This is a genomic window from Brevibacillus borstelensis (assembly GCF_037834415.1).
Classification (GTDB): domain Bacteria; phylum Bacillota; class Bacilli; order Brevibacillales; family Brevibacillaceae; genus Brevibacillus; species Brevibacillus borstelensis_A.
On record NZ_JAUMSJ010000021.1, the window covers coordinates 1 to 57,671 of the forward strand.

General features: G+C 54.7%; 43 protein-coding genes and 1 pseudogene (1 of these 44 running past the window's edge). 7 read left to right on the forward strand and 37 right to left on the reverse strand.

Features of this window, described 5'->3' with window-relative positions; translation table 11 throughout:
* Positions 1-110: 110 nt before the first annotated feature.
* The 20 genes from Q3F21_RS16700 to Q3F21_RS16795 all read right to left on the reverse strand — a co-directional run bounded on the left by Q3F21_RS16700 (position 111) and on the right by Q3F21_RS16795 (position 27,933).
* Positions 111-800 carry a YidC/Oxa1 family membrane protein insertase gene (locus Q3F21_RS16700; RefSeq protein ID WP_340255286.1) on the reverse strand — a complete coding sequence of 230 codons (690 nt, stop codon included), beginning with the start codon at positions 798-800 and terminating at the stop codon, positions 111-113.
* On the reverse strand, positions 752-1,096 hold the full coding sequence (locus Q3F21_RS16705) for a hypothetical protein (protein WP_340255289.1): 345 nt from the start codon (positions 1,094-1,096) through the stop codon (positions 752-754). Before Q3F21_RS16705 ends, Q3F21_RS16700 begins: the two co-directional genes overlap by 49 nt.
* A gap of 82 nt (positions 1,097-1,178) precedes the next feature.
* The gene (locus tag Q3F21_RS16710) at positions 1,179-2,876 is read right to left on the reverse strand and encodes a hypothetical protein (protein WP_340255292.1); all 1,698 of its coding nucleotides are present in this window, start codon (positions 2,874-2,876) and stop codon (positions 1,179-1,181) included.
* Between the two features lie 27 nt (positions 2,877-2,903).
* The gene (locus Q3F21_RS16715) at positions 2,904-5,060 is read right to left on the reverse strand and encodes a phage tail protein (RefSeq protein WP_340255295.1); all 2,157 of its coding nucleotides are present in this window, start codon (positions 5,058-5,060) and stop codon (positions 2,904-2,906) included.
* A gap of 17 nt (positions 5,061-5,077) precedes the next feature.
* Entirely contained in the window at positions 5,078-7,354 is a 2,277-nt protein-coding gene (locus Q3F21_RS16720) for a putative baseplate assembly protein (protein WP_340255298.1), read from the reverse strand.
* Between the two features lie 24 nt (positions 7,355-7,378).
* Positions 7,379-10,468, reverse strand: coding sequence for a putative baseplate assembly protein (locus Q3F21_RS16725; protein WP_340255301.1), 3,090 nt, complete (start codon positions 10,466-10,468; stop codon positions 7,379-7,381).
* 117 nt (positions 10,469-10,585) lie between these two features.
* A complete protein-coding gene (locus Q3F21_RS16730; RefSeq protein ID WP_340255304.1) occupies positions 10,586-10,987 on the reverse strand; it encodes a GPW/gp25 family protein in 402 nt (133 codons plus the stop codon).
* 12 nt (positions 10,988-10,999) lie between these two features.
* Complete coding sequence (locus tag Q3F21_RS16735) at positions 11,000-11,725, reverse strand: phage baseplate assembly protein V (protein WP_340255307.1); 726 nt, start codon at positions 11,723-11,725, stop codon at positions 11,000-11,002.
* Positions 11,722-12,834, reverse strand: coding sequence for a phage late control D family protein (locus Q3F21_RS16740; RefSeq protein ID WP_340255310.1), 1,113 nt, complete (start codon positions 12,832-12,834; stop codon positions 11,722-11,724). Before Q3F21_RS16740 ends, Q3F21_RS16735 begins: the two co-directional genes overlap by 4 nt.
* Positions 12,835-12,841: 7 nt before the next feature.
* Complete coding sequence (locus Q3F21_RS16745) at positions 12,842-13,474, reverse strand: CIS tube protein (RefSeq protein WP_340255313.1); 633 nt, start codon at positions 13,472-13,474, stop codon at positions 12,842-12,844.
* Positions 13,475-13,553: 79 nt separating this feature from the next.
* Entirely contained in the window at positions 13,554-17,711 is a 4,158-nt protein-coding gene (locus tag Q3F21_RS16750; protein WP_340255316.1) for a hypothetical protein, read from the reverse strand.
* A 37-nt stretch (positions 17,712-17,748) separates the two neighbouring features.
* Positions 17,749-18,207: a phage tail protein gene (locus Q3F21_RS16755; RefSeq protein ID WP_340255466.1), complete on the reverse strand. Its 459-nt coding sequence runs from the start codon at positions 18,205-18,207 to the stop codon at positions 17,749-17,751.
* Between the two features lie 11 nt (positions 18,208-18,218).
* Positions 18,219-18,410: a DUF6760 family protein gene (locus Q3F21_RS16760; protein WP_340255319.1), complete on the reverse strand. Its 192-nt coding sequence runs from the start codon at positions 18,408-18,410 to the stop codon at positions 18,219-18,221.
* Positions 18,407-18,784, reverse strand: coding sequence for a phage tail assembly protein (locus Q3F21_RS16765; protein WP_340255323.1), 378 nt, complete (start codon positions 18,782-18,784; stop codon positions 18,407-18,409). The genes Q3F21_RS16760 and Q3F21_RS16765 overlap by 4 nt, the downstream gene beginning before the upstream one ends.
* Positions 18,785-18,881: 97 nt before the next feature.
* Positions 18,882-19,316 (reverse strand): phage tail protein, encoded by a 435-nt coding sequence (locus tag Q3F21_RS16770; protein WP_340255326.1) that lies wholly within the window; start codon positions 19,314-19,316, stop codon positions 18,882-18,884.
* Between the two features lie 42 nt (positions 19,317-19,358).
* On the reverse strand, positions 19,359-21,125 hold the full coding sequence (locus Q3F21_RS16775) for a phage tail sheath subtilisin-like domain-containing protein (RefSeq protein ID WP_340255329.1): 1,767 nt from the start codon (positions 21,123-21,125) through the stop codon (positions 19,359-19,361).
* 160 nt (positions 21,126-21,285) lie between these two features.
* Complete coding sequence (locus Q3F21_RS16780; RefSeq protein WP_340255332.1) at positions 21,286-22,101, reverse strand: hypothetical protein; 816 nt, start codon at positions 22,099-22,101, stop codon at positions 21,286-21,288.
* Between the two features lie 12 nt (positions 22,102-22,113).
* Positions 22,114-22,641: a DUF4255 domain-containing protein gene (locus Q3F21_RS16785; protein WP_340255335.1), complete on the reverse strand. Its 528-nt coding sequence runs from the start codon at positions 22,639-22,641 to the stop codon at positions 22,114-22,116.
* Between the two features lie 143 nt (positions 22,642-22,784).
* A complete protein-coding gene (locus Q3F21_RS16790) occupies positions 22,785-25,031 on the reverse strand; it encodes an AAA family ATPase (RefSeq protein WP_340255338.1) in 2,247 nt (748 codons plus the stop codon).
* 142 nt (positions 25,032-25,173) lie between these two features.
* On the reverse strand, positions 25,174-27,933 hold the full coding sequence (locus Q3F21_RS16795) for an adenylate/guanylate cyclase domain-containing protein (protein WP_340255341.1): 2,760 nt from the start codon (positions 27,931-27,933) through the stop codon (positions 25,174-25,176).
* Between the two features lie 206 nt (positions 27,934-28,139).
* On the opposite strand from Q3F21_RS16795, the gene Q3F21_RS16800 reads away from it, so the two are divergent.
* From Q3F21_RS16800 to Q3F21_RS16810, 3 genes are read left to right on the forward strand one after another with little or no spacing between them, the layout of a single operon-like run.
* A complete protein-coding gene (locus Q3F21_RS16800; RefSeq protein WP_340255344.1) occupies positions 28,140-28,526 on the forward strand; it encodes a DUF4280 domain-containing protein in 387 nt (128 codons plus the stop codon).
* A gap of 17 nt (positions 28,527-28,543) precedes the next feature.
* The gene (locus tag Q3F21_RS16805) at positions 28,544-30,307 is read left to right on the forward strand and encodes a hypothetical protein (RefSeq protein ID WP_340255347.1); all 1,764 of its coding nucleotides are present in this window, start codon (positions 28,544-28,546) and stop codon (positions 30,305-30,307) included.
* A gap of 50 nt (positions 30,308-30,357) precedes the next feature.
* Positions 30,358-30,945 (forward strand): DUF4157 domain-containing protein, encoded by a 588-nt coding sequence (locus Q3F21_RS16810; RefSeq protein WP_340255350.1) that lies wholly within the window; start codon positions 30,358-30,360, stop codon positions 30,943-30,945.
* Positions 30,946-31,048: 103 nt separating this feature from the next.
* On the opposite strand, the gene Q3F21_RS16815 is transcribed toward Q3F21_RS16810, so the two are convergent.
* The 4 genes from Q3F21_RS16815 to Q3F21_RS16830 form a co-directional block, all read right to left on the reverse strand.
* Positions 31,049-33,034: a bifunctional metallophosphatase/5'-nucleotidase gene (locus tag Q3F21_RS16815; RefSeq protein ID WP_340255353.1), complete on the reverse strand. Its 1,986-nt coding sequence runs from the start codon at positions 33,032-33,034 to the stop codon at positions 31,049-31,051.
* Between the two features lie 241 nt (positions 33,035-33,275).
* Positions 33,276-34,679, reverse strand: coding sequence for an amidohydrolase (locus Q3F21_RS16820; RefSeq protein ID WP_340255355.1), 1,404 nt, complete (start codon positions 34,677-34,679; stop codon positions 33,276-33,278).
* A gap of 60 nt (positions 34,680-34,739) precedes the next feature.
* Complete coding sequence (locus Q3F21_RS16825) at positions 34,740-35,999, reverse strand: amidohydrolase (protein WP_340255358.1); 1,260 nt, start codon at positions 35,997-35,999, stop codon at positions 34,740-34,742.
* Between the two features lie 39 nt (positions 36,000-36,038).
* A complete protein-coding gene (locus Q3F21_RS16830) occupies positions 36,039-37,571 on the reverse strand; it encodes an AbgT family transporter (RefSeq protein ID WP_340255361.1) in 1,533 nt (510 codons plus the stop codon).
* Between the two features lie 780 nt (positions 37,572-38,351).
* Between Q3F21_RS16830 and Q3F21_RS16835 the strand changes: the two genes are divergently transcribed.
* Positions 38,352-38,717, forward strand: coding sequence for a hypothetical protein (locus tag Q3F21_RS16835; RefSeq protein ID WP_340255364.1), 366 nt, complete (start codon positions 38,352-38,354; stop codon positions 38,715-38,717).
* Positions 38,718-39,094: 377 nt separating this feature from the next.
* On the opposite strand, the gene Q3F21_RS16840 is transcribed toward Q3F21_RS16835, so the two are convergent.
* The 6 genes from Q3F21_RS16840 to Q3F21_RS16865 all read right to left on the reverse strand — a co-directional run bounded on the left by Q3F21_RS16840 (position 39,095) and on the right by Q3F21_RS16865 (position 47,454).
* Positions 39,095-40,399 (reverse strand): hypothetical protein, encoded by a 1,305-nt coding sequence (locus Q3F21_RS16840; RefSeq protein WP_340255367.1) that lies wholly within the window; start codon positions 40,397-40,399, stop codon positions 39,095-39,097.
* A gap of 610 nt (positions 40,400-41,009) precedes the next feature.
* Entirely contained in the window at positions 41,010-42,017 is a 1,008-nt protein-coding gene (locus Q3F21_RS16845; RefSeq protein ID WP_340255469.1) for a P1 family peptidase, read from the reverse strand.
* A 523-nt stretch (positions 42,018-42,540) separates the two neighbouring features.
* Positions 42,541-42,921: a helix-turn-helix domain-containing protein gene (locus tag Q3F21_RS16850; protein ID WP_340255370.1), complete on the reverse strand. Its 381-nt coding sequence runs from the start codon at positions 42,919-42,921 to the stop codon at positions 42,541-42,543.
* Between the two features lie 101 nt (positions 42,922-43,022).
* Entirely contained in the window at positions 43,023-43,256 is a 234-nt protein-coding gene (locus tag Q3F21_RS16855; protein ID WP_340255373.1) for a hypothetical protein, read from the reverse strand.
* A 336-nt stretch (positions 43,257-43,592) separates the two neighbouring features.
* Positions 43,593-46,178: a metallophosphoesterase gene (locus Q3F21_RS16860; protein WP_340255376.1), complete on the reverse strand. Its 2,586-nt coding sequence runs from the start codon at positions 46,176-46,178 to the stop codon at positions 43,593-43,595.
* 4 nt (positions 46,179-46,182) lie between these two features.
* Positions 46,183-47,454, reverse strand: a complete 1,272-nt coding sequence (locus tag Q3F21_RS16865) for a class I SAM-dependent methyltransferase (RefSeq protein ID WP_340255379.1) — start codon at positions 47,452-47,454, stop codon at positions 46,183-46,185.
* 316 nt (positions 47,455-47,770) lie between these two features.
* Between Q3F21_RS16865 and Q3F21_RS16870 the strand changes: the two are divergent.
* From Q3F21_RS16870 to Q3F21_RS16880, 3 genes and pseudogenes are all read left to right on the forward strand, one after another.
* A pseudogene (locus Q3F21_RS16870) lies at positions 47,771-49,098 on the forward strand (helix-turn-helix transcriptional regulator).
* Positions 49,073-49,873 carry a WYL domain-containing protein gene (locus tag Q3F21_RS16875; protein WP_340255382.1) on the forward strand — a complete coding sequence of 267 codons (801 nt, stop codon included), beginning with the start codon at positions 49,073-49,075 and terminating at the stop codon, positions 49,871-49,873. Before Q3F21_RS16870 ends, Q3F21_RS16875 begins: the two are co-directional and overlap by 26 nt.
* A 98-nt stretch (positions 49,874-49,971) precedes the next feature.
* Positions 49,972-50,406 carry a hypothetical protein gene (locus Q3F21_RS16880; RefSeq protein ID WP_340255385.1) on the forward strand — a complete coding sequence of 145 codons (435 nt, stop codon included), beginning with the start codon at positions 49,972-49,974 and terminating at the stop codon, positions 50,404-50,406.
* 240 nt (positions 50,407-50,646) lie between these two features.
* On the opposite strand, the gene pdxA is transcribed toward Q3F21_RS16880, so the two are convergent.
* The 7 genes from pdxA to Q3F21_RS16915 all read right to left on the reverse strand — a co-directional run.
* A complete protein-coding gene (gene pdxA, locus Q3F21_RS16885; protein WP_340255388.1) occupies positions 50,647-51,651 on the reverse strand; it encodes a 4-hydroxythreonine-4-phosphate dehydrogenase PdxA in 1,005 nt (334 codons plus the stop codon).
* 32 nt (positions 51,652-51,683) lie between these two features.
* A complete protein-coding gene (locus tag Q3F21_RS16890) occupies positions 51,684-52,886 on the reverse strand; it encodes a hydroxyacid-oxoacid transhydrogenase (protein WP_340255391.1) in 1,203 nt (400 codons plus the stop codon).
* 27 nt (positions 52,887-52,913) lie between these two features.
* Positions 52,914-54,359, reverse strand: a complete 1,446-nt coding sequence (locus Q3F21_RS16895; RefSeq protein ID WP_340255394.1) for an aldehyde dehydrogenase family protein — start codon at positions 54,357-54,359, stop codon at positions 52,914-52,916.
* Between the two features lie 32 nt (positions 54,360-54,391).
* The gene (locus Q3F21_RS16900) at positions 54,392-55,660 is read right to left on the reverse strand and encodes a lactate racemase domain-containing protein (RefSeq protein WP_340255397.1); all 1,269 of its coding nucleotides are present in this window, start codon (positions 55,658-55,660) and stop codon (positions 54,392-54,394) included.
* 37 nt (positions 55,661-55,697) lie between these two features.
* Complete coding sequence (locus Q3F21_RS16905) at positions 55,698-56,972, reverse strand: TRAP transporter large permease subunit (RefSeq protein ID WP_340255400.1); 1,275 nt, start codon at positions 56,970-56,972, stop codon at positions 55,698-55,700.
* A gap of 2 nt (positions 56,973-56,974) precedes the next feature.
* Complete coding sequence (locus tag Q3F21_RS16910; RefSeq protein WP_340255403.1) at positions 56,975-57,490, reverse strand: TRAP transporter small permease; 516 nt, start codon at positions 57,488-57,490, stop codon at positions 56,975-56,977.
* A gap of 68 nt (positions 57,491-57,558) precedes the next feature.
* On the reverse strand, positions 57,559-57,671 hold the 3' portion of the coding sequence (locus tag Q3F21_RS16915) for a TRAP transporter substrate-binding protein (protein ID WP_340255406.1). The gene runs 931 nt beyond the window's last position; only the last 113 of its 1,044 coding nucleotides appear in the window; the start codon falls outside the window, past its right edge; it ends in the stop codon at positions 57,559-57,561.

The following is a 57,671-nucleotide window of genomic DNA, read 5'->3' on the forward strand; positions in this document are numbered from 1 at the left end:
TTTCCATCATAGGAAAGTAAACGTGTGACGCTAGACTTGTGCGCTATAGGTATACGGAATCGATCCATCTCCACAACTCGCGGCGGAAATCCGCTCACTTGCCCGCTGTGTCATTCTTGCCTTGCCAGCATTTCCGCTCTCCCCCGCATCAATACCTTTCTTCCCAGTCTGGTTCGATAAAAACCGCGTTCGAGCAAGCCGAACAAGGAACCGGTTGTCCAGTACAAGCCCAGAGCGACAGGCGCTTTCCAGAGTATCATCAGGAAGAAGACGACCATGATCAGCGAGGTCATGGCCCGTTGAACGAACGGCGCATCAGTCAGCATCTCGCCAGTCAATGGAATCATCCCGGTCACAAAGGTAAGTCCGGCGGCCAGCGCAGGCAGGATGTGCCACGCATCATGCTGGGCAAACGAGACGACCCAGGGAATAAAGGAGGAGGACATCGCCGCCCCATGAGTCAAAAACAGACCGTACATCGCCATGAAGATCGGCATTTGCACGATCGCTGTCGTAAACATCGACAACGGCTTGACTCCCGCCTTTTGATACAGGTTCATCGTCTCTTGCATCAATTTCGGCTGATCGTCTTTATATCGTTCCTGAAGCAGCTTTAATTCAGGGCGAATCAGGACTTGCAGCATGGTCTGGCGGGCCGTCCTCAGGCTGAGCGGAAAAAGCAAACCTTTTACAAGCAGCGTCAGGAGTACGATCGCGATACCCCAATCCTGCGCCAACTGAAAAATGACATTCAGCAGCGCGGCCAAAAGATCAATAACTGGCTGAACAATGGTATACATCCGGAATTCCTCCTCGTATCGTTGCATATGTCGTTTCGATACAAGAAGGCAAGCGGATCCGCGTCGTCACTGGAATGACTTCGCTCCTTGGGAGGCTTTTTCCGCCGCACCCAAAGCATTCTGGGATGTCCGGCCAAGCGGGCCGAAATCTCGGTCGGCGGCTGTGAATCGACGCCTCTCTCTGAACAAGCCGCCCAGACAAACGGCTTCGCCGGACTGTCAAACAGTCGCGCGACCAAGTATCCCGACAGTCCCATCGCCAACAGCAAGAGCGTCATATCCAAGGAAAACTCCACAGCGTCACCTCCCGAGGACAAAATGGTTTACTCATACTAAAAATACCACAAATACGGGATGTTTTCTATCAATAAGAGGAACCTACTCACTTTCTTCATCAGTACCCGCCGCTGCCTCATATACATCGGACTTTCGCTTGCCGTTCTCCTCCAAGCTGCCAGCGGTTTCCCTGATTTTTGAAGCAGCCGCAGAAGAAGGCCTCATCGCCCACCAGCGCACGCGGACAAAATCCATCTGGACAGGAGCCCGAAGTTTGATTCCGATGCGAAAGGTTCCTTTTCGCGGGTACAAAATCGTCCCCACGGAGATATGAACGGCATCCGCAGCGAACTCGGTGTCTTCAAAAACGCCGGTGTTTCCATAAAAAATCTGGTCGCTCTGTGAAAGAATATCGACAAACATATCCGGGGTATCATCCTCGATCCCGGTGCTGATCAAGACGCTTCCGCTGCCGAGTCCATGCCCGATCTCGTCGGAAAAAAAGCTGTTGTTCACTTTGGCGATGAACGGCCAGGTCGATGTGAACGGCTCGATGGGAATCTCCACGACACCCGTGGCCATTTGCTCACCGTGTTTGCCTTGCTTCGGGAGCCCCAAGTCAAACAGGTACTCATTTGATTCCGCATCGTATGTAATGGCAAAGGACGGCTTCTCCCCTGCCGCAAGCTCCCTTGTCCTGGCGACAGTCCGCAGGGGATCGGTAACCGGACCAGCCGCTCCTTGCTTGCTCCGTGCTTGACCAAGCTGCTGCAAAAGCGACGGTGTATACACGTATTCCTCAAACGGCACCGGGACCACTTTTTCAATCACATAGCTGGCGTTCATCTGCAGCAGGCACACTTTGGCCAAGTAGATGCACGGGTAATCGTTCAACTCGGTGATCTTGTCCAGCTTTTGGCTGTAATAGTCCGAAAGAATCCGCTCTTCGATATCCTCTGGAGTTATCTCCAGCTTCCCCGCCGTGGAAAGCTCAACCTGCACCAGCCTGTCCCCGAGCCGCACTTCTGCTCGCCCGCCTTTGACGCCGAGTGAAACGGCTCCGCTCTGCAGCCCGGCCCTCAGGCGAAAAGAGGCGACGCAATCGGTCTGTTTCGAATCGACGCGCTCCTGGAAACATATCCGCCCTCCCTCTCCCTCAAGCACCGTCAATTCGGGAGCGTCCAGCTCATACTGAAACTGGACGCGGGGAGTCTGGACCGTCTTCTCCACATGCACCCGAAGCTCAAAGATCTCTCCGGGGTTGACGTAACGGGGCGACGCCTGCCAGATGCGCAGCTGGGAATCCTGGTACACCAGCACCCGCTGCTCGGTCAACCCGCCTCGTTCAAACGACGCCGGGTGCGGGGCTTCTTCCCTGATAAACAATGTATACCCTTCCGCTATGCGGTTGTACTCGGACACTTCTTGTCCCCCTGCTTCGGCGACGGAAAAAACCTGCTCCTTTCCCTTTTCATCATAGGCCAGGCAGACGTATACATTTTTGGCGTAGTCGTTGTTTGAAAACCCGTCCATCATGGAAAGCTTGAGCTTCACCGGATCGGGTACGACGATTTCCCGTCCGAGATAATCAAGTGCGACTCCTGCTTCCACGGAGATTTGCTTTTCATCCACCGCCACGACTTGCAAGCCGCAGACCACGCCGCCCCCGTGAATCAGCCGATTGATCAGTCTTCGCTTGTCGTTGAAATAGCGCTGTTCCGACTCGAAGTCTCTTACCGTCAGCAGCTTCCCTTTAAAAAACAAATTTCGTTCGTACGGAAAGTAACGCAGGTTTTTCACCGCTAACACCTCGCTTGAAAAAATAGGCTATTCCAGTGACGAATCGAAGCCCAGTCTTGTGTCCGCATCGATTCGCCGGCTGCGGTCTCGCGTGCCCAGGACTGTGTTGTAGGGGATGGACAGATTTTGGTCAAGCGTCAGCCATGAAGGCTCAGACAGGTACGTATTGATTCCGGCGTAGCTGTGCAGATCGGCATAGATGCCCGGCTGTATGACAACCAGCTTGGCTTCCGTAAACGCGGGCTTCTGGTCATCGAGAATTTTCTGCACCGCCAAACGGTCTTTTTCCGTGCTGACACATTCGCGGGTGACCAGCAGACAAAAGCTGTACGGATTGTCCACGTACAATTCGGAGACGAGCGGATGAAGCTCCGGATTGGCCAGCATATCCCTGATTTGAAAGTGCTCGACGATAATGGGCCGCTCGCCGGTGTAGAGCTGCACCATGTTTGCAAGGCCGCTGCGCGTCCCCCGCTGGGAAAACAGCTCCGGCGCACGTCTGATCAGCTCTCTCAGCTGAGCTTCGCTCCAGTGGTCCTCGCTCGCGATGCCCAGCCACGATGCCAGCCACGGGACGAACTCGTCCGGTGTCGTATCCGGATCAAAGTAGCGGGACATCGAGTCGATTTTCTGTTCTATCTCCAGAAAAAAAGTGCCGAACAGTGCCAGAAACCTCTCCAAAAAGTCCGCGCTTTCAGGCTCTTCCCGAAATACGGCGGGCAGATAGCGTAAAGGGGAGTGGCGCGGCGTGTATACCCGCAGCTGCCGCAGAAGGGGGGAATGCTGCTCGGTGCCATGCAGCTCGATTTTCAGCCACAGATAGCGGCCCTGCGCAGAAAGAAACAGGGCATCCGACGCGTTGACGACCGGCTCCGACCAGAGGCTGGCAGTCGCTCGCAGCTTCTCCTGCCACTCGACAGCGGGGTCCGCCAAAAACTCGTCGAGATCGCGCAGTTTTCCGTTCAGCACTTGCTGCTTGCGGTCTGACGCAAAATAGGAGACCAGCGTCTGCGTCTCTTCCGGACGTTCGCTGTCAATGGTGAATTTATGCCAGCGCGTTTCAGTCTGTGTGCTGTCAAGCGAATGGGAGAAGTAATAACCGACAGGCAATCCGGGGGGCTCCAGCCTTGAGGTTCTCGAACTGAGCTGGAGGATCGACAGCATTTCACTGTCCGCGTCCCATACATACAGACGCTGCTTCTTGTCGCAAAGCAGCTGGTCTGCCCGCCCCCGATAGCAGGTGAGCGGATGAACCGCTTCCCCGCTTGGGAGAAAACGCAAGATGAAACGGGAATGGTCGTGCGCCGAATCCATCCGGCGCAAGTCTCCCAGAAACAGGATCGGCCCTGCCCCGACTCCAAATCCCCCGGGCCTGGCCCCCGCCGGAATTGCCAAGGTCGCAACAGTCGCGCCTTGCGGGGTAAAACAGACGACCTGCCCGCTTTCCTTTTGAAAGACGTACAACTCCCCCGAGTCCGGTACGCATAGCTGGAACAGTCTGCCCCTTTGCACTTCCCGAATGCCGCCTGCTCTTTGCAATCTCAACTCGCTGTGCGAAAAGCGGCTGACAACCTTGCCCGCCCGATCAAACTTGAGGACCGCGATTTCCGTCCCTTCCGGCAATCTCTCCCCTGGGGAAAACGTTTCGGAAACAAGCGGGAGCACGACGTACAGCATGCCTCCGCCGTCCACTCCGGCGGCCACAGGAAACAGCGGCATGCCCTCCCACTGCTCTTCGCTCCAGACGCATTGACCATTGCCGACAGAGTAGGCTGCCACTTTTCGCGCTGCGCCGGGATCGACGATAAACAGATACTTTTCATCAGCCAGAACAGCCGCATACGGCGTAAACAATTGGTGGCCCGCGCGAAACAGCGTCTCTTTATACTGATTCGCATCGTCATAGCTAGTCAGCGCCCCGGACTCGTCCAGCCAATAGATGGTACCCGGCCTCCCAATGGCAAAATCCAGCAACCGGGGAGAGCGTGCCGAGTCGGCATCCGCTTGAGCCGCAGAAGCGCCCTCCAGCCGAAACAGATCCGCTGCCTTGCGCACGTGGTGCACCTCATAATCTTCGCAGCATTCAAGCTCCAGACCCTCGTCGGTACATTGCAGATTGACCCATGCCCCTCTGCCCCAATCGGCAGCTTTGTTCATGGAAAAAAACTTGTTTTCGCCTTCCACCGTCCCACCCCGTTTTCCTATCTGCCTTTGGCGCCGATCAGCTCCAGAACATGGTCGCCGGAATATACGAGCCCGTGCGGAGGGATGCGAATATCTCCTTCCTCGTCCCTCGTTATACCTGCTCCCTCGGCGGAAATCCAGAGGTCTTTTACAAAGTGGACGCCTTCCATCCGGTTGAGCAGCTCAAACAGGTCGCATTTGTAAACGGGCCGGCCAAAATCCCAGCCTCTTCCTTCACCGGACATCTGCTCATGCCCGCGGATGTCCAACGGCTGCAGAAAATGACGCAGCGCGTCCCGCATGGCCTGCTTCTTTTCGAGGAGCGCAGGCTCCACCACGACCGTGGCGTACACCGTGATTTTGATATAGGCGGGAGGGACGACGTGGACTTCCGTCGCAAGCAGCCGGCGCCGTTCCAAATGCCGTCTCACAGTCTCCAGGAAGCCGTCGCTTGGCATCGGCGTCGGCCGGTCTGTGTAGGGAACGACCACAACTGTCATCTGAGCGGCTGCCTTCTGCCGTGGGTAATCCGCCATTCCCGCTTTGTACAGCGGGATTGCCTTGGCCCGGGCAATCCTGACACCGGGCGTGCGCAGCGCGATCTGCTCGTAATCCGCTGCCGTTACCGCGCGGTCGGGCATATTCCTTTGTTTTCGCAGGCGATGCTTCGCCTCCTCCGTGGTTTCCAGCTTCCTTCCGCCCGCTGCCGGTGCCGGATTGGTCACAAGCACTTCGGAAAGATGAGCATCGCTGCTATGAAATCGGTTGATCTGTCCCCCCTGGATATTCCCCTCCACGCCACCTCCCGTCTGGCAGGAAAGGATGCGAATGCCGGGAAAGCCCTCGATCCTCTCGGGAATCGCCCCGTGCTCGTTATTGCCGAACAGGATCAAAAAATCCCCATCCTCTTGTCTGAGAAGGTAATGACGGTCAAAAGATGTGGATGCGTCAAAGTCATCGATGAGCTCCCAGTCCTCCCAGACCGGTTCCGGCAATCCTTCGACCTTTCGCGCCACCTGCACGTGCAGACTTTCCCGGAGAATATGTTTCACACCGAGCCGAAATGACTGGTCGGGCAATCCGCTGCTTTCTCCGACGAGCCGCTGGCGCGCAAAATCGTCCCGGCAGGCGATTACCCTTATGTTTTTGGAGCCCTTTGGAGGAATACCGGTTACGTCCTGATCTCCAAAGTCTATGATGGCCGCTTTATGCAGACTGTCGCGCCAGAGACGGTAGCTTCCATTTTGCGCGGAAGAAGGCTTCGCCCCGTTTGACTCAGGCTCTTCCCGCCACAGCTCCCAGCCATACGCTCCCCTCACCTGCACCTCGATGCTGCCGTAATAGGGAAGGTATCCGGAAACGGCGATCCTTTGGCCCGGCAGGCCGGTTCCATCAAATTCGCAGACGTTGCTGAGGGTCTCGCGCTGCACAGCCCGGACCGAATTCAGCTCGATCTCTTCCAGTCTAGGCGAAAGCTCAAAGCCGCCTTGCACAACCGTGCAGCAAATCCAGAAGCGGGGCTTGTCGTTGGCCGGATAGAGCAGCAGCGGCTTCATTTCATGCGGAAGCTCTACGTGCACCCGGCCGGAAAAGGAGAAATGCATCGTTTCATCCCTGACAACGGGAAGCTGATGCCAGCCAGTTCCGCTCGGGCTCGCCCCCGCCCCGTAGTACTCCCAGGCGACTCTTGCTGAAGGGACAAAGAGCGATTCGCTCTCCACTCGCGTCACTTTCACCGGGTAGTTTTCAAACAGCCGCAGCCCAAGAGGGACCTTGTGGCTTGTCGGCAGCGGCTGGTCAAAACCAAGGTAAATCCGGCTGCCCGCATTCGCCTGTTGTCCAAACGCGTAGTAGGTGACGCCTTGGTGACCGTTCGAAGAAGTGACGTCTGTCGTCTCTCTTTCCGTCTGAACCAGGATTTTCTCCAGCCTTGCCGGCACGAGGACGAGCGGTTCTTCGGTCTCAAAGGGAAGCTTGTCGGCAAACATCCTCGTCCCCTCCGGCAGCAGTGATGCATCGGTCACGCCGTCAAAGGTGACATCTGTTTTTGCACATGCTTGCTGCTGCGGCACGATGCCCATCAGCTTCAGAAACTTCCGCTCGTTTTTCTCTGTGACTTGGTTCAGATAATATTGCTGCATTTCCATCAGCCAGGAAAGCATCTCGATCATGGCAATGCCCGGATCGTGATGCCCAAGGTCGCTCCACTCCGGCGCCAATCTGGAGATGGAAGCTTTGGACTTTTCCACGATTTCCTCGAACCGGCGGTCATCCAAATGGATGGACGGCAGCATTTGGTTCCCTCCTTCCTCTCCCGGTTAAAGCACGCGGACCGCAATCCGGTGTTTTCCGCCCACTACGATGCCGTGCAATATCTTGTCGTACGCCTCCAGGGAAATTTCCGTCCGCTGCCCGTTTGCAATCCGACTTACATTGATCGTCAATTGATTCACATAGCGTACACGTGGAACTGATTTCAGCAGGGCAAACAGCAGTGACGGATGCAGGCTTTGTCCAATCTCCCAGCCACTTCCGTTAAAATTGCCGGACAACGGGTCGAGAAATTGCTCCAGCCGACGCAGCGCTTCCATCTCCGCCACGACCATATCTTCAAGAGAGCCCACCGCCAATTCTGCCGTTACCGAGATTTCCAAGTAATCCGGTTCGATTACATGGATGCTCTCCGGCAGGGCAACCGTAGCTGCGGCGTGTTTCAACAAATACTGTGCGACCTGCCGCTTCAGCTCAAAAAAGCGATGATCAAAGCTGCCTGCGGCCGGCAAAACGACAACGGTCACGTGACCGGCCTCTCGCTGCAGCTTCCCGTTTGTATGGGGAAGGCACTTCACTTTGGCTACGCCGGGATGGGCACTCTTGGCCAGCCACTCGAAATCCTCGGTTGTGACGGCCCGGTTCCGGTTCTTGATCGTCTTGGGTCCGCGCACCAAAGCGTGTTCAAGCAGCTCCAGATCGCATCCCCCGACTGCGGGCTGCGGATTGTAAACGGCCTGGACAAACGGAATGGAATTCTCCAGATGGTTGATCGCTCCGGCGGGGAGATTGCCTTTTTTCCCTCCGCCGATCTTGTAGGTGACCTTTACCTTGTCCTTTCCGGACTGGGGCAAAGCCTTGCCGCGATGGCCGTCACCGAACGAAATTTTTCCGCTAGCCCGGTCCAATGCATAATGACGGTCCTCCGAGCCGGAGTCGTGCAGATGCTCCACGCGTCGCCACTGCACCCAGCACTTTTGCACGTTTCCCCCTGAATCCCGGATCTCCTCCACTTTATGCGCCGGATCGGACGCCAGCTTTTCTTGTTGTTCGGATGTCAGCCAGCCCGTTTCGTCTACCCAGACCTCCTCGGTGATGACGGGGAAGCGGGACAGGCGGTATTCGGAAGCAGACAGGAAAAGAGATTCCGAAGTCGGGTCCGCCATCTCGCTGCGGATCGTCTCCTGCTGGACCGCACGTGTCGTATTCAGGTACAGACCTTCAATCACGGGGCACACACATTGAGGATGAAGGGGGTCCATCCTCCCGTCCGGATTTGCCAGCCGCAGCCAGTAGCGCTCCCTGCCGAATACCGATACCTTCGCCATGTCGGGCGGTACCGCAAAGCGAACCGTTCCACTCTCCGTCAGCCCTGACGTCTGATCGACCGCATGCAGTTTGACCCACCTTGGCTCCCGCTGCTCCAGGGTCAGATATTCCCAATGAGTCAGCGGCTTCGGTCCTTCTTTCACATCTGCCGGGGACAGAGAGATATACAGGGACACGGGCCCTTGTGAAAGCTGGCTTTCAAATCCCAGATAAAGGGCCGGGGATTTGCAGTCGAGACCGGCAAACGGCCTTATAAGGCCGACACCCTCGCCTATCGCCCCGTCCTTGATCGAGCTGTAAAGCTGCCAGTCCAGATTGTTCACCGAGAGGCTGTGATTCGGCTCCAGTACCGCTTCAGGATATTCGTATCGCAAGCTTATCTGGTCGAGCCAAGGCGCCATGTATACCGGATTCGGGCCGTACAAGCCCTCGACCTGGAGAATCCGCACCCGTATCCAATAGCCGTGCTGCGAATGGACAAAGGTAGGAGAAAAATCACTCGGGCAGCAAAAGGTCAAGGAGTGTGTGCGTTCTTCCGTTTCACGGGAAGCAAGCACAGCCTCGGCTCCCTCTTCCATCGCAAGCGTCACCCATCCGCTGCCATTCCAGTATTCCCACACTGCACTGGCGATGGCAACGGCCGTTGATGGAGGAGGGGCAAAGGCTGATTCCTTCATGATCAGCTTCCATTTTATTTCCTGCTCTGCCTGATGGAGGAGCTGCCTCGCAACCACCTTCATCCGAAAACGGAGCGTGACGCGGCTGCCGGGCTTGGTAAACGCCTCTTCGCAGGCGAGGAAAAACATGCCGTACGAAGCAAATTGCTCGCCAAACGGATAGCATCCCGCGGCAGCTGCCTGCACATCGTTTGCGAAAATCATGTCGGGTATAAGCCCGCCGTCCGGCACCTCGGGCAAGTAGTCCGCCTTGAGCTTGAGCGAGGACAGCGCGAGTCCCCCGTCTTGCCTGATCATCCTGTCGATCTGAAGCGGCTTGACGCGGCAGCGAAGCCAGCGGCCTTCGATCCCATTGATCTCCCGTGTCTCCCATCGATTCTTTTGCTTTTTCACGAGCATCACATTCGTCTGATCCGAAATGACTTCGTCAAAGGGCACCCACTTTCCGTCACAGAAATAGGCCCACTCGACCAGTTCCGCGTCGGCCAGTTTTTTTGTGATGGCAGGCTCGAGGTAACGTTCCCGTTCATTGGAGACAGATAGCTGGATAACCGCTCGATCGCTCAACCGGAACAACTCGTTATGCGAAAGATACCAGTAGTGCCGCTGGTCATTTTGCAATCGCCCGGTGTCAAAAACGGAAAGGGGGAACAGTGTGCCGTTTTTCATGTCTTCGTAGGCAGAATCGGACAGCCGGGAGAGAAAGTCCTGATTGCCGTTTGTCAGGAAGAGATCCGCAAGCAATGCGGGTGTCGCCAGAATCGGCCGCTCGGTTTCAAAAACAATCTCTTCGCCCTCCGCAGTCTTGCCGGACACTCTTGTGCCTGACGGAATCCAGACGGGCTGCGGAGCTCCCGTGCTCAGTTCGAAGGTCAGGTACGCTTCGGCCGGTCTGGCAGAAGCCAAGGAAACATCCAGCATGCTCAGAAAGGCGATAAAATTTTTCTGAGGCACCTGATTCAGCCGTTCGATATTGTTCATGAGCATGTCCACGAAAATGAAAAACAGCGCCGTTCCCGGATCTGGCGACTCGGGGGCAAACCGCCATTCAGGGGTATAAAAAGGAGCCATTTCACGCATTTTGCGAATCAACGCTTGTACATCACTCGGATCGACTAGCGGCGGTCTCACGGCATCCACCTCCCCTTGTTTTCCTGATCCCCTGTTGCCTGCGGTTCGTTTGTCGAAACCGACGATCTCCCACTTCTTAGCCGCGTCCGTCAGCCGATACTCGCAAACGAGCGCTTTCTACGCCCCTGGTCCGTGCAGCTCCATCGGGTAGATGAGGCTGTACGACTGATTGGTGGCCCGTGTCGTATATCGGATGGAGACATTCAGCTTGCTCGGGTCTGACCTGTCCACGGAAGCGTCCACTTGTACATCGCGGACGCGAGGCTCCCAGATCGCGATCGCCTCCGCAATATCCGACTTCAGCAAAGACAAGCTGGTCCCGTCGGTGCCGGCGAACATGTATTCCTTCAAATTGCAGCCGAACTTTGGCCGCATCACTCTTTCCCCTTTTGAAGTCGAGAGAATCAGGCGAATCGCTTCCGCAATGTCGGCTTCCACATCCGAGAGCCGGATTCGTCCTGTGGCCCGGTCTACCTGCACGGGGAACTTCCAGCCCTTTCCTCCAAATACATCCTGCATCCTATCCCACCGTTATCCGTTGATTTTGACTACTGTTCCCGTAATCCCGACAATGCCGTCCGATTTTATCTGCAGTGCCCCACCCGCTTTGATGTTCATCAATCCATTTGCCTCCAGATCGATCTGCGTCGATTTGATCTTGACCGATGCGCTGCTTTCGATAGTTACCTGTCCTTTTGCATCGAGCGTAATCGTGCTCGTTCCGCTTTTCACGGTGATCTCGTTGGCACTGCTCCCCTTGATGGCGATCACGCTATTGCCGCTCTGCTCCTGGATAGTGATCGTATCCTGCTTGTCGGAAAGCACGATGCGCTGCCCCTTCTTGGTATTGATCGTGATGCTTCCGTCCTGGGGATCATCTCCAAAAATCACCTCGTGGCCCTCGCGCGATTTGATTTTGCGGACATGATTTTTGTCCGCCATTTCCGGACCGGGATTGTCTTTGTTCCACAGCATTCCGATCACAAAAGGCTCGCGGATGTCTCCCAAATGAAAAGCGACCAGCACCTCGTCGCCCACTTCCGGAATAAACAGACTGCCGCGATCCTTCCCGGCCATCATGGTAGCGATTCTCACCCAATCGGTTTCCCGTTCGTCATCGAGCAGGGGAAGCTTCAGCTTCACTCTCGACAGCTTTTCGGGGTCTTCGTTATTGGTGACGATTCCGACCAACACGCCGTGAATTTTCGCCCGCTCGTCGCTGTAGTCATCAAGCTCGAACCAATTATCAAAGCTCATATCGTATTTCCCTTCACTTGGAACGTCGTGACATATCCCGATGAGCCGTCGACGGAGTGGGTAACGGACGTAATGTAATACGGCTGACTCAATTTTTTGCCCATGCCGCCGAGCGCTATATACCGGCCCGCGCGGATTTCCGGTATCCCGACAGCCTCGCAGCTCCCGCTCAAAAGATTCATCGCCAGCTTGTTCAGCTTGGCTTGGGCGACCGCCTTTCGCTCCTCCGCCGATTCCATCTTTTTCGTCGATTCGTATTTGTCAAAATAACTGCCAATAGCATTCAACAGATCGGCACCTGTTTTCGCGTTTTTTCCCAGCTTGCCGACATCGGAGGAGGCGGCCTTTGCCTCCTTCAGCTCGGTTTTGTTCGGCTCCATGCTTCGCACCGTGTAGGAGGCCGCTTGCGAAGCGATATTGACATCGACGGAAAAGCTGCGAAGCGAGGTCCCCCACTCGAGAGTGAGGACAGGTGACGTGCTCGTCAACGGCTTGCGGAAGTACAGGTGCTTGCCGATGATGAAAAAATCGAAGTTGCAGATTTTGGCCAAATGATTGAGGAAATGAAAGTCGGAATGTTGCTCGGTCTTGGCGATTTTGGCAATGGGTTGGGCCGTGTCGTCCACATGCGCGTTCAGGCCGTATTTTTTGGCGATTTCGTTCACGACCTCGCTGTACTTTTTCTTGTCCCATGAAGTGGACTTGTTGTCCGTCATCATGAGAAACGATTTGTCCATGCCCTTGACTGTAATCGTCGGGTTGTCCTCGCAAGTGAACGAGACAGCGGTAATATGTCCGTAGAACAGGGGCGCCAGCTCGCTCCCGTAGCCCATCCGTATTTCCACTTCCTTGCCGGGGACCAGGTAATCGTCAACCCAGCGAAACTCCCATTCGATCGGATCGAACGCATTGCTGACGGCAAACGAAAAAGTGTCGGCTTTTCCGTCGAGACTGGAATTGACGGTCACTTTCGTAACGGCTGCGGCCAGGTCGGCAACCAGCTTTTTACCGCCGATGATGATCTCGACCGCGGGAGAATGAAAATTGTTGTACTTTTGCCGCAGCTCCTGGTACGTGTAGCTGTCTGTTGTCAGCTTCAGTTCGCTCATCGCATGATCACCTCGGAGACGGAACGGTTACGCTTCTGCCATTCTTCAGGAGACGCGGATTGTCGATTTTGTTTGCCCGGGCGATCGTCCGCCATTTTCCGGGATCGTTGTAAGCTCTGGCAGCGAGAAGCCATAGGTGGTCCCCCTGACTCACCTGCTGTTCCAGCACGGTGTTGGTCAATGCGTTGATATCGCTTGGTTCCATCCTGCTGCTTGTCCCCTTGAATGTCACATCAAGCTTGGCCCTGACAGGTGTCCCCTGGTCCAGAAACATCGTAAAGCGTTGAGAGACCTTCTCGACAACCCCCGTAAACTGGAGGCTGTCCCAGACAAACTTGCAGATCGGGGGCGTGCCGATCTTTTTTTCCACAGTCATCAAGCCCGCGACCTTATTGGTGAAATGGCGGACGTCGATGCCTGTCTCGTACGTGTCAAAAAACAGCTCTACCGACAGCGTTTCGATTTCCCCGCTGACAAACATGCCGACGGGCACAGACTGACCGAGTATCCTGTGCCAGGCGTAATGATTCGCGGCTTCAATCCTGTACTCGGAAGGATTAAACAAAACGGATATCGATTCCGTGAAGTCTCCCGTTCCCTTCCGATCGACTAAAATCTTCGCTTTCTTCTCCTGTCCCATCGCGCTCTTTGCCTCTTTCGGTTTTTAGGAATGGCTTCAAGCGTTTCCGCTTGCATCGCTGCCCGCGCTTCCGGCGGTTCTAGAGCCCCCGTCGCTGGCGTTCAAAGGAAAGACGCTTCTCCAGCTCCTTCATCATTTTGTCGACAAGCCGATCCATTTCAGGCTGGGACAAAATGCCGCTGCCGGAAATAGTTCGTTCCACTTCCGTTTCTGTTTGCCTCTTCTGCGGTGCCGCTTCACTGGACGCGCCCTCATTTTTTGGGCCAGGTGCCCGCTTCAAATATTCCATCGCTGGAGACGCTTGCCTTTCAAACCGTCCCTCCCCGCCGGCTCGGTCCCGCATTTCTGCCGCAAACTTGTGGTGAAGATGGAACGGTGAAGTCGCTTGCTGCAAAAGGGCGGATGCCGGTTCTGCCGTCTGACTGGCTTCACGCTGCTTGTTTCTGAGGAGCGGAGACGGGTTTGGCAGAGGGCTTGTCTGTCCTAATGGTTTCACCATCGCATTCCGGTTGGCCATGAAAGCAGGAAACAAGTTCCGGTAAGACAGAGAAGCTGCCGCTAACGGTTTCCTATTTACCAGCGGCATCGATTCTTCTGATGGCAAACGCCCGATTGACTGTAAGCGCTCTATCGTCTGTAAATGACCTACCGGTTGCGAAACTTCTATTGACAGCAAAGGAAACGAGTCGCCCATGCGCCGACCGAAGCTCATCAGCGTATGCCTTTTCGCTTCAGGTATTTCATTACGGTTCTGTTCCGGTACGAACCATTGACTTATTCTCAACCGCAGCGGCTTTTCTGCCTCCAAGCCAGTCTGCGTGATGCGAGTCGCGCTCCGATAATGGATTGCCTGCTTCGCTTCTCGGTTCCACGTTTCTTGCAGAGGAGAGGCTGCCCCAGCCAGGGACATCTTTACGCTTTCGGGGAAAAATTGCTTTTGTTGCTTTTGCGGCAGCCGGTGTTGGGCCCAGCTTTCCATCTGCATTTGAACCAGACTCTTTCTGCCCGCTCCCAAGCTCTTTCCGCCCCCGATGTTCCTGTCGCTCTTTTTTTCATGTCCGCCCGCGTGCCGACGATTCAATGGTTCGACTGCTATGTTGATAATTGGCCATCTCCGAGCAACAAAGTTCCGCTTTATAAAAGCTGGCCGAAGCGTCCGGAATTCCATCTTGGCCTTTTGATAGCTTTCAAGGGTTGCGAGAGCATACTGCGGTCGGGACATAATCTTCCGATTTTCATAAAATCGCCCAATTACTGGCAATAAGTCTGTATCTTCTCTCCCATCCCGTTGGAAGAGACGAAGGAAAGCTTTCCGGTTTCCGCTGTCGCCCTCTTGCCTGAGACCGCTAAGCGGGAGCGGCCAAGACTGCCGAGTCCTGTTTCTGTTTGAAACCGCCTGAATGGAGGATGTATTTTGCCTGTCTTCCCGGAAGTCAGGAACCGGGTAGAGGGGCCTTTGGACTCTGCCGATTCCCTCAGCACGACGGACTTTTCCAGCTTCCCGAAGAGTTGGCGGCAGGATGTTTGCCATGTCGACATGTACGGGCAAAACTGAGCTGCCCAGCGAATCCTGCTTTGTCTCCGGTTTGCGGTTTCCTAGCGGTTTGCTGAACGGAGCTTCTTCCTTCCTGCGGACAAGCTGCCTTGTTTTCCGGGGCCGATCCACGCCTTGACCGGACCGGCTGAGAGAGCTTGAAATTGGCCTGTAGCCAGCAAGCCGGACGAGGACCAGCTGCTGTTCCACCCATTGCTTCAGCTGCCCTTCCGGCCATTTCCAAGGGTCTGTCCAAGACGTTGTCCAAAGCTTTGTCCATGGTGTGCCTCTTTGCATTGGCCCTGTTCTCTGTCTCGCTTTGGCATCTCCGAGTGTAGCAGCTTTCCAGGTATGACCCCTACCAGCGTATTCCAGATCGATTCTGAAATACCCGTACGCGCCGCTGACTGTAATGACGTTGCCTCCAGCCGCCGTTGCTCCAGCCCTCGTCCTGACGGTTGCTGTCCCAATTACTGCTGTTCTCGCCGCTATTGTCTGGAGAATTGATGTTCTTCCGGCTGTTGCACTTGCGACTGTTGTTCTAGACGCTTCTACTCTTGCTGTTTCCCTTGCTTTCCCTCTCCTTGCAGCAGCTATTCCTGCAGGAGCCACCAGCCCTCGTCCACCGGCAGCAACAAACACTGTCCCTGCTGAAACAGCCCCGGTGAACATTGTTTCCTCGGCTGTCCTACCGCTCCCATGCCTGCTAAAAACGGCACGGCCAAACATTTTTCCTGTTCCCGCTGCCGTATTGCTTGCCGGACGAGCGCCTTCGGATTGACTCTTCGGAAAACGAATGCCCTTACTTTGATATCCCCAGAAGGCGGGATGCCTTTGAACAAAATCGATAGCGGCATGTGGAAATAGCCGTCGACTCTTTTCATTTAAAGAAGCCGTCTCATGAAAGGCAATGCGCACTGCTCGATGGGCAATCAGACTTAATGGAAGGAGGCGTTGACGGCTTTCTTTCGGCTCGCTTCCGTATACGTATAATCGCCCCATTCCCAAACTCTGCACGAGCGTCGACACAAAAGACGGCAAAATCGACTGACTCAAAAGGCTATTCCCTTCCCGATTGACAGCATCCAGCAATGCCTCTCTTCCATTACTGCCGGGCCCAATAGTCGGCGGACTGCTAGGGTCACTATTTTTTAAAAATACCCAATTCCTCTCTCGGCTCCAGAATCCCCGCGAAAACTCAAATCGGAGGCTCCGGGAAAGTGCAGCCACCCGATTCCTGCTTTTCCCAGCCGCATAAAGATGCCATCCGTCTGCAAAGCTCACTTCACGCTCGTCCGAGCGTCTTGCAGGTAACCTTCCGCTCCGATTGCTTGCATATATAATAGAAGAAACAGGAATAAACCTTGTAAACAGAAGCCAGTTGAACCACGAAAGCGCGGGGATCTCCCTAACATCGTTCAATAGCCGGAGCCTCTTGACAGCGAAGCTGTTTGAACTGGCCCGCTTTGCCTCATCTGTGTCAACAAAGCCTTGGCCGCCCGTACTCCTCGGACCAGACGCTATGATTGCTCCCGAGGCGTTTTTCCAGGGAAAAGAACGTTCTCTATTGGCTAGCATTGGCACTTGAGAAAAAGCCGGCTCCGGAAGTAACCGCCTCCACACGAACTGGGCCTGTGCCCCTGGCAGCAGTAAGTGCCGGGAACTGGCCGGAGAGAACTTCAGGAAATCCGGCGGCACGTCCATTTTTGAGAATTGGCTGCTTACCGCCCCAGGCACTGATCGAGCAATGAATGGCACAGCTCTTTCCAACCGCCGGTACGCAAGCCATCGCAAATACTCATTCGTAAACAGCTGCAAGCGTCCACGCAAATTCAGCTGGCCATGCTGCCGGTTGACCTTATCAAGCCATGGCAAATGCCGTAGCGCAGTCGTGTGCCAGCTGCTGAAAGCGACATCCAGATTCCTTGCGAGCCGCTCTTTGCTGCTGAACGTGTGGGCAAAAGACGTGTCTTTTGGATGAACAGCTAGCCCTCGCCTCAGGAGATAATGCTCCCGATACCCTGCCTGCCTTTGCTTGGCAACAGCATCCTCCCGAAACGCAAACGCTTTTGAAACCCTGTATAAGCCATCGACCCCGCTGCGCCAAACATCCGTCGCTTCTCTCTTCAACGGTCCGGCCCGCCATGCATGATCTCCTTGCAGAAAAGATGCCTTCGATGAGATCGGCGGCAGCACTGTCCCCAGTCCAGCCAGTCCGTCATGCGTTGCGTCTGAGATTTGTCGTTCGCGAACTCCTTCCCGCGTCCGCACATCTGTCATAAACCCCTGCAAGAACAGCGGCCGCAGCGAAGACTGCACAAAGGATCGCTGCCCGCTCAAATGACTCGCCAATGCCGGAGGCCTTGTCCGTTCCGTTAACGCAGGCGACCCTGCATACTCTCGAATCACCCGCTCAACCCGGCTGCTTCTTTCTAACCCGGCTTCCCGCAACGCCACTGCCGTCATCCGAGCCGCCGCTGCCGCTTGCACCTGCAGCCGGAGATTGATAAAGATGCGATAAATCGTCGGCCCCGGCCAGCTTCCTCCAGCAAAATATTCGCGATGAATGAGTGACAGATACCCCGGATACCTGCTTGGGCCAGCCCCGTATTTTTGCATAATTCCCATTGCAAAACCTTGGCTGGCTGCCTTCGTTATCACCATATGACGAGCTGAGACGGGAGGCTTCCGAATAGAAATCATCGGCGACTGCTCGCTTTCCACTGGAGTTGTGCCAAGCTTAGAAATAGGACCTCAATCCTCTATGGACGATTTCAAGCGTTTCCACAGCGACTTCCCCCTGAGTGGCCCGAAAATCAGGGCCGACCCATTTGACCGGATACGCCCCGTGAAACCCCCAGGCCCCTACGTCGTTTCCGTTCTGATCAAGCAGGATGACGGCGCCTTCCTTGCGCTTCCGCTTTTCCGGGGGGCCAAAGTGAAAGTCCTCGTACCACTGCCACAGCTCGTTGGATCGCACAAAGCCCCGCTTGAATACAAGATTGGGGTATTTGCTTCGCTTCGGCAGCTTGTGCACAAAGTGGTTCACTCCCCCCTCGCTGTACTCTTCCAGTTCGGTCTCCACAGCCAGTCCCGACACTTCGCTGAAGCCAGCCACCCAGATCCCGTCCATTTCCAGTCCAAACGGGAAAAACTCAACGCGAAAGCGGAGATTGCTATAATAGGGATTGTCGCTCATACTCAAGCGGGTCACCTCCTTTTAAACACGTCGAAGGGGTTGTCCGGTTCGTCGCTTAGCTTGCGGTTGATCGCCGAAATTTGCTCGCACCAGCGTCTGCGCTCTCTGTGTTCCATCGACATGATGTCGTCATGCGACCAGTGAAAGTAGTAGGCGATGAAAGCCGCTTCCTCGTAAATCTTGTCGATGGGATAGCCGGTCATACCGCCTCCATTTCCCCCGGAAAAGACAAATCCACCTGAAACTGATGCTCGCATTTGGGACATTCCGCTTTGATCGCCGTGCTCTCCAGCTCATTGATTTGCCGGTAGAGATTCTGCAGGTAGGCCAGATCGGCAGTAAACAGCCTTTCGACGACTCTGGTGTCGATGCCCCTGACCTCTCCCAGCTTCGTGATCACCCTGGTCAGCAGAATGATGGTCAGGTACCCCGGATTTTGCTGGACGCGCGGGTCCCGCATCGGCAGGATTTCGTCGGCTGCGGTCGCGAGGCGCATCACGCCGCGCTTGTGCAGGTTGCCTTCCTCGTCGACGTATCCCCGCGGGAGTTCGAATTCAAATTCGGTTTTGAATGCCACTGTACGCTCCTCCTCTTCCCATTAGGCCGACAGGAGTGACAAAGAAAAGCCGATGCTTCCGACCTCCTTTGCCACCCTCTGGCGTGGTGCACTTTGGTTATTTGGTTCTGGTCATGCCCTCATGAGCGATTTCCAGCTGCTCGATTGCGACCTCGGACGACGTCCCGTTAAAATCGGGTGCCGTGTACTTGGTCGGCCATGCCTCGATGACTTTCCAGGTCGCCACGTCCTCGCCGGCCTCGTTGATCGCGATGATCGTCACGGTTTTGCGCGCGACCTTGCCCTGAATGGTATCCTGCATCCAGTTGTACAAATCCATCGAATCCGTTACGCCCCATTTCAGCGTAATGTTTCCGTACTTGGCCAGCCCGGGCAGCTTCCGTGGGGTGATGACCTCGTTGCCTTCACGGTACTCGACAACGTCAACGGAGGCATCAAAGCCCGAAACCTCGCTAAAGCCCGCCTGCTGAATTCCGTCCACCTCTACCCGATACCGAAACTTGCGGTACGGGTCTTTACGATCTCCTGCCATACGGTACCCCTTTCCTTACCTGTTTGTCCGAGCCCTTCCCGCCTACTGATCAGCCGTCTTTTGGGTGATGCGGAAAATAACGAATTCAGCCGGTTTGACGGGAGCGACGCCGATGATACAAATCAGTCTGCCGTTGTCGATGTCGTCCTGCGTCATCGTACTGCGTCCGATGTTGATATAAAAAGCTTCCTGCGGACTTGTTCCCATCAAGGCCCCTTCTCTCCACACCCGCGTCAAAAACGAATCGATCGTGCGATGCACACGGGCCCACAGCCGATCGTCATTTGGCTCAAACACCACCCAATTGGTGCCGTTTTTGATCGATTGCTCAAGGAAAATAAACAGCCGCCGTACGTTGATGTACTTCCACAGTCCATTAGAGGACATCGTCCGCGCTCCCCATACGCGGATGCCCTGTCCCGTAAAGGCGCGAATCAGGTTCACGCCCTTCGGATTGAGAATGTCCTGCTCGCCTGTGTTGTACTGGCAGTCCAATCCCGTGCACCCCCGAACCACTTCATTGGCCGGCGCCTTAAAGACGCCGCGCGTGTTGTCCGATCTGGCGTAGATGCCGGCCATTGAACCGGACGGAGGAATAAACATGTTGCGCTTGTCGAGCGGGTCGAACACCTGCAGCCAAGGATTGTAGATCGCCGCATACTGGGTGTCGAAAATGTTTCGGTGCGTCAGCACATCGCTGACTTTTTTCTTGTCCCGCGGAATGTCCAGAATGGCGAACCGGCTCTTCAGGTTTTCACAGTGGGCCACCAGCGAAAGCTGCACATTGGGGTCTGTCACCCCCGGGACCGCCATGATGCTCACTTCGTCGTTATCGATGAACGCTTGAATGCCGGTACGCCTTCCCGGCCCTACGTCTTCGCCGATAAAGTCGCCCGCGGACAGGTTGGCTACAGAGCCGTCGCTGCCCCCCGCAAGCACAATCTGGAACCGGTTGTACTCCGTCTTGCCGCCCTCTTTTTCCACCTCTTCCGGCTGACCGGAGATGACTGTAAAGGGAGGCTGCGGCTGCTCGCTTGCCGGAGCGGCGCCAGCCTCGACGGCAACGATGCTGCTTTTGGCCAATACCTTGCTCACGTGATTGGCGGCGGATACATTCAGCGAGCACTTTTCGTATTCCTCCGCCTCTTCGCCGCAGACGACCTGGACGGTAAACTCGCAGGTCGCAAGAAGCTTGACAGGCAGCAGTCCCTTGTCGACGACATCTCCTTCCAGCGGCTGATCCAGCTCGATCATATTGTCCTGGGACGAAACGACTTCTCTGTATTGCTTCTTCTCGCCGTCAAAGAAGGAAACGACATCCCCCGGGTTAAACCCGGCGCTGTTTTTGACGAGATATTTCCCGGCAGCTGCTTCCCCGGCCACCTCGAAAATCTGTGTCTTCGCCTTGCTGGACGGCTCGATGTTGACCCGGACCTGGTTTCCCCACGCTCCGGGGTTTTTCGCGAATATTTGCAGAACGGGCGAGCTGTTTTCCTCCGTGATATTGGAAGCCAGTTTGGCATCCCCGGGGGCTACTCTCATCACATAGCAGCGGGACCCGCCGTTGAGGAAGAAATGGTCTACGGCATAAGCCAGATAGCGGTACTCGCCGAACGCATTTTCAGACAAATAGGAGCCGAAAATTTTCCGGAAGTCGTTTACCCCGGTGATCAGTTCAGGCAGGCCCGCTGCCGGACCTTTTTGCGCCAAACCGATAAAACCCGCTGTACTCGTGCTGGCTCCTTCCATCGGGACAGGGCCGCTGTCAAACTCCTCCACATACACACCTGGCGATAGGTACTCCGGCATTCTTTCCTGATTGAAATTCCCGCCGTATCAACAGCAGAAATTTGCAACCAGTCCCTCCCTTCCGTTTATTTTAAAAACATGCATGAAATGGAAATGATAGAGGCCTTTATTCAATAATCAGGAGGCCTGCCCTGGGTCATGTCCCACACAGGCTCCCGGATCATCCCTTTTGCAACGGCGCCAACCGGATGCTGCCAACGGAGGTTGCCGCCCCGTCAACGATTTGGTGCTTGCACAAGCTTCCCGCACCCTCTGCATATATGGCGATCTCTGCCTCGCCGTTTGCCCTCCCCAGTGAAGGAGGAAGCGCCAGAACGAATTCTCCTCTCGCATCGCAGCTTGTCTCGATCAGCGGCAGCAGCGCTGTGCTTCTCGGCAAAGGGCCAGAAAGCGGTTCCGCGAGCCGATGCGTCCATCCCTTGCCCGCTTCTGCAATCCGTATGATTGGAGCGGAGGACCCTTCTGCTGGCACGGGCTGAAAGGCATCGCCCGGGCAAATGCGTCCCACAGGGGAGTACAAGGCTAACGTAACGTCTCCAGCTTCCCCTTGCTCGGCCAGCTTTACCGCTGAGTCCTGCTCACCGCGGATGCGGGCGCGAACAATTGCTCCCGCGGCTGGTTCCCCGTCCGGCCTGAAGACGACTCCGCGAATCAGCGTGTCTCCCGAGCGAAACGGGTAGGATGGACTTGGCGCGAGCAAAATCAGCCTTTCAGAAGGATCAGTCTGCTTCGTCGCCACGACAATGGATGCCATTTTCGTTATGTATTCCTTGCTGGAAACGAGCAGCCGATAGGTGCCGGCTGGCAAATCGGTAAACACAAGCCACCCGTCTCCTTTGGCGATGGGCCTTTCCTTCCTGCCTTCTAGACTGAGCTGGATACTGCCTTTGAGCGGCGCGGCCTTTGTAAACGCATCCAGCAGGCGGACAGCAAACGAGAAGACGGAATAGATTCTGACCTGTATCGCGTTTTCCACTTGACTCCACCCCTATCCCCGCAGTCTGAAGTCGCGTTCCAGTACCCGCTTGGTCGAGCGGATGCGCGTCGAGTCAATGTATACAGGTCCGACAGAGTATCCGACAGACAGCTTGTACGGCATGTTGGGAAACAGGTGGATCAACCTGTCGAGGGGCGGCTGGTCCATCACTACCCGCAGTTCTTCATTCGTTCCGGCCAGCGAGCCTTTCAGAACGTTTCCTTTCAGGATGGCATTGTCGTAGAGGACCTGCATCGCCCTGCCGAGAATCCGGTACTCGTCCAATGCCCGGGCATGCTGCTCCGCTGGCGAGTGAGCGGTCATGACAAAATACAGATGGACTGTCATCGGAGGATGGCGCAAAATGTCCGTGCCTTCGCTAATCATCGCGCTTTGCCTTTCCGCGCTTTCCCGGACTTCATACAGAAACAGGGATAGCACAAGGTCGCTTGCCTCGGCGGGCGAAGCGAGTCCGATCAGCTCCGGCTGGCTGATCGGCTCGGGGGTCATCTGCTCGCGCAAGAGGTGCAGCAGCGTCAAGCCCGCATCCGCTATGACCGTATATTGACTGATACGTGTTCACCTCGACACTATTTGACATGGATACAAGTATTATAAAATGACAAAAACTAGTTTAATATCTAAAATTAAAAAAATGTTGCAACTATTGGTAATAATTTTGGTCACAGCTCGTAATAGGCATATTCTCCCAGATCCTCTTTCAACAGCAGCTTTCCTGTCTTCCGCAGCTCATGCCTGGCCGCGATGATCAGATGCCGCATGCCAACCGCTGTCTCCTCGGCGGCGGCCAAAAACGCCGCGGACAGGACCACGTTTTTGATGCCTCCGCCCGCGATGTGCAGCTTGGCGGCGAGGAAAGGAAAATCAATATCGGAGGATTGGGGGGTATCTGGAGGGAACTGGCAGCGCCAGATTTTTTCCCGATATTCCGGGTCTGGAAAAGGAAACTTGATCACGTAGGTCATTCTGCGCATAAACGCTTCGTCGAAATTTTGCAGAAGATTCGTCGCCAGAATGGATATTCCGTCATACTCCTCCATTTTTTGCAGCAGATACGCGGTTTCCATATTGGCGTATTTGTCATGGGAATCCTTTACATCCGACCTTTTTCCGAACAAGGCGTCCGCCTCGTCAAAAAACAGGATCGCATTGGCTGCCTTGGCTTCCGCAAAAATCTTTTGCAGGTTTTTTTCTGTTTCGCCGATGTATTTGCTGATCACTTGCGACAGATCGACTTTAAAAATGTCCAAGCGCAATTCCTTGGCAATCACCTCGGCAGACATCGTCTTTCCTGTGCCCGGCGGACCTGCGAACAGCACGCTGACGCCCTTGCCGTAGGAAAGCTTGCGGTCGAACCCCCAGTCTCCAAAGACGATGTGCCTGTAAGCGACCTGATTGCAAGCCTGCTTGAGCAGTTGCAGCGGCTCCTCGGGTAAAACCAGGTCGCTCCAGGAATATCTGGGCGTAAGGCGCACCGCATGATTCCCGAGCGAGTGCCTGATCCGGGACATGCATGCTTCGTGGAGGATTTCCAGTGTGACAGCCGCAACTGGCATGATGTCGCTTCCGGCGGGTTTGAGGTCGCCGCCCGACACGGGTTTGGCGCCGTTGCCAGGCTCAGCCGGCGGCAAGCCGCCTGCCCTTTGCCATGCAAGCTGCCTGGCTCTCGCCGCCGCCCCCTTGATCTGGCCCGGCGTCAGCTTGAATTTCCCCGCGAGCTGACCAAAATCAACCTCGGCAGAAACGGGCATCGTCTCTTTCAGTGCCTCCCACAGCTGCTTTCTTTCCGCTTCGCCGGGCACCGCCAGCTCATGCTCGAACCATAGCCTGCTTTGCAAGAAGCGCCCGGGCTTCCACTGCCTTTCGGAAAGGAAAGCCAGACAGCCGGGAAACTGCTCCAGCTCTTCCAATAGCGCAGCCTGGCGGCGAACGATGCCCTCCTCTTCGGACAGGCAAGCCTCCCAGTGGTCAAAACAGAGAACGGCACGCTGAAGCTGCGCTTCCCTGCGCAATTGAGCAACTCCCTTGGCAAAACCGTCTTCCCGGATCAGTCTTTGCATATCCACGACCAGCATCGAACGGCCTATCCGGTGAAAGGCATGCAGGAGCTGATGCTTCTTGCCCGCGCCGGAAGGACCGTGCAGGTGGAAAACCGCCCGCTCCATATCTGCGTCTAGAGCCCCCAGCAATGCTTGCAGGCGCTCCTGTATTTCCCAGCCGATCAAAAGCGGATCCAGCGTCTGCTCCGGAATGCTCCGCGCCATCCACAGCGGCAGCGCTTTGCCGTCTTCATCCGGCTTGGTCAAATACAGCATCATCCGCTCGTCCAATTTCAGCGGCCTAGAAAGCCAGGAGCCTTTCCAGTCGGCCGCGTCTTCTTCGCGGAAGAGGAGCAGCCTGTCCAATTTGCTGCGCTGCGCAAAGGAGGACCATGCGAAAACCTTTTCGGCGGGTGTCCGGCAGAAGAGCTGCATCGCCAGATCGGGAGTCGGCCATTTGCAGGTGATGTCGTCAAGCAGGTAGCCGTAGAGCTTTTCGTATTTGCGGTCCAGCTCGACAGCGAGGCACAAAAACAGGCAGTTTTGCTCGAAAGACGACAGCGAGCAGGCATCTGCCAGCGCAAGCAAAGGGATATGTTCCCGCTGTCCGGCTGAGATGGTTTCCAGCCGGCTCTCCAGCACCGTAATTTGCTCCGCAAACAAATCGGTTCCCTCCGAATGAAACGGCACGCGTTCCAGCAGCTGGGTTACCTCCTCCTCCGTGACGACCAGCCCTCTCAGCTGGTCCAGCGGGTCTTCCGCCCCCGGCTGCGCCCGTGCCGCAAGCAGCCGCTTGATGTGCAAATCAAGCCAGCACAGCTTTGTCTCGTAGTAGTTCCACAGTGTTTCAAATCGTTCGTTCAACATCATCTTGATTGATTCAAAGCCCCTTTCTCATCGGATCCGCAACTGCGTTCGAATTACGCCTGTCAAGCTGCGGCCAGACAGGTGCTTGCTTTGCTCCAGGCAGCCTGCTCCGCTTTTGCTGCCTGCAGCCCTCTTTGCAAGCTTCTCACGAGATTTTCAGCTCCCCTGCCCAGTGCTGCTCTGCCCCTTTCTGGGCGTATTCGTCGCAGTTGTAAAAGTACAGGCGGGCGGCCTGATCCCAGCGGTTCTGCTTGATGACCTGCAGGAAGGCGGAACGCGCATCTCGGAATCTGCCGTTCTGATACATTTGGATCGCCTGCTCAAACAGCTCCTTTGTCTCTTCCTTCAAGCTGCGGATATGCTCAGGGTCTCCTTCATACACATCGTACAGGTGCATCGGCTCGTTCTTGCCCTCGATTTGAATCCAGCCCAAATCCCGGTATTGGTAAGCTTCCGGCTCAGCCAACCCTTTGAAGATGGGGGCGGAGATCAAAATTCGCGCACCCAGCGTCACCGTCATTCTTTCCAGCGTTTCCGCGACGTGGACGTGATCGGAAATGACATTGGCCTCCATCCGCATCTCTTCGCCGATGATTCCGAGCATGAGCGGCCCGTGGTGAAGAGCGATGTTGATTTCGATCGGTTCAAAATGCTCGCTGACCCTCTGCTCGTTGTATTTCTCCAAAATCCGTCGCATCTGGATTGCCGCGTTGACCGCGTCTCTCGCATTTTTCGGATAGAGGGCGAGCACCCCCGGTCCCTGGTACTCGGTGATGATGCCGTCATGCTCTTTGACCACAGGCGCAAAGCGCTTGAGAAACGCGTTGATGAAGCGAAAGGTTTCTTCGGGAGCCAGACGAATCGACATTTCGTAAAAGGCATGGGCGCTCATCCGCATGATGGCCATTTCCTCTTCCACCTGATCGCCCAGCCTCACGTCGAGAATGCTGTCCTTGCCCAGAAAGTGCAGAAACTGCTGGGGCACAAAACGGTTGTTCGCCTCATTCATCCGCGTGATGTTGGCGATGTACTGCCGGATTCTCCTCGCCATCTGGTTAAAGCTTTCCGCCAGCTTCTGAATCTCGTCCATCGAGCGGACCTTTGCCACTACATCGTAGTCGCCTTTGCCCATTCGGGAGACGCTGAGCTGGAGATTGCGGATGTTTCTGTACGTCAGCCAGGAGAACAGGAAGAACAGACACCCGCAGATCGCCCAGACCACTGCCGCCTCCTTTGCCAACATGCGGGACATGCCGCTGTGCTGCATGCTGATCCCGTTCATCTCCCTGCCCAGCTCAAGGATTCCGACGAGCTTGTTGGCAGAGTCGTAGAGCGGAGCCATCGAGTACACCCAGTAGCCGGTGCGGTCCTGCGACCGGCCGGAGATGATTTTGCCGTCGATCAAGACGCGCCGGAAATCGTCGTCCAGCGGAATCTTTTGAAACATCTCGACGCGGTCATTGTCATCCATGATCAGGAACAGTTTCCCGTTCTCGTATTTGTACAAGGTTTTGTACAGCCCCCTGTTTACGCTGTCGTCTCCGGGAACCTCGAGCCGTTCCAGCCCGGCAAGGAGAGCCTTGTAATCCTCGTTCATGTAGTCGTCCGCCGATGAGAGCTTGTGCAAATAGCCGCCATCGATCAGATGTGAGCTGACGTAGGTCTGCAGGCGAAGATCGTTCTGGTTTTCCGCCTCGATGAAGCGCAGCGTCATCTGCGTGCCCTCCACCTGTAGAAAAATCGGGGCGATCACCAAAGGGATGATCACGAGCATTTGCTTGACGATCAGCGGGATTTGGAACAACCGGAACAGCACAAACTGGACGGCGATGAGCAGACAGCAAAAAACTCCAAGCTCCGCCCACCAAAACCAGTATGACGTTTGGCCGTATTTGCCCAGATAGGGGGCGGACTGTTGGCTTCGCAGGTTTCCTTTCGCGTCGAGAACTAGCAGGCTGCTGTCGCTTGCCAGCAGCATTCCGTCGTCGCGAGTGAGAAAAAAAGCCGGGAACTCATCGCTAAAAGCCCCGTTTAGCCGCTTCCACCCATCCTCGGAAACGACCGTTTCCACGATCTGCGGTCGCATGGGGTCGAGCCGTTCCAGCCTGTTTTGATCGTCGTTGAAAAAATAGAGCCTTCCGTGGGAATCCAGCTGTAAATTTCGCGGGGGTGTTTTGTTTCCTGGGGCCTTTTGGCTGTGAAAGTAGAGCGGGCCGCTCATGCGGGCTTGTCCGTCTGCAAGCTCGGATTCGATTTTGTAAATTTCGCCTTTTTTCGTGGATAAGAATGTCTGCCCCGGCTGCACGCCGACAATCTCGCTCGGGTACACGCCCTCGGGGAGCCGCACGCGATATGCCAGCGAAGCTTCCGATTCGGCAGGTGAATACTCGAACAGCTTGATTTCGGATTTGTCAACGACATAGAACGAGAGCCGGTCACCGCTTGTCTGCAGCGAGCGAATGGTGCCGATGCGCTGGTGCTCGCTCTTTTCGCCGTACTCTTCCTGGTAAATCACCCGGTCAGGCTCTCCTTCAGGCGTGTAGCGAACAATTCTCTCAGACAAGGCGTGCAGGCCAAAACTGTCGAGCTGCGTAATGAGCGCATACACATTTCCCTGTTCATCGAGAGCGGCATCCGTGAAGTTGGACAGCCCCTCTTCCGGCACTTGCTTCAAGTCATCGCGAAACCGGAGTGTTCCGTCGGCGTTCAATTTCGTAATCGTCTGTTGGGCATCCGCGATCAGAACGACTTCGTTTTGCCTGTTCGCCGCTATGCTGTTGATACTCTCGAACGGCTCGTCCTTCTTCACTCCCCCCTCCTCGTCCATGACCAGCGAAACGCCCAATAGAAGCAGCGCAGCGAGCATCGCAAACAACCAGACGTACTTCTTGTCATATCCTTTCATATCCAGGGTTCTCCTATCTCTTTCGAGCAGATTTTTGGAAGCGCGTTCGCGTGAAAATAATGAATTCTTACAATTTTTGCTATACACCTCGTCTATTTGACATTTATACTACTATACAGAACCTGCTTCTGCATGGCTTTTTTTCCAGTAGTAGGCTTTATTTCCTACTTTCGTTTTGATCACGCGGCAAGGAGTTGGACAACCTTATGGGACAACTGGTTTGCGCGGGCGCCACGATGCAGTGCAGCTTTGGAGCAGCTCCCAGCACACTGCTGGTCCTCCCGGTGAATCGCGTTATGACGACCACGCCTATCGCCAATATTATGGACAACAAGCCCATGGCAAACATTTTGCCATTCGGGATGTGCAATACCATGTCGAATCCTCAGGTAGCCGCGGCCACTGCCGCCAAATTCGGCGTATTCACCCCCGTTCCCTGTGTTCCGGCAACCCCTGCACCATGGGTTCCTGGCTCTCCGACCGTTCTCGTAGGCAACATGCCGGCCCTTAGCCATACATCCAAATTGATGTGTGCCTGGGGTGGCGTGATCCAGTTCACGTCGCCGGGCCAGACGACCATTCAGGTTCCCTGAGGGAGGAAGAAACTGCTTTGGACAAGCAACTGCAAAAGCTGACCGAAGAGACTTTTGTCGAACCTGTGCCAAATGCGCTGCAAAAAGGCTGGCAGGATTTGACCAAGAAAGCGGCAGAGCTCCCCAAGCAAGCAGCCGAGCAGGTAAAAGGCTTCGCAGCGGCGATCTTGCAGGGCAAGGAGACGTCCATCCGCGATTATGTCCGCATCGGCCGCTATTACGTGGCGAAAAGACTGCTGCTGTTGTCCGGCCTGCTCTTGGCCGTCCTGGTCTATTTCGTCTTGATCAATCCTCCGGAGGCAGTCAGCCGACTTTTGAATCGTACGATTGTCATTCATGAAAAGCCGGGGCAGGCGATTACTGCGAGCGGTTGGGTCAAAATTTACAATCCCGCAGGCACCCTGATCTATGAGGGATATTTGTCCGAAGGCTTGTACGACCGCAGCGGAAAGCTGTACAACGCCGAGGGCTGGCTCATCTACAGCGGCGAATTCAAATCGGGCGTGCCAAACGGCTTCGGCGAGGAGTACAAGGACGGAAAACTCGTTTATCGCGGAGCGTTTGAAGACGGTGTCTATTCGGGCCAAGGCATCCTGTTTGACGGGAGCCGCCAGAAACAATTCCAGGGGATTTTTCAGAACGGCAAGCTGGAAGGACCTGGACTGGAGTACCACGCCGGCGGAGCTGTCAAGTACGAAGGAGCCTTCAGCAACGGCCAGTACAGCGGAAAAGGCAAGCTGTTTGATCCGAGCGGAAGTGTGCTGTACGACGGGAATTTCGAAAACGGATTTTACTCCGGGGATGGTACGGACTACCACCAGAATGGCCTCGCCAGATACAAAGGCCAGTTTTTGGACGGCAAGTACAACGGCAGCGGTTCCCTCATGGACCCCCATGGGAATCTCGTCTACGAGGGCAGCTTTAAAAACGGCCAATACAGCGGTTCCGGAATCGAATACTATCGAACCGGGGCTGTGAAATACAAGGGAGAGTTTCTGCTTGGAGCCTATGCCGGACAAGGAGAATTGACGACCGAGAGCGGGGCGCTCCAGTACAAGGGGGCTTTTGCCAACGGCCTGTTTCACGGAAACGGCGAGCTGTACTCGGAAAAGGAGACGCTCCAATACGAGGGGCAATTCCGGAAAGGTGCGTTTGACGGCATCGGCACACTGTTCGACAAAGACGAGCAGCCCGTGTACAAGGGTTATTTTCAGGAGGGCCAAATCTACCTCCCCGGCTTTCTTGGCATCGCCAAAAGCAAACTGGAAGACATTTTGGAAAAGCCGGACGAGGCTCCTGAGGGTGGAGCCGATTCGTCTACGAACGGGGCAAGCGTTTCGAATTCAGGCGGTTCGACAAGTTCATCAAGCTCGACGGGTTCTGTTGGTTCAACGGGTTCAACAGGCATCAAAAGCCCCACAGACTCAGCAGTACACACACACCCACAAGGAACGACAAGCCAGCCCGCTCCTGGAGAAGAGACTTTGACCTACAGCGAAAAGCATATGAGCTTTTCCCTGACTTTTGCTCCAGTCATTCCAAGCAAGAGCAGCGTTTCCGCTGTTCGGGTGTACGATCCCGCTGTCCTGGAGCTTGTGCAAAATCAGCTTGATGGCATTTTTAACAAAAGCACGGAGCAGCCCCCTTCATCCAGGCAGACGCTCGGCGGCGGCACCCATGCGATCAGCTACAAGATCGGAGAATATATGTACAGCTTTTTCTACCGCACCGCTCAGGAAAAGCCGTTCATGCTTGAAGTGAGAAAGGCGATCCCTCTCTAACCAAGAACCGCAAACGGTCGATCGAACATACCGAAAGGAGGTGCACTGAAATGTCTCGGCAGCCCATTGCGAAGCATGCAGGCTCCGCATCCCTCATCCACATGCAAGCGAAAGCAGTCGCTGAACGGCAAGCAGGCGGCGTTTTCCCTATCCAGCGAACTGCCCGCGATCCTGACAGCATCCTCGCTTTGCAAAAAGCGATCGGAAATAAAGCCGTCCAGCGAATGCTCTCGTCCTCGCCGATTGAGGAGAGCCGGGAGCAGCCATTTTCCACCGGAAGCGGACAGCACCTTCCCGATGCCGTACAGACGAAGATGGAGCACGCCTTTCATTCGGACTTTTCCCAGGTACAGGTTTTCCCCCACTCCACCGTCGCCGAAAACATCGGTGCGGTCGCATTTGCCCAGGGAAATGACATTCACTTTGCCCCGGGAGCGTATCGGCCGGACACGAAGAGCGGGCAAAAACTGCTTGGACACGAGCTTACACATGTCGTCCAGCAACGAGAGGGGCGCGTAAAGCCGAATCTCCCCGGAAGCGATCTCCCGATTAACGACGATCCCGGCCTTGAAAGGGAAGCAGATCTCCGCGGCTTGCAGGCTGCGGCGGGAGAGGCTGTCGAAAAGAGTAGTAGCTGAACGGCGGTTGAGCGGCAATGACAACCACTCTGGCTGCTGGCATTGGTCCAAGGCCGCAAAAAGCAGTCCGCGAAGAAATGCGGACTGCTTTTTCCTGTTTATCCTACTTCGCGGCCGGCTTCGCCTGGGCGGCTGCCGCCTTGCGCGCTTGGTTCAGCTTTTGATAGAACTCTCCCTTGGTTTTCACGTTGGCAAACGCGCTTGCATTCACCTTCGCTTTTTGCGAGAGCTCGGCAATCTCTTCTTTTGTTACCGGGTCCTTGATGTTGATAGAAGCCACATTGGTATACTTGCCGTCTTCTGTCTTGGGCACCCCGAGGATGCCGGCGTTGATCAGCTCTACCACATCGGCACGCTCAGGCGCAGTGGTATCCACGCCGGTGATCTTCCAGTATTTCAATGTTTTCGGCTCGTAAACGCCTTTCTTCACATCTTTCAGATAGGCAATCGCACGGTTCCGGATCGTCCCGCCAGTTTCGCCAAAGGCGCTCTCGTCCTTGGACGACCAAAGCTGCTTGAACTTCCGTCCTTCCAAAGCTCCGCCCTTCGCGATGAGTGCGTCCATGCGGTAGGAGTTCATGCCCAGCTTGAGTACATCCTCCGCCTTGATCGGCTTGTCGTCCAGTCGGCGGAGGTTGGTGATCCGGCTGCCGGCCGGCTTCGTGAGGTCGATTTCGTACTTCACTCCGCCGAAAAAGTCGTTAGTGCTGTATTTGGAGGAGCGGCGCGTCTTGTCAAAGCTGATTGTCACATCTCCCGGACGAGCCGTGTTGAAATAACCAGCCGCCCATTCCATGTAATCCTTCAAATCTTTGCCGGTTACTTCATATACGGTAATTTCTCCTAGCGCGTACTGGTAGTTGAAGGCGATATCCTTTTTCTTGATCGGCCCTACATCGAGACGGGCTTTGTCATTGTCGATCTGGTGGGCGACGACATCAGCCTTGCTGTAATAGAGCATGACCTCATTAAAGAAGTCGGCGAGATGCGTCTCCTGGATTTGGACCTGCGGGATGCCCTCAATCTCGTTTTTCGGCACCATGTTTTCGCCCTTCAGCTGTGCCACCACGACATTCGCGTCAGCGCGGGCGATCTCGTGGAAAGGCTTCAGCGTCTCTTCCAGTCCGGCATCGGACTTTACGAAAGTTCCGTCTGCTTGTTTCACAGGCAGCGCTGTCGCTTCTTTGCTTTTCAGGACCACTTTGTCGCCTTGCTTGGCAAACGTCAAGTCAATCCGGGACAGATGCGTGCCGTATTTGTCCGGCTCGGTGATCAGCACGCCGTTGACCTCTTCGCTTTTTACCAGCTTGTGCATGTGGCCGGCAAAAATTGCGGTCAGCTCTGGATTTGCATTGGCAATGTCTCTCACGCCGGTTCCCGGCTTTCCGTTCTCGTTGTCGAGACCCATATGCATCAGGCCGATCATGACGTCTACTTTGCCTTCCAGTTCTTTGATCGCTTTTTTCGTCTCATCGACGGGATTTTTTACGACCAATCCGCTCAAGTGATCGGTTCCTTTCTCAAAATCCTCGATCATCGGGGTATTCATGCCGATAATTCCGATCTTTACGCCAGCTTTTTCAATAATAGTCGACGCCGGCAGGAAACGCTCGCCGTTTTCCTTGTAAATATTGCCGGCGAGCAGCGGCCCGTCGTATTGGCTGCTGATCTTTTCCAGAACATCCAGCCCAAAGTTGAACTCGTGGTTCCCAAATGCCCATGCGTCGTATTTCATCGCATTCATCGCAACCATCATCGGAGACTGCGGATGGCTGTTGAACAGCTCAGCCGAGTTGCCCTGAATGCAGTCTCCCGCGTCCAGCAGAATCGTGTTGGGATTCTCTTCGCGAATTTGTTTAACCATCGTGAATAATTGCGTTAAGCTTCCGTTGTTGTTCGGACCATCGATTTCGTAGTCCCACGGCATGAAACGTCCATGGATGTCAGACGTCCCGAGCAGAGTGATGTTGATTTCTGAATTTTCGGCGGCTTTTGTCTGTACTGGCTGAACAGCTGCAGCACTGCTGAACAGCGTAATCCCGAGAGCGACGCTCAGACAGGTTTTCAGCGCCGATTTCCCCTTGCGCATTGCTTGTCCTCCTTTTGTCTGGAGAGTTTTCCCTGAATTTTCTTTCTCTTGATTCAGACCCTCTTCTCTTGTTGTGCATTGATGGGCACTCTAGTAGACTATCGCATCAGGAAAAGATTCTCAATCCTTTTCTTGCCTGTTCCGCCTTTTTTGCAAGCATTCGCCTGCACGAACGAAAAAACCAGCGGCGAGAAACCGCTGGCCTTCTCATCAACTTGACCATGATCCGAAACAAGCTCTCTTACTTTTTAACGGACGGCTGCACGCCTTCCGGGATCGGGCATTTGTACGGCTTTCCGCCCAAGCGCTGTTTCAATTCGGCTTTGGCCTCATCGATCAGCTCCGGATTGTTCAGCATGTCGACAGCGGTTGCGGCCAGCACCTTTCCGGCGTGGAGCATGCCCTTATGTCCCAGGGAGGTTCCTCCCAGCGACACCCACTGCCAGGAGTGCAGCGTCGACCCGTTCACGAAGCAAGCCGTCGTGCACTGGGCGGTGGGCGCGATCCAGCTGACATCCCCGACATCTGTCGAGCCGTTCAGCGGGCTCGTCTCTCCGTTGTACGGATTCAGCCATGTCACCATATCGGCGTCCGGTCCATCCGGAGATTCTTTGACTGAGGTTTGTAGCTCCTCCTGGCTCAGTGTCCCGCGCACTTCCTTGGCCAGCTTGAGCTCCGCCTCGTCGTGGACGGGGACGCCCAGCTCCTGGAAATTGCGGTACATGACCTGTTCCATGACTTGATTTTGCACCAGGTTGGAGCACGCTTTGTCAAACACGATCTCCACTTCGGTTTCCGTCATTAACGCTGCCCCTTTGGCAATCTTACATACCCGCTCATAGATTTCGTGTACCTGATCCACCTTGGGCGCCCGCAGCAGATAGAGCGCTTCCGCGTAGGCCTGCACGACGTTCGGAGAGAGGCCTCCCGTATTGGTCACGGCATAGTGGACGCGCGCTTCCGGGATGATGTGCTCGCGCAAGTAGTTGACGCCGATGTTCATCAGCTCTACCGCATCCAGCGCGCTGCGTCCCAAATGCGGGCTTGCCGCCGCGTGCGAGCTTTTTCCTCTGAACTTGAAGTACACCTGGTAATTGGCCAGCGATTCGACTGCCATGATGCTGTTGTAGCCCATCGGGTGCCAGCAGAGGGCAAAGTCGACATCGTCAAACAGTCCGGCGCGGGCCATAAACGTTTTTCCGGAGCCGCCTTCCTCCCCCGGGCATCCGTAGTAGCGCACAGTGCCTTTGAGGTTGTTCTCCTCCATGTACTGCTTGACCGCAACCGCCGCGGCCAGGGAAGCCGTACCGAGCAGATTGTGTCCGCAGCCGTGGCCGTTTCCGCCCGGCACCTCCGCCTCTTGCATGGCTTGCCCTTTCTTTTGGCTCATTCCCGAGAGGGCGTCAAACTCGCCCAAAATAGCGACGATTGGACCGCCGCTGCCGAAGCTTCCGATAAATGCCGTCTTGATGCCGCCTACGCCTCTTTCTACCCGGAAGCCTTCACTCTCCAGCGTTTGCGCCAGCAATTCGGCAGATCGATATTCTTCAAAGCGGGTCTCGGCAAAGCTCCAGATATTGTCGCTTACGCGGATGAACAGATCGCGTTTTTGCTCAATCATTTCCGAAATTTTTTGTGTATGCATAAAGAAACATCCTTTCTATTCGCAGCTGCATGGTTCGAGAGTGTCCGATAAAAGGGCTTCTCACTTTAAAAGCCGTTTGGCGATGCGGTGCAACAGCTCTACCGAACGCGGCAGAATCTCCTCCTGGATGTCAAATTTGGGGTGATGGTGAGGCGCGGGAATATCGGTCCCGATTGCCATGTACGTACCTTTTCCTCCGCGCTCCTGAACGCGTTTGATCATGAAGCTGGCATCCTCGCTGCCCATCGAATTGTTGTCGCTGACCTTGAAGGTGGTGAAGCCTTCGACCTGTTTGGCCTCTTCGATGGCCAGCTCGGCCATGTCCAGATCGCTGTTGATCGGAATGGCTCCGCCGATCACTTCGATCTCATGCTCCAGCTCGTGCATAGCTGCACTGTGGGCGATGATGTTGCGGACGCGCTGTTCCAGCTCAGCATTGACTTCCTCTGTGACCGAGCGGGTTTCCACTACCATTTTTGCGTGCTGCGGAATGATATTGGCTGCCGTTCCACCCTCCAGCACGCCCACGTTGACACGGGTAGAGCCTGTGCTAAAGCGCGGAATGGCATGGATGTTCAACAGAGCGGTAGCGGCGCCAAGCAGGGCGTTTTTGCCCTTTTCCGGCGTGGCGCCCGCGTGGGACGGCACCCCGTGGAAGTGGGCGACCATTTTCGTGGTAGCCAGAAAGCCGAAAGACGCTCCGTGCACCTCGCCAAGCGGGACATTGGTCCCCAGATGGTGACAGAAAATAGAATCGACATCGTCAAGCATCCCTTTTTGGACGACGGAGTAAGCGCCGCGGACCCCCTCTTCGGCAGGCTGGAAAATCAGCTTGACAGTTCCGGAAAAGTTGCCGTCCGCCAGTTTTTCCGCAAGCCCGAGTCCGATCGTCGTATGGCCGTCATGGGCGCAAGCGTGCATGTTTCCTTCATAGCGGGAGCGGAAGCCCTGTGCCTGGGGTGCGTGGTCCGGATCTGCGCTTTCCAGCACAGGCAACGCATCCATGTCAAAGCGGAACGCAACGGTTGGCCCTTCCTGCTTCCCTTTTTTCACTCCGATAACGGCTGTGTAGCCGCCGCGCATTTTTTCGACGATCTGCGGATTGGCCCCGTCCCGCAGGGCTCGCTTGAAAGCCTCTTCCAGCACCTCCGCGGACGGCAATCCCCTGCGGGAATCGCCATCCATCGCATCTGTGCCGTAAATGACATCAAAGCCGAGCGAAGCAAGTATTTCTACAACCTTGGAAGCCGTGCGGAATTCGGTAAAGCCCACTTCCGGGTGCATGTGAAAATCTCTTCGCAGTGAAACCAGGTCCAGCATAGTCATTTCCTCCTGTCTTCTCTTGGACGAATCCCCTCGTTACATTTTCGGATAGACGCCGGGACCGATTGGCAAGCCCAGGAAATACCAGGCGACAAGCAGCAGCGTCCAGAGAATGAAAATCGCGATGGGGTACGGCATAATCAGTGAATAGTACGTACCGAGCTTTGCGTCCTTCTTGTATTCCTGCAAGAAACCCAGGAACAGCGGGATAAACGGCGACACGATCGCGAACGGAATCACGGCAGAGTCAGCGATCCGGAACGTGATTTGCGCGAAAGCCGGATGGAAGCCCAGCGCCATGAACATCGGGATAAAGACCGGCGCCAAAAGCGACCAGATCGCGGAGCCGCTGGCGATGAACATGCACAGGAACGCGGACAAGAACATCAGGCCGATAAAGACGGGCGCGCCGGTCATATTCATTTTTTCCAGCAGATCGGTGATGAACAGGGCAAGAAAGCTGCCCATGTTGCTCCAGTTAAACATCGCGACAAACTGGGAGAGCGGGAACACCATGACGATGAAGCCCGCCATCCCCTTGATCGGATCGGTCAACAGCGCCGGAATGTCGTTTTGTTTCTTGATCGCGCCCACCTTGATACCGTATGTGATGGCTACCGTGAAGAAGAACAGCAGAATCACCGGAACAATGCCTGAAATGAATGGCGACGGAACAATGGTGCCTTGTTTGGGATCGCGCAAGATGCCGCCCTCCGGCACAACAAGAATGGCGAGTATGGCGACGAACACCAGCGCTGCGATTCCTGCTGCCCGCAGCCCTTTCTTTTGCTGCGGGGAAAGATCCTCCAGCGTTTTTCCCGTGTCGCCCTTGTAAGCACCCAATTTCGGCTCAACAAACTTGTCTGTGATAAAACCGATAATAGCGGTAAGCAGCAAAACCGATACCGACATAAAGAACCAGTTGTCCAAAACGCTAACCGTCACGTTAGGGTCGACAGACTTGGAAATTTCCGAGCTGATCCCGGAGAGCAAAACATCTGTCGTCACGATCAGTATATTGGCGGTAAAACCTGACCCGACACCGGCGATGGCAGCCAAAAGTCCCGCGACCGGGTGACGTCCGACAGCCAGGAAAATCAGCGCACCGAGCGGGGGCATGATGACGAAAGCAGCATCAGAAGAGACATGGCTGAAAAAAGCGATAAACGCTACCAGATAGCTTGCATATCTGGCGCTTACCCGCAAAGACATCTTGCGGATGACCGCCTCCAGCAGCCCGACCTTCTCCGCCAGCCCTACGCCGAGCATCAGCGTCAGGATCGAGCCCAACGGCAAAAATCCGGAAAAGTTTTTAATGATATTGGGCAGCAGCCATTGAAGACCCTCTTGGCTGAGCAAATTCTTGACCTGAACTTCCTCGTTTTTGATTGGATCGATGGCTGTTACGTGAAAAAACGACAATAAGGCGGTCACAACGAACAAAATGGCGATCAGGTAGAGAAAGAGCATGAAGGGATTCGGCAGTTTGTTCCCGATCCTCTCCACCCATTTCAACAAGCCTGTTCCCTTTTCCTCATGAGTCTCTGACTTTGCTTGATGCGCTAGCATTGAACAATCCCCCTCGGACCGTAGCTTTCTATCCTTGCAATCTACGTGTTTTTATACTTTTTCGAATAATGTGGCAACGGTACCGATTGAGTGTTCAGTCTGTCGCCATTATTGTAAGCACTTCCTTGTCTCAGTACGGAAGCTGGGCCCCCTTTCCACACGAATCTTTAATATGCGAACAAAAAAAGAAATTGTCGTTAAATAGAGTATATAGCCTTGTTAAATGTTTTTCAATAGAATTGTTCGACTTCTCGAAAAACAGCAAGCGCTTCCAAAGCAAAAAGCCAGTCCTCACTTGGGAACTGGCCTTGTTATTGGCACTCCTCCACCAAAGCCTGTCTATCCACTGAAACAAGGAAAGCAGCTGTGGTGGGGAGAAGCCTGTTTCCATTCTACGCTCCGGTCTTCGTCCTGCAAGGGAGCGAGGACTGTCCGCTCCGCAGTGACCCCGAGGGGATCGCAAAACGGCGCGCAGCTCCGAAGGGAATTCATAGGTTGCGATTCTGTTTCCTCGGGATCACTGCTCCGCTAGGCTGGACTTCGCTAGTCGCTACGAATGGAAACAGGCTTCTCTGGCGAGCAGAACTGCTTCTGCGAGCTTTTAAAAGTATGCGGGATAACTCAGGTTGTCTATGGCTTACGACAAACCATATCGCAGGAAGCTGAGAAGGGATTCTTTCGCTATGAAACGTAAGCCCTCTTCGCTAGCAAGACTTTCTCAACCTGTCGGGCGCACGTCCGAACGGTTTTTTTGTTTGATGGAAACCAGCAGCTGTAGAGATGAAAAAGGAGAAAACGGCAAAAGGTCTTTGGGACACTTCCCAGGCGGAATGGAAAAAGCAAAACACGCTTTTAGCGTCCAACTTGAGACGCTGCCTCGAAAAGGCTGCTTTTGGACGCGGTTTTGCTTTTGGAATGGAGCCGGACAGTCCAACCCCCATGCAGTGTCCCACCGAACCTGGAGCCGTTTTCTCCTTTTTCATCTCCTCCACCAAAGCCTGTCTATCCACTGAAACAAGGAAAGCGGCTGCGGTGGGGAGAAGCCAGTTTCCATTCTCCGCTCCGGTCTTCGTCCTGCAAGGGAGCGAGGACTGTCCGCTCCGCAGTGACCCCGAGGGAATCGCAAAACGGCGCGCAGCTTCGTAGCGGATTCATAGGTTGCGATTCTGTTTCCTCGGGATCACTGCTCCGCTGGGCTGGACTTCGCTAGTCGCTACGAATGGAAACAGGCTTCTCTGGCGAGCGGAACTGCTTCTGCGAGCTTTTAAAAGCATGCGGGATAACTCAGGTTGTCTATGGCTCACGGCAAAGCTTATCGCAGGAAGCTGAGAAGGGATTCTTACTCTATGTACACATTCGATCAAAAGCGAAATGCCAGCCTAAACTCATTGTTGCCACTTATTCAAGGAAAAATCAAAGCCGGTAATCCTTAGCGTACAGGAAACCGGCGTTTTTTCTGTCAATCAGGGCGTAGCGTACAAAATTCGCTTTTTGTTGGCGGTACCCCTATCTTTTCTTCTCGTCTATTTTTTCAGTTGATAGATCTTCTTCGGACGTCCGCGCACGGCCTGAAACTCTTCTCCCTTGCACTCGGCGAGACCGTATTCGCACAAGCTGCCGATGATCCGCTGGGCATTCCGCACGGTCATTGACAGGTACGTGGCGAGGTCGGATGTCGTGAACGTGCTCCAGCCCATTCGCTGGACCAGCGCTTCAATCTTGTTGTAGGTCTTGATGCTGACGTTTGCCTTGTTCAATTTATCCAAGAGCTCTTTGTCATTGGAGCGATACGCATAGGCGATCTGTTCCGGTTCACCCACTGCCTCCACAATGACGCCGTTGTCCTGGACGATCACGATCCCGTATCCATCCCTGCTCTTCGCATGCTGAATCGCCTTGCGCGCATTGCTTTCAGCGGAAAAAGCCGTCTCGCCAAAGCCGATGCCCACCGAGACAGGAACGTCCGCCTCGACGGAAAGCTGCTTCAGGGTCGTCCGCAGCATGTCAATCTCCCGCTCGATGGCTCCCCGGGAGCTGAATATTTGGTAGCGGCCGTTTCCATTCGCCATGAGCGAGCCGTCCAGCTTTTCGCAGAGCAGCAGCAGAAGCTGTCTCACCTTCAATTCCAGATGCTGCAGATGAAAACGGGCATTTGATTTTTCGACGATCGTGTCAAACTGCTCAAGCTCGATGATCTCGACGCCGATCTGCGTATCCTTGAAGTACGAGCTCCTCGCCCTTTCAATGACCATCTTCATCGCTTGCCGGATTTCCATCTTGGTCATATAGATACGGTAGACAGGCACTCCCGCCTCGCGAAGAAGCTTTTCCACGGTCATCAAGGTGGTGAAAGCTCCTTGCGTCTTCCCTTGCTTCCACAGCTGCAAATGAAATTGCGCCACAGCCTGCGCGTCATAATGCTCGTCGTAGGTCATCACATGCTTGTCCTCGTCCGGTATTTGCAGCTCGGACAGCTGCTCTTGCAAAAATTGCCCTTCCGACTCAATCATGTCGATGGAGACTCTCTTTACTGCTTCATCCCGGTCGATCGACATCTGGATAAAGCTGCGGTATAAATTGGAGCCGGTCGGCGGGCAGTAGACCATATTGGCCTCGGGCCGCAGCACGTTTTTTGCGATCGTATACGGAATCGGACCTGAGAAAAACCAGCCGTCAAAATCGCGACTACGCTCCTGGACAATAGCGCTTACTTCTTTGGCATCCCCGTAGGGGATCGGAACAAATTCGATTTCATGCTCAAACTCGTTGGCTACATCCAGTATCCGCTCGACAGAAGGAGGCGGTCCAACGACACCGATTCTATACATAGTAACGTTAACCCCTGCCTCGTTTAGATAATGATTCATTTTTACTATAGCAGACAGGCATGCATAAACCAATGGGGGAAAAGCGCGTCCCCCCCTCCCGTTCAGGTCAAACAGCTTCCACTCTTCCGGCAATGGATCGGTTTTCCTCCTTTCTCTCTTACAGTAATTGCCGACTGAAAGCCCACGGTTTTCATCGTGGGATGAAAGACGGCTTTGCCCGAACATCCCTTCATGGGATGGGCAGGGCAAACCTGATTTGGTATAATCAGGATATACTCTTTGAGCTGTCAAGCAAAAGACGTTAAAACAATCATCGCTCTTTTGAAAACAGCGTACATATAGGGTTGCTCAAGCGAATCTTCTTGAGCGTAAAATGTATGAAGTCGTCAAGAACAAGACGCTAAAACATTTGTAAGAACAAACCTGTGGCAGATGGTGACAGTCTGCCAGCCTACGGAGCTATATGCTCTGCCGTGGGACGGGCTGATGAGACAGCCCTGAACTTGGGGGAACTACGGATAGCAGAAATGCACTTCCGACTACCACCCAAGAATCCCACTGATGCCGAAGGTGTCAGCTTGCGGCTTTAGCCGTGGGAGTCTCAACGCCTCTATTTCCGAAGATCCCGATAAGCCGGAATCCCCTCTGCCCCCTCCGCAGCCTTGATCGCATTGACAACCGCGGCGGCAAGCACCTCCGCCGACAGCGCTCCGACGAGGTTGACGGATGCGTCGACGCCGCCTGTCGCCACGGCAAAAACCGTATCCCCGTCACTCATCGTATGTACGGGAAAGATCGCTTTGGCCAGGCCGTTGTGGGCCATTTGCGCCACTTTATTGGCCTCGGTTTTGTTCAGGTTGGCATTGCTGGCAACAACGGCAATCGTCGTGTTGGTGCCGCTAGGGACAGGCGGAGAGCTGCTTTCGATCATCCAGGAAAGCGCGTCCCGAATTCGACCGTTGTCGTCCCGCGCCCCGGCCAAAATCTCGCCGGTGACGGGATCGCGCACCTCTCCCACGGCGTTGACGGAGACAACCGCGCCTACGACCAGCCCGTTCGGCAATTGAAGCGATGCAGAGCCCAGCCCGCCTTTCATCGCCCGCTTGCCGCCTGCCAGCTTCCCGACGGTCGCACCGGTTCCCGCTCCCGCGTTTCCTTGTTCGACTGGTTCCTTGCTTGCCTTTTTTGCCGCTTCGTAGCCCATCTTCTGGTCGGGCCGCACCTTCGCGCTCCCGAACGATAAATCAAAGATGACGGCAGCCGGGACAATCGGAACAACGCCCACACCGACATCGTGGCCGATGCCCTGCTCTTCGAGATATCGCATGACACCGCTGGCGGAATCCAGTCCGTACGCGCTTCCTCCCGTGAGCACGACAGCGTTTACCTTTTCGACCATGTTGATCGGATTCAAAAGGTCGGTTTCCCGCGTGCCGGGAGCCGAGCCGCGCACATCTACGCCGCAGGGCGAGCCTTTTTCCAGGACGACCACGGTACATCCGGTCATCGCCTTTCGATCTTGCATTTGGCCGACTTTCACTCCCGGGACGTCGACAATGGTTCCTCCCGGTTTGATCCATTCGCTTATATCGGCCCCGGCAGCTTTTGCCCCTTCCATTCCTCCCGCCTCCTCGGCCATGACCGAACCGATGGTCAGAAGACTTCCGGGAACAGCGGCGGCCAAGCCAAGCAGGGCTGTTTTGTGGAGGAACTCTCTGCGGGAGACAGAATGGGTTGTCTGTGTATGCTGTTTTTGGTTTGGTTCTTCTGCCGGACAGATGACGGATTGGCCGGAATCAGCGTTGGGGAAGCTTTGCCTGTGATCGGGCACTTGCACTGATCGGTGCCTCTGAGCCTGTTCGTTTCCTTTGGCTGTCGACGACTTGTCCAACGATTCATTTTTCATGCCGGTCCCACCTTTGCTTTCAGATGTTGTCGCAAGCACCATTCACAAGTTCAACGATTATTTTTTGAATATTCCATCTATTATGATCGTAGCGGAAAACTTTGCGGCAATCAATTGATTTTCCGGAATTGGGGAGAAAGTAGCAGAAAAGCCGGAGCATGACGGGCGATCCAAAAAAGAGGGAGTAAGAACCCCGGTTCTTACTCCTGTCTTTTCAACACATAAAGAAAAACGTTTACTGATACTGAAATAAAGCTGTACGGCTCTTCGCTTTATTCTTGAGCCACTCATCCACCGTACTCTTTGGAAAAAAATGGTCCCCATTGATTTTGATATACGGAAAATCGGTTTCGTTAACGAGCCTGATCAAATCTTGCCCGGTTATCCCCAAGTATTCTCTGACCTTCTGCTCATCCATAACGTTCGGCTCTCCCGCTTGAATCAGTTCATTCACCCTTCCCTCCAGGCGAACGACGGCTCCGGCTATTTCCGCGGTGTTGTGCGTTTCGGAATCACCGTATGCGGCAATTCCGGATGCCGCATTGGCTACCAGCCACGCCCCGATCAGGATAGCTGCGGCCAAAATAAAAGTTTCGATTTTTACGGTATGTTTCAAACTGGCTCCTCCCGTAATGACTGTTCCTATAATCTGTGTTCCGAACCTTTTTCCAGACCCATGACTCCGAATCACCCGTTTTTGCCTTCCTTACCGTGCATTCAGTTCATCATCGTACAGGTCGTGACCATGCACAGTTCGCGAAACGATCCGGCTGTCAGCAAGCACTCCTCGTAGCCGAGATTTGCCGGAAAAGGGTTTTTCCGCCTTTCCGCAATCTCCTGAATCTCTTGTTGCGACAGTGGCGCATTCCAAGTCCGCAAAAAGGTTTCCAATTCGCTTTCCGTTCCTTTTGGCCCCCTCCGGTACTCTCGATCAAAGACATGGCTCCACATGGATCGCAGCCTCCCAAGCGCATTGACTCGCGTGCATAAAATGACGGCAAAGCTCTTTCTTAGTAGATAGACGAAAAAAGTCCTGTGAAGTCACATGCCTGTCTTTTTCACCACATCGTCTCACCGATTATGAAAGGCGATAGAATTCAAATCCGACGGGCGGAAAGTGGCTCCAAGCCGAAGGGGATGCTCGGCCCGTCTCTCTGCTGTACAACAAAAGAGTGTGTTTGTGCCGAGTACACTATAGAGCTGACACTTCCAACAGTCCACTGGCAGTTCGTTCTCGGGCAGGAGGAGAAGGTGCTTACATGCCTCCGCCCCCTCCCCTTCTTTCTTTTACAGCCGCGGATCAATCTCCTTCTCCTTTGCCGCTTCAAACAACAGATTCGCAACGACCTCCTTATAGGCTTCGTTGTCAGCCGCGATCTCACGGAACGGAATCGCCAGCATCCGTTGTCCGAGCAGATGCTCATTCATTGAGGTTCGCAGCTTTTGAGCAATGTTTTTCTGCTTTAGCAGCTTCCTGTATTTATAGGGGAAACGGTAGTCATAGCCGTAGATGATCGACAAATAATCGGGATTGCGGACCTTCAAGCAAGGAACGGCCTTGCTGGTCGCTTCCTCCGGCTTGATGACTACGCCCTCCATCCGGTACTCCAGCGTCAATTTGGCGAAGAACCGCTCCGCCCGCTCCACGCTGTCCGGCTCGGCCAAATCGATCAAGAGGAAGTCGTCATCCGACAGGAAGCTGTACATCTCTGACGTCTTCCAATCCGGAAACTGCTCCTGTCCATTCTCCCATACCGCCTTCAGCAACGAAAACGGCTTGTATTCCAGCTTCCCGTCCCCGGCGTACAGCTCCAGCTGCCGCTTGTACGTATGGTAAGCTCTCGCATGCTCATCCAAAGGAACATACGTCTCCAGAATGTCGCGAAGATGCTTGTAATTTTGATAGACACTGGCCCCGTATTTTTGACTCAGCTCGTTTCTGGAACAGCGGAACTGGTCTTGTTCAAATCCGCTTGCCCGGTACGCGTCCGCCAGCTTTCCAAAGGCTTGCTCAAAGCCGTTTTGCTCAAGGAAGGCGAGTTCGCTCTCCAATGCCTTTTCAATCGGTTTGAACTGCTTCTGGATCAAGCCGTCTCCAAGCGCGCTCCAGGGAAGCAGCTCTCCGTCCAGCACGAGCATCTGGATTTCGTTTTGCTCCATGTAGCCGCCGAATTTTTGCAGCAGCCCCTCGTAAATATCCGTCAGATCGACCTGCGTGATTTTGTAGCCGTTGCGGCTGACCGCAAAGCATTGACCAGGTTCCTTGTGCAGATACACGTTGCATCTGGAGCCCATGTACTTCGGCTGCAAAACGACCTTCCGGATCCCTTTCCCTTCAAAGTACTGCAGCCCGCGCTTCAGAGACTCCAATTCATGTGCGGCTTCGTCCTTGTCTGCCGGCGACATCGTTCCCGAGATAAAATTGACCCGATTGCGCGAGCAGTAATGCAGCCTGCGGATTTCTTCGTCTTGCAAATCTTCGACAGATACCTTTCTCTGCTCCTGGAACAAGATTTGCAATTCTTCCGCCAGGCCTGCCCGACTGGATTTGTACGACCGGAAGAACGGCTTGTGCGCGATGCTGATGGCGGTCAGGACATTGCCGTGGACGCAGCCTGTGTCAATGTGCAGCTTGTTCTTGACGCGGAACGCCTGTTTCGCCGCGATATGTCCAAACACGTGATACGGATGGTTTTTTACCGCTTCTTGCTGCAGGAAGGCAAGCTGGTTCTCCAGCGGTTTGTCCCGATCGATCCGATAATTGCGCTGGCGGCGAACGAAATGTTCGTCCAATTTTCCCAAATATTTGTTTTTGCACGGCGCATGGGTGACGATGAAAGAAGGGCTGTCTGTCCCCGTAAATCTGTAAAACGGCTTTGACAGGGCATGCAGGCACGTAAACTTCTCCAGCAGCTCCGCATCGTGCAAAAACGCCTGGGTGGAATCGAAATACGTATGGACAAGCTCCTGTTCGGCCCCCTTTATGTTGCCTCTCACGTACTTGTCGACAAAGTTCTCGTGATTCCCCGTGACAAACAGGAAGTGCTCCCTGTTTTCGTACAAAAACGCTACGGTCTCCCTGGTGTTTTTTCCTTTGTCGATCCAGTCGCCGACCAAAATAATCTTGGTATCCCGGACTTTATCCGTAACGATCAGCTTGCCCGCCTCGATCTGATAGCCGTAGGCGAGCAAGAGACCTTGCAGCTCCTGCACGCATTCATGGACATCTCCAACGATGATGTACCGCTGATCTGGCGGCAGGATCGTCGCGAGGTATTCTTCCCTGTTTTCGATCACGACCTGGCAGTCGGGATGGACTTTGCCCTCTGCCGGCAGGTAAAAGTCTTTTGCGCGAACTCTGTGGATCTTTGCGTATCCTTCCTTTGCCAGTGAGCCGAGAACATCTCTTTTCAAGCGGTTAATATGGCTGGTAATCAGCTTTTTTGAGCGCTCCGAAGCGTAGTAATCCTCCCGGTTGCGATAGTCAAACACGACCACTTCCAATCTGTAGTTGTTCTGGCTGGCAATTTCCCGCACCTTTACCCGAAAGTCGTCGGCCAGTCCCATCGTATCGAGCACGACGAATTCCGCGTTGATCGGGTAGGAGGTCACCGCTTTCAGCTTGTCAAACAAGAGCTGGAACGCCTGCTCGCTCGCCTCCAGCATGACTTGATCATACTTGTCGCAATCCGCTCCCAGAAGCTCCTGGCGAATGCTGTCCGAGGAAATGTACTGGACATTTGCCCGATAGTTTTTCGTCTCGTCGGCAAACCGGAGACCGGGAATGAGCACTTCCTTGGCAAATGTCGTCTTGCCGCACTCTGTCGGTCCGATCAGCATGAGGATGGTGTGGACTTTCGTTTGAATTTCCACGGGTTCAAGCCCCCTTTCTCTTGAGAATGACGCCTTGCGTCGTGTGTATGTTGTTGACTGCGTCACCGATGCATACAAATTCCGTGTCCATCTCGGCACCCGCTCCTTTGATCACATCCGTGAACCACTCTCGAAACGCCGCTTCTCCCATCTCCCACTTGTGATCGTCATGCCGAAATCCATCCAGCTCGTAAAACGGGTTGAAGTCAGCGTTGGGCGTCGTGATCAGAAAATGCTCAAAATCGATATGGCTGCATATAGACCGAATCAGTTTCCCGGCTTCATCCTCGCTCATATGCTCGATGACCTCTGTCAGGATGACGTCAACCCTCTCTCCGTTGTACACCTCCAGAAAACGGTCAATCGAGCGAAATGCGGCGATGTTCTCGATCTCCTTTGCCTGGGCCTTGCGCTTTAGCGATTCGAGCACTTCCTCATCCGTATCGATCGCAAAATAACTGGCTTCCATCTTCCCGGCGAACCGCAGCGCATAAAACCCTTCCCCGCAGCCTACATCGACAATCGACTTGTTGAAGGGCAGCAGTCCTTCGATGTAGCTCCGGCGTTGCAGCGCCGTGCTTCCAAACGCGAAGCGGATGTCGTAGCGACTTGTTTTCTCCAGCTCCGCCCTGTATTTTTGAAAGCGGTCCCGCGAGGACAGGAAGTTTCTGACAAACAGGCTGCGAATATAAAACGGCGCGTCCATCAGGTTTACGCTCCTCGTGTATTTATCCAGAATGTTCTCGGAAATATCGATATATTCGTCGCCAAACATGGACAAAAACAGGCACAGCACGCTTGCTGCATGAAGCAGATGATGCAGGCTTTTTCGCGTAGTGATCGTCAGCGCCCAGCTTTTATGCGCCCGATGCTCGACAGCAAACGTAAACTCCTTGAGATGCTTGGCAAAAAATTCAACGTACCGCAGCTTTTCCATATGGATCATATGGATGTAAAAGACATGCTCGTAGCCCTCCGTATCCCGCTCGTCACGGGTTTTTAGCGGGGCAGAAAAAAACTCGTTGATCGCGTTTAACGGAAACAGCGGCGTATTGTACCGCGATACATTCAAATACTCGAATTGTTCCTGCTCATGCTGTTTATAGGAAATGTCATTGTCCGCGTCCTTGAAATAAACATTGAACGTGGAGAAATCCGTGTACCAGCCGTACGCCATCCCCTTGCGGATCGACCGCAGCAAGACGCCGGACTCCGGGTTCTTTTTGATGAGAAAAGAAAACTGCGGGTTCGTAGACTTCAATTGGACAATAGCCATACGAGAGCCTCCCTTTGGAAAGGTAGATAGTCGCGGCTTCCGGATGCTTTCCGGCGGAGCCGCTGGTGATGCGCAAAAAGCCTCGGACTCAAACGTCCATGGCCGAACAGTTGCTGTGAAGCAACCCATCCAAGCGCCTCAATGATCTTGGCGAGTGCTGCCGTTCGGCCTCGGCCTCTCACCTTCATCATCGCGTATTTTCATACCGGCGAACATGGCAAAAGTATTACGACATGAGAGAAACTTTTCCATTTTGACCATTTTTCGCTGTTTGATAAAATTAGGAAGGACGAATACGCGGAAACGGGGTATGGCCATGGCTAAAGAGAGCTTTGATAAAGAAATCCAATTCCTGCGAATGCTGGTGCTCACGAGCGGCGCCTACAACCGCCAACAATTTGCGGAGCGCCTGGGCATCTCCGTCCATACCTTCGACAAGACGATTCGGCGGCTGAAAGAAATCGTGCAGACGATGCATGCACAGCTTCTGGAAAAGCAGGGAACCGAATTCGCGGATATGCTCCGCTTCAGCTACTACGAATCTTCGGACCCGATCCTCTTGTTTTTGTACAGGGCCAAGTCGCTGAAAGAATCGGAAAGCCACCGGCTGTCGCTGATCGTCGCTGCTCTGGAAAAGCGGCCATTGACGGCGGCCGAGCTGATGGACGTTTGCTGCGATGAACTGCCTGCCGATGTCCCCCTTCCCGACGAAAAAACGATTCGCTCCGATCTGAAATATTTGGAGCAGGTCGGCGCGATCAAAAGAGCGGCTGGCGGACGGCCCTACCGTTATCGGATTCACAACGATCTGGTAACGCAGCTTTCGGACGAGGAACTGCTGGATCTGTATGACTTTGTGGACGTAATGGCAAACACGCAGGTTCCTTCCGTACAGGGATCTATCTGCTCCGGGACAGCTTGAAGAAAGCGCTGAAACAAAAAGAGCTGGCTTCGGCTGTCGACGATCCGTTTTTGTACAAATATCACTACTACTCCCGCATTTTGGACGAGGCGCATTTATTTTTCCTGTTCCAGGCAATCCGCCTCCGCCGGAAAGTCAGGTTTCTTTACTTTTCGCCAAAAACGGGGAAAAGCTATGCTTCCCAAAATACGAATCCCCTGTTTGAACGGGAAACGGAAGGCAGAGAAGAACACGTCCTTCCATTAAAGGTGGTGTATGACCATCAATACGGCCGGTGGTACCTTCTGGGAAACAACTACCGCCAGGGGATCATGAAATACAGGGTGGAAGGACTGACGCAGATCGAGCAGAGCGAAGCGGTGACGGAAGAGGAGCTCGCTCAAAAGCTCGCTGAGCTGGAGGCAAGGACACGCTTGAGCTGGCTAGTCGACACGGGAGCGCCGGTGAAGGTCAGGGTCCGGTTTTTCCGCCCGGACAAACAGCAGCCGGATTTCGTAAAGGAGCGGGTCCTGCTCCAGGGACAATGGGGAACGATTACCGAAGAAAACGATGAATGGTTTATTTACGAGATCACGGTAAACGGGACAACGGAAATCAAGCCCTGGCTCCGCAGCTTTGGTTCGAGCTGCGAGGTTCTCGAGCCAGCGCGGTTGCGGCGTGAGTTTATTGCGGAGTGGAAGGAGATTCAGTCCTACTATGAACCTGTTCGAGAAAATATTTAACTATCAGCTCATTTCCCGTCTGGATGATTGCGGAACGTTTACGATCACCGCACATGAGCGATCCTGGTTGAAAACCATGCTCGCCCACCCGGCGGCAGAAGCGGCATTTACGACGGAAACACTGAATAAATTGCGCTCCTTGCTGGAACCGGCAGAGACGGTTCCGTTCACGGAAAGCCTTGGAGAAAAGGCAAAAAGCAGGGAGCGGCACGTCTACCACCCGCTCCTCAGGCTGCTTCGCCGTATTCTGGCGAAGGGCCAGGGGATTCGTATCACATACCGGACGAAAAACGGCCGGGTGAACACTGGGCACATGGGCCTCCCTTACAAGCTGGAGTATTCGATGGTCAAAAAGGAATGGTATCTGCTCTGGTATCATTTCCGCCATCAAGCCTACATGGCGACCAGACTGCAAAGTATTGTTTCCGTAAGTGAGCAGCCGCTCGAACGACACGAGGCGGCAGCGATCAGAGCGAAAATCGAGGCCACTCTAAAGGGACGCAAGGAGACGGCTGTCATCGAGGTCGTCCGCTTGTACAACCGGGAGCTGTCGAGAATATTGTACGCCTTCTCCTGCTTCGAAAAGAAGGTGGAGTATGTGGATCAGACGAATACCTACCGGATTACGCTCACTTTTCTGGCTGACGACGGCGAGTATATTTTGTCCAAGATTCGCTTCCTGGGCAAGCGGGTCCGCGTCATCCAAGGGGAACGTCTGCAGCGGCGGATGTGCGAGTCCGCGGCAAAAGCACTTTCCCGGTACGGAATCGAATAGCCGAATTTTCGCCCCTTGCTTGTGTTTGTCCACTTGCAACGAAGCATGAATGAATAGGCGGGAGCGCCTTGCTCTTGTACATGTTAGGAGGGAGCCAATTGAGCAATGCGAGATTATGTCCGAACTGTTCCAAGGAGACCAGCAGCCAAGCCCTGACATGCGATCTTTGCGGAGAGATGTTGAAGAGCCGCCCCCCTGAAACTCCGCCTGTTTACCGGTCCGACGACGGAAAGCAGTCACCTGCAAATAAAGCGAGCACTTTCAAATTGACCCCGATTGTTTATATCACAATCGTAATAAACGGGATGTTCATCCTTTTCTTATATAAAGCTCTTTCTGCGCTACTCGTACAAGTGTTTCTGGCGACTACCGCCATCCTCCTGTTCGGCGTCATCAAAGGGACCCTTTATTTCTTCCCGCTTGATAATCGCAAAAATGTCGGACTTTTGCTGATGGCTTCTGTAATTTTCCTGTGCACCACCGCTTTTTTAACAGTTGTCTACGGTACAAACAACTATCAGCCTGCTCACTAAGCGATCAAACAGTTTTTGGACTCTTGTCTGTCCGGACATAAAGAACAGAATAGCCAGTTGAGATCGCTTCCGCTGCGAGTAGCCTCGCTGCTTACGGTCTGCAGCAGCCGTTCCCGGACAACCCTCGCACGCAATTTTGTCTCTCACAGTGCTTTACACCTCCGGTATGGAAAGAGACAGCAGTGCCGTCTCGACTGCTGTCTCATTTGCTGTATCTGGCGCATCATCTGCTGTATCGCTTTACACGCCCCTCGGGGCCAATTCGACCGCCTGGCGAATCGCTTCCTTTAAACTGAGCTCGTCGGCGATGCCTTTTCCGGCGATGTCAAAGGCAGTCCCGTGATCCACGCTCGTACGGATAATCGGCAAGCCGACTGTAATATTCACACCTGCTTCCAATCCAAGCACCTTGACCGGTCCATGGCCTTGATCGTGATACATCGCCACGACGATGTCGAAATCGCCGCGCACGGTACGGAAAAACAGCGTATCCGCAGGCAGCGGTCCCACTGCCTGGATGCCTTCCTGCTGCGCCTTCTCCACGGCGGGAACGATTTTTTCCTCCTCCTCGCCGTAGCCGAACAAGCCGTTCTCTCCCGCATGCGGGTTGATGCCGCAGACACAGATTCGCGGCTGGGCATAGCCTGCTTTTTGCAGCGTCTCATGCGCCAGCTTGATCACCTTGTAGACGCGTTCCGGATTGATCTTCTTCACCGCGTCGATCAGTCCGATGTGCGTGGTGACGTGAATCACTTTCAGCTTCGGTGCCGAGAGCATCATCGAGTAGTCCTCCGTGCCGGTCAGCTTGGCGAGAATTTCCGTATGCCCCGGATAGAGGTTGCCGCCCTTGTGCAGCGCCTCCTTGTTCAACGGCGCCGTGCATATCGCATCGATCTGTTTGTCGCTTGCAAGCGCAATCGCCTTTTCCAAATAGCGGAAAGCAGCGTTCCCCGCCTCCGCCGAAACAACTCCAAACGGGAGATCTGCAGGCAGCAAATCCAAATCCAGACATTCGACGATACCTGGGGCAAACACTGCTTCCTCTACGGATGAAATCGGTCGCACGATGAGGTCGGAGCTTACGATTTCTTTGACACGCTCCAGCATTTTCGCGTCGCCGATCACGAATGGACGGCACGCGTCGTAAATCGCTCGATCCCGGAGCGCCTTCATGATGATTTCCGGACCTACCCCGGCAGCATCCCCCATCGTGATGGCGATGATCGGTTTGTTGTTGATCGTCATAGCCGCTTTTCCTCCTTTCTTTTCAAAGTCCGTTACAGCGCTTTGCGCAGAAGCTCTTCCAGGCTTTTCTGGCTCGGCACGCGCGGGTTGTTGCGGATCAGCCGGTTGATCTCGAGCGATGTGCTGGCGATCTCGGCCAAATCTTCTTCTTGGATGCCGATTTGCGAAAGGCGGGTCGGCAAGCCGATCGCTTCGACCAGCTTGAACACCTCCTGCCATGCCATCTCCGCCAGCTCCTTCTCTGTCTTGCCTGCCGGGTTCACCCCGAACGCCAGCGCGATTTTGGCCATTTTTTCCTGTTCAACGGCGGTATTGTAGGCCATGACATAAGGCAGAAGCAATCCGGTTACTTCCCCGTGCGGCGACTTGACCACCCCCCCGATCGGGTATGCCAGCGCGTGGGCAGCCGCCGTTCCCGCATTGGAGAAGGCCATGCCGGCAAGCAGGCTGCCGAGCAGCATATTTCCACGTGCCTCCAGATTGCTGCCTTGCTGAACCGCCAGGACGAGATTTTTTGCGATCAGTTCGATGGCTTTATACGCCAGCGCGTCGGCAAGCGGCAATGATCCTTGGAAAAGCAGTTCGCCTTCCGCCTGAATGTAGCGAAAATCCTTCGCCGTATACGCTTCGATTGCATGAGAAAGCGCGTCGATGCCAGAGCAGGCGGTCACGTACGGAGGCAGGCCGACGGTCAGCTCGGGGTCGAGCAAGGCTACCGCCGGGCGCAAATAGTTGTCCGAAATGCCGATTTTCAGATTGTTTTCCAAGTCAGCCAATACAGCAACGGAAGTCACTTCCGAACCGGTGCCCGCTGTAGTCGGGATCGCGATCAATGGAGCGATGGGGCCGGGCACACGGTGCTCGCCAAAGTAATCGGACGGATGTCCGCCATGGGCCATCAGCAGCGCTACCACTTTGGCCAAGTCGATGCTGCTCCCGCCGCCCAGACCGATAATCGCGTCCGTATCCATATGCGCCTTGGCAAATTCATAGCAATCGATCGCCGTTTGGATCGGCGGTTCCGGTACAGCCTGATCGTAAACGACCACCCGATACTTCGCTTCTTCCAGCAGACGGAGTACTTTATCGGAGATCCCCGCCCCCTTGATGCCGGGGTCTGTGATCAAAAAAACATTTTTCGCTTTGATCCGCTGCAAAATCTTGTCCAGCTCGCGAATCGAGCCATTCCCGTATACGATCCGCTCTGTAGAAAAGAACTCCCATGTATGTCTCATATCCGCTTCTCTCCTCTTCCCTTCCGATTAAGACAGATTGATCACGACAACCCGCTCTTCCGTCATTTCCTCCACTGCCCAGCGCGGGCCCTCCTTGCCAATGCCGCTGTCTTTCACTCCGCCGTAGGGCATCACGTCAGCACGGAATGTGGATACGTCGTTGATAATGACTCCGCCGAACTCCAGTTCATGGACAGCGCGCATCGCCAGCTGCAGATTGGATGTAAACAGGCCGACCTGCAGTCCAAGTCTGCTGTCGTTTGCCTGGCGGAATGCATCCTCGATGTCGTCGAACGGAATGATGCTGATTACTGGAGCAAATACCTCCTGGCAAACTACTTTCATCTCAGGCGTTACATTCACCAGCACGGTCGGGTAGAGAATCGCTCCTTCCCGCCTGCCCCCGCATGCAGCCTTTGCCCCTTGCTCGATGGCTTCGCTGATCCACGCCTCTGCCCTTTTCGCCTCTTTTTCCGAGATCATCGGACCGACATCTGTCGCCGGATCGGTCGGATCACCCACCCTGAGCGATTGAGCGACCTTGACCGCCCGCTCCACGAAGCTTTCGTACACGTCGCGGTGAACGTAGACGCGCTGCACGGATATGCAGGCTTGCCCGGCGTTGGAAAAGCCGCGAGTGACGCACAATTCGGCTGCCTGCCCAAGGTCTGGCGCATCCCGGTGCACGATGTTGGGCGAGTTGTTGCCCAGCTCCAGCGTGACCCTGCGAATTCCCGTCGCGCTCTTGATGTGGCGTCCTACGCCGGGGCTTCCGGTAAAGGTAAACATCGCGATGCGCTCGTCTTCCAGCAAATATTGGCCTGTTTCCGGACCAAATCCATTCACCACGTTGAGGAAGCCCGCCGGGAGTCCCGCTTCTTCCAGAATTTCCGCCAGCTTCAAGGCGATGATCGGCGTCATTTCCGCCGGTTTCAGCACGACTGTATTGCCCGCCGCAAGCGCCGGGCCGACTTTGTGCACGGTCAGATTGAACGGGAAATTGAACGGAGTGATAGCTCCGATCACCCCCACCGGTACCCGTACGGTAAAGGCCATCTTGCTTTCATTTCCCGGCTGGCCGAGCGGTACGCCTTGCCCAGCGATTCGCTTCGCTTCCTCCGCAGAAGCGATCAACGTCTGAATGCCGCGATCGATCTCTCCCCGCGCGTCTTTGAGGACCTTGCCTACTTCCGCGACCAGGATCAGGGCCAGCTCCTGCTTGCGCTCTTTGATGATGTCCGCCGCGCGCATGAGAATTTTATAGCGTTCCACCGGGCTCAGCTTTTTCGTTTGAAAGGTATGAAGAGCATTGGTTACCGCTTTCTCCACATCTTCCTTTGACGCTTTGCTGACACGGGCAAGCTCTTCTCCCGTGTATTTGTTCATCACGGCAAACGTATCGCCGCTTGCTTGCCATTTCCCGTCAATATAGTTTCCGTACACAGTTGAACCTTTTCCAGTCTGTGCTTGCATGGCGCACACTCCTCTCTTTCTTTGGAATGATCTTACGGATGATGCAGCATTTTTGGCAGGTACCCCTGCTCGTCAAACTCCAGCTCCGCCAGTTCTCCCACCACTTCCACATGCGGCAATTCGGCGACTTCCGGCAGCAGCACTTCCGATACGTAGAGGTACTCCAGATGTAGTGTACTCGGAATCCGCATGATGCGGGCTTTTTCCGGCTCCACGCCCCAGTTGGCGCGCAGCGCTGCAGTTATCGCCGCCCGGTCGCTTTCGAGCACGATCGGAATGCTCGCCCGGGCAAGGAAGGTGCTCGTGATGACATTCTCATTCATCGCTTTGAAGTCGAGCTTGTCAAAAAAACGCTGCGTGGTCAGATCAGCCAGACCGATGCCAAGTCCGTTGCCATGCGACGCCTCGGAAAGATCGCTGGCGATGATGTATTTAATGCGCGGCGACTGGGGTTCAGGCGTCCCCTGAATTCGCAGCCTGCCGATGATATTCGTGTCCATTCCCGTACCGCTGTAGTTCTTGCCTACTTCATCCACGATCAGAATGTCGATCTCTTCAGCCGGCAATTTGGGCATCAATGCTGCCGATTCTGCCAAAAGCTCCCGCTCCCTGGCTTCAATCCGAGCAGTCGGGATTGCTTCGATCAGCGCTGTCTGTTCGAATGCATTTTCCACAATGGCAATGCCGCAAAGAATCTTTGTATGGGCCAGCATGACCCGCGCCACTTTGGGCATAATGTCGCGGATGCCTGTCACCCCGTGGCTGTGGATCAGCAAGGCCTGCTTGTGCTTGCCAAGCCCGATGGCGGCCATTTTCATCAATCCGCTTTCAATGCCGATCGGCGATTTGAAGTCGGTATGCACCTTGACTCGTCCCATCAGGATGATCCCGTCCGCAGCGAGGGCGTTCTTGTCTACATATACCGGCATCCCCTCTTCTGTCTGGCCCACCTGCTCCACTTCCATCGAAGACCGGATCGGCGCGCCGCAAAAGTCCTCCGTAATCCCCAGGCTCTCCAGCACTTCCACCTGGCCTTCTGCCGTTGCTCCTCCATGGCTGCCCATTGTGGGTACGATAAACGGCTCGGCTCCCATCTGTTTGAGCTTACGGACGACTGCCCGGATGATCAGGTGGATGTTGGCAATCCCCCGGCTGCCCGCTGTGATGGCTACCTGCATTCCCGGCTTGACTTGCTTGTCCAGCCCTACACGGTCGAACTGTTCGCTGACGGTCCGGTCGATGTCTGCCACAGCCGGTCCGCTGAATCGCTGTCTGATTTTGATCATTTTTGGAAAGTTCATGGTACGATAATGCCCCTCCCGTATTGAACTTACGTCGTTATTTCAACAAGCTCGGCAGCCAAGTGGAGATCGCCGGTACATAGGTGATGATCAGAATATCGACGATCAGCATGATAAAGAACGGAATGAGCGCTTTCGTCAGCTCCTCCAGCTTGATCCCGGCGATCTGGCAGGCCACAAACAGGTTCACTCCCACCGGCGGCGTTACCATCCCCATCGCCAGGTTGACGATCATGATCATGCCGAAGTGTACCGGATCGATACCGAGCTGTACGGCAATCGGTGTCAACAACGGCGCCAGGATGATGATGGAAGCGGACGTTTCAAAGAACATGCCGACAAACAGCAGCAGCAGATTGATCAAGGCCAGGAAGATAATCGGATTGTCGGAAAAGGCGGTAAACGCGGCGGCAATTTTTTGCGGCACCTGTTCGCGCGTCAAAATCCATCCGAACATTCCCGCCGCGGAAATGATGATCATGATAATCGACGTCGTAATCGCCGACTTGGAGAAAATCTCAACCAATTCCTTCCACTTTACTTCGCGGTACACGAACACCCCGACGATCAACGCATACAGCACCGCGACCACCGCCGCTTCCGTCGGCGTAAAGAACCCGCCGTAGATTCCGCCCAGAATAATGACCGGCATCAACAGGGCAAGCAGCGCTTCTTTGAACGTTTGCCAGCGATGCCCCCAGGTGATGCCCGTCTCGCCTTTGTAGCCGCGCCGCTTGGAAATGTACCAGCATACGAGGATGAGCGAGCCGCCGATCATAATGCCCGGAAGGAACCCGGCGATAAACAGATCGCCGATGGACACCCCGGCGGAAATCCCGAACAGGATCATCGGAATGGACGGAGGAATGATGACGCCCAGCTCTCCGGACACAGCCTGTGTCGCTCCGGCAAAGCGGATGTCGTATCCCTTCTTCACCATCGCCGGAATCAGGATCGAACCGATCGCTGCTGTTGTTGCCGCGCTGGAGCCGGAAATCGCGGAAAAAAACATCGCTGTCACGACCGTCACAACCGCCAGGCCCCCAGTCATTCCTCCAGCAAGCGAATTGGCAAAGTTGACGAGACGGCGGGAAATGCCTCCCGACTCCATCAGCGAACCGGCGAGGATGAAAAAGGGAATCGCCATCAGCGGGAAGGAGTCAAGTGCGGCAAACATCCGCTGGATCAAAACGATGAGCGGCATCGTTCCGTCGCTCATAAAGGCGGCAGTGGAAGCGAGGCCGATGGATAGAGCGACCGGTACGCTCAAAAGGAGCAGCACCAACAGCGAGATCATCATGACAGCTGCCATCGTTATTCAGCTCCTTTGAAAAACTCGCGGTTCATTTTTCCAGTGACGACCTCGATCAGAACCGCAATGGAATTTAGCAACATGAACAGTCCGCCAATCGGCAGCGATGCGTACGGAATGGTCATGGGGATTTTCAGACCTGGGGAAAGCTGTTTTCCTACATGGGCAAGCATTTGAAATCCGTATACGATCAAGACGACAAAAAAGGCCATCGAAACGAGCAAAACAATGATACGAAGCACCTTTTGCAAATGAGCGGGCAGGCGTTCAGCGATCGCCTCCACGCCAATCAATGCGCTATAGCGAACAGCCAGAGATGTTCCAATCAACACAAGCCAAATCATCGCATAGCGAGCGAGCTCCTCCGTCCAACGGGGGATGTCGATATTGATATAACCGCTCAGCATCCGCGCAACCACCTGGTACACGATCAGTGCCGTCATCACGGCCAGAAGCAATGCAACTGCGTAACGCAACAGCTTGTTCACACCGTCAATCGCTTTTACTATTGCCTGCAAAAGACTTCACCCCACCTTATGAATCGGCGGATAGGTCCCCCCTATCCGCCGCCATCAATCTCAAGACCTTACTGAGTATTGCGAATTTTTTCAATCAGCTCTTTGCCGAATTGCGGTTCGTATTTTTCGTAAACGGGTTTCACCGCTTCAATAAACGGCTGCAAGTCCGGATTTTCCACGA

Coding starts and splice junctions, on each gene's coding strand:
- Q3F21_RS16700 (WP_340255286.1), bottom strand. CDS start 800: ATGTATACCATTGTTCAGCCAGTTATTGATCTTTTGGCCGCGCTGCTG.
- Q3F21_RS16720 (WP_340255298.1), bottom strand. CDS start 7,354: ATGCTGCCGTCCATCCATTTGGATGACCGCCGGTTCGAGGAAATCGTG.
- Q3F21_RS16730 (WP_340255304.1), bottom strand. CDS start 10,987: ATGCAGGATGTATTTGGAGGAAAGGGCTGGAAGTTCCCCGTGCAGGTA.
- Q3F21_RS16735 (WP_340255307.1), bottom strand. CDS start 11,725: ATGAGCTTTGATAATTGGTTCGAGCTTGATGACTACAGCGACGAGCGG.
- Q3F21_RS16740 (WP_340255310.1), bottom strand. CDS start 12,834: ATGAGCGAACTGAAGCTGACAACAGACAGCTACACGTACCAGGAGCTG.
- Q3F21_RS16745 (WP_340255313.1), bottom strand. CDS start 13,474: ATGGGACAGGAGAAGAAAGCGAAGATTTTAGTCGATCGGAAGGGAACG.
- Q3F21_RS16750 (WP_340255316.1), bottom strand. CDS start 17,711: ATGATTTCTATTCGGAAGCCTCCCGTCTCAGCTCGTCATATGGTGATA.
- Q3F21_RS16755 (WP_340255466.1), bottom strand. CDS start 18,207: ATGAGCGACAATCCCTATTATAGCAATCTCCGCTTTCGCGTTGAGTTT.
- Q3F21_RS16760 (WP_340255319.1), bottom strand. CDS start 18,410: ATGACCGGCTATCCCATCGACAAGATTTACGAGGAAGCGGCTTTCATC.
- Q3F21_RS16770 (WP_340255326.1), bottom strand. CDS start 19,316: ATGGCAGGAGATCGTAAAGACCCGTACCGCAAGTTTCGGTATCGGGTA.
- Q3F21_RS16775 (WP_340255329.1), bottom strand. CDS start 21,125: ATGCCGGAGTACCTATCGCCAGGTGTGTATGTGGAGGAGTTTGACAGC.
- Q3F21_RS16790 (WP_340255338.1), bottom strand. CDS start 25,031: ATGATGTTGAACGAACGATTTGAAACACTGTGGAACTACTACGAGACA.
- Q3F21_RS16795 (WP_340255341.1), bottom strand. CDS start 27,933: ATGAAAGGATATGACAAGAAGTACGTCTGGTTGTTTGCGATGCTCGCT.
- Q3F21_RS16800 (WP_340255344.1), top strand. CDS start 28,140: ATGGGACAACTGGTTTGCGCGGGCGCCACGATGCAGTGCAGCTTTGGA.
- Q3F21_RS16810 (WP_340255350.1), top strand. CDS start 30,358: ATGTCTCGGCAGCCCATTGCGAAGCATGCAGGCTCCGCATCCCTCATC.
- Q3F21_RS16815 (WP_340255353.1), bottom strand. CDS start 33,034: ATGCGCAAGGGGAAATCGGCGCTGAAAACCTGTCTGAGCGTCGCTCTC.
- Q3F21_RS16820 (WP_340255355.1), bottom strand. CDS start 34,679: ATGCATACACAAAAAATTTCGGAAATGATTGAGCAAAAACGCGATCTG.
- Q3F21_RS16825 (WP_340255358.1), bottom strand. CDS start 35,999: ATGCTGGACCTGGTTTCACTGCGAAGAGATTTTCACATGCACCCGGAA.
- Q3F21_RS16830 (WP_340255361.1), bottom strand. CDS start 37,571: ATGCTAGCGCATCAAGCAAAGTCAGAGACTCATGAGGAAAAGGGAACA.
- Q3F21_RS16835 (WP_340255364.1), top strand. CDS start 38,352: ATGAAAAAGGAGAAAACGGCAAAAGGTCTTTGGGACACTTCCCAGGCG.
- Q3F21_RS16840 (WP_340255367.1), bottom strand. CDS start 40,399: ATGTATAGAATCGGTGTCGTTGGACCGCCTCCTTCTGTCGAGCGGATA.
- Q3F21_RS16845 (WP_340255469.1), bottom strand. CDS start 42,017: ATGGAAGGGGCAAAAGCTGCCGGGGCCGATATAAGCGAATGGATCAAA.
- Q3F21_RS16855 (WP_340255373.1), bottom strand. CDS start 43,256: ATGTGGAGCCATGTCTTTGATCGAGAGTACCGGAGGGGGCCAAAAGGA.
- Q3F21_RS16865 (WP_340255379.1), bottom strand. CDS start 47,454: ATGGCTATTGTCCAATTGAAGTCTACGAACCCGCAGTTTTCTTTTCTC.
- Q3F21_RS16875 (WP_340255382.1), top strand. CDS start 49,073: ATGAACCTGTTCGAGAAAATATTTAACTATCAGCTCATTTCCCGTCTG.
- pdxA (WP_340255388.1), bottom strand. CDS start 51,651: ATGACGATCAACAACAAACCGATCATCGCCATCACGATGGGGGATGCT.
- Q3F21_RS16890 (WP_340255391.1), bottom strand. CDS start 52,886: ATGAGACATACATGGGAGTTCTTTTCTACAGAGCGGATCGTATACGGG.
- Q3F21_RS16895 (WP_340255394.1), bottom strand. CDS start 54,359: ATGCAAGCACAGACTGGAAAAGGTTCAACTGTGTACGGAAACTATATT.
- Q3F21_RS16900 (WP_340255397.1), bottom strand. CDS start 55,660: ATGAACTTTCCAAAAATGATCAAAATCAGACAGCGATTCAGCGGACCG.
- Q3F21_RS16905 (WP_340255400.1), bottom strand. CDS start 56,972: ATGGCAGCTGTCATGATGATCTCGCTGTTGGTGCTGCTCCTTTTGAGC.